The sequence below is a fragment of the Curtobacterium subtropicum genome (genome assembly GCF_030362975.1).
Classification (GTDB): domain Bacteria; phylum Actinomycetota; class Actinomycetes; order Actinomycetales; family Microbacteriaceae; genus Curtobacterium; species Curtobacterium subtropicum.
In genome coordinates, this window is sequence record NZ_JAUCMM010000010.1 from 56,866 (window position 1) to 113,690 (window position 56,825).

Below are 56,825 nucleotides of genomic sequence, written 5' to 3' on the forward strand. Positions count from 1 at the left end.
CACGGATCCGACATCGAACCAGCCGCCGGCGCTGGTTCGACGTCGGGAACGTGGTTCGACGCCGGAGGCCGGGGCCGCGGTAGCGTCGTCGGATGGGGACCCCGCACGCGCTCACCGTCCGACCGGCCGACGTGCAGGACGCCGACGCGATCGCCGCCGTGCACGTGCAGGCGTGGCGCGAGGCGTACGCCCACCTGCTGCCCGCCGACTTCCTCGCCGCGCTCGACGTCGACGCCCGCGCAGCTCGGTGGCGCGGGATCATCGCCGAGCCCGACGTCGACGTGCTCGTCGCCTCGGACGGTGACACGGTGATCGGCTGGGCCTCGGCCGGCCCCGGCCGCGGCGAGCGCCCGCGCGACCGCGAGCTCGAGGGCATCTACGTCCTCGCCGAGCACCATGGATCGGGCGCCGGACAGGCGCTGCTCGACACCGCCGTCGGCTCCGGCCCCGCGTTCCTCTGGGTCGCCGACGGGAACCCCCGGGCCGAGGCGTTCTACCGACGCAACGGCTTCGAGCGCGACGGCACGGTCAAGCACGAAGCGATCGGGCCGTACGGGCTCGACGCGGTCCGGATGGTGCGCTGAGGCACCACCCCCGTGGGGTCAGAGCTTCTCGATCGGCGCGATCTTGATGAGGAGCTTCTTGCGTCCCGCGGCGTCGAACGCGATCTCGGCGATGCGCTTGGCGCCCTGCCCGGTGACCGCGGACACCGTGCCCTCGCCGAAGTCGACGTGCTTGATGCGGTCGCCGGCGACGAGTTCCATGTCGCCGTTGTCGCGGACCTGCCCGGACACCCGGTTCGCCCACTCGGTCTTCGGACGGGTCTTCGCCGCCGCGGCCGCGCGGTCGTAGGAGCCGCCCGAGAACCCACCGCCGCCGCGGTACCCGCCGCCGCCCGAGCCTGCGCCGCCGAAGCCACCGGGGCCGCCGCCGCGACGAGCGTTCAGTGCGCGGGGCTCGGTGCCGCCGCGGCTGTTCGCCATGCCCGGGGACTGCTTCCACTCGATCAGGCCCTCGGGGATCTCCTGCAGGAACCGGGAGGGCATCGCCACGTTGACGTCGCCGAACTGCGCGCGGGTCATCGCCAACGACAGGAAGAGCGACTTCTTCGCGCGCGTGATGCCGACGTAGAAGAGCCGGCGTTCCTCGGCGGGGCCGCCCGGCTCGTTCGCGGACATCCGGTGCGGCAGCAGGTCCTCTTCGACACCGGTGAGGAAGACCGCGTCGTACTCCAGGCCCTTCGCGGTGTGCAGTGTCATGAGCGACACCGTTCCGGACGAGTCGTCGAGCTCGTCGGCCGCCGCGACGAGGGAGACCTCGGTCAGGAAGTCCGACAGGGTCCCCTCTGGGTTGTTCTTCTGGAACTCCCGCGTCACCGCGACGAGCTCGTCGATGTTGTCCGCGCGCGCGGCGTCCTGCGCGTCGGGCGACTTCCGCAGGTTCTCGAGCAGCCCCGAGCCGTCGAGCAGCTGCGTCAGGGTGTCGACGACCGGCTGCGTCGCGGCGCGCGAGGCGACGTCGTCGAGCAGCGCCGCGAACGAGGTGATCGCGTTCCGCACCTTCGGGCCGAAGCCGAGCTCGTCGGCGTGCCGCAGGGCCTCGCGCATCGAGGTCTCGTGCTCGTCGGCGTAGCGCTGCAGCGCCGTCTCCGTGACCGCGCCGATGCCGCGCTTCGGCACGTTCAGGATGCGCCGGAGCGACAGCGGGTCGGCCGGGTTGGCGACGGTGATCAGGTACGCCATCGCGTCCTTGATCTCGGCACGCTCGTAGAACTTCGTGCCGCCGAGCACCCGGTACGGGATCGCCGACCGGATGAAGATCTCCTCGAGTGCACGCGTCTGCGAGTTCGTCCGGTAGAACACCGCCATGTCGCGGTAGGACGTGCCCTCGTCGTGCAGGCGCTGGATCTCGTCGGCGACGAACTGCGCCTCGTCGTGGCCGGTGTACCCGGTGAAGCCGATGATCTTGTCGCCGGCGCCGACGTCGGTGAACAGGTTCTTCGCCTGTCGGTCGAAGTTGTTCGCGATGACGGCGTTGGCGGCGTCGAGGATCGTCTGCGTCGAGCGGTAGTTCTGCTCGAGCAGGATGACCTTCGAGTTCGGGAAGTCCCGCTCGAACTCAACGATGTTCCGGATGTCCGCGCCGCGGAAGGCGTAGATCGACTGGTCGGAGTCGCCGACCACCGTGAGCGACGCCGGGGCGATGGACCCGTCGGCTTCCCGCATCCGGGCGACGTGCTGCCCGGCGTCCTCGAGCTTGTCGACCTGCTCGACGGGCACCGGCCGGGTGAGTTCGCGGATCAGGGCGTACTGCGCGTGGTTGGTGTCCTGGTACTCGTCGACCAGGACGAAGCGGAAGCGCCGCTGGTAGAGCGCGGCGACCTCGGGGAAGGCGCGGAACAGGAAGACCGTCTGGCCGATCAGGTCGTCGAAGTCGAAGGCGTTGGCCCGGCGGAGCTCGTTCGTGTAGCGCCGGAACACCTCGGTGAACATGACCTCCTGCGGGTCGTTCACGTTGATGTTCCGCGCGTAGGTGTCGACGTCCTGCAGCTCGTTCTTGAGCTTCGAGATCTTCGACGACGCGGCGCCGACCGTCAGCCCGAGGGAGTCCGCCTCGAGCTCCTTGATGATCCGCTTGAGGAGCGCCCGCGAGTCCGCCGAGTCGTAGATCGTGAACGACTGCGGGAAACCGAAGCGCTCGGCCTCGCGCCGGAGGATCCGCACGCACGCCGAGTGGAACGTCGAGATCCACATGCCCTCGGCAGCCTGGCCGACGAGGGCCTGCACGCGCTCGCGCATCTCGGCGGCGGCCTTGTTCGTGAAGGTGATCGCGAGGATCTGCGACGGCCAGGCCTCGCGGTTCGCCAGCAGCAGGGCGATGCGTCGGGTGAGCACGCTCGTCTTGCCCGACCCGGCACCGGCCACGATGAGCAGGGACTCGCCGCGGTACTCGACGGCTTCCTTCTGCTGGGGGTTGAGACCCGCGGTGAACGGGTCGTCGTACCCGCCGGCGCGGTTGCCCGTTCCCGGCTCGGGGGACTGGTCGAAGGGGTCGAGCACGATCGTCATGACCGGGTCAGTCTAGGCGCGCCCTCCGACAGGCGCAGCGGCTGTGAGACGTGGGCCGCGGGACACACTCCGATCCACCGGGACCGGGGTCGGGTCGGACGGCGGACATGCTGTCGGACATGAGGACGTGGACCGCGGGTGACGCCGTCGAGCTCGTCGAGCGGAGCTGGGTCTGGATGGCGTTCGTCACGACGCCCGTGACCATCACGCTCGGGATCGGCTGGTCGTTCCTCGCCGACGGGGGCATCGGGAGACCCGAGGGCCTGGCCGCGCTCGCCCTCACCGCCTTCCTCCTCGCCGTCGTCGCGGGGCTCGTGACCGTCGGCGGGGGGATCGTGGCGCTCCCGTGCACGTACGCACTCGGCTGGGCGCTCGCCCGGATCTCCGCCCGACGCGGCGTGCACGTCGTCGCACACGCACTGCTCGCCGGCGGTCTTGCGGCGCTCTGCATCTGGCTGCTCGAGACGTACTGGTCGCACGCCTGGGCGCCCCTCCCGGCCCTCCGCCTGCTGATCGCGGTCTCGGCGGCTGCCGCTGCTGCGATCGCCACGTGGCGGACCGACCGAGGGGACCGCGGCGGTGCAGCGACTCTGCCCCGGTCGCGGGCGGACGAGCGGAGCTGACGGGTCAGGCGGCGCCGCCGCCGACGACGAGTGACCGCGCCCGCACCGCCAGGTCCGGGTGGTCCGCGAAGACCCCGTCGACCCCGGTCCGCAGCACCGAGGTGAACCACCGCTCCCAGTCGCCGTGCGCCGCCACGTCTCCCCCGCGCCGCAGCGGCGCCGGCAGGAACCGGTTCTCCGGACGGAGCGTCCAGGTGTAGACGGCGAGCCCCGCGGCGTGCGCCCGCTCGACGATGACGCTGCGGACCGGCCGCGGGTCGTCGACGGCGACGCCGTCCGCCCCGGCCATCAGGGTCTTCAGGTCGACGCTGATCCCGTGGAACTCCGCGGCGAACCCGGCCAACGCGGCGTCCGTGCGCTCCGACGCCCACGAGGGAGCCGCCGACCCGTGGGCGGCGACCTCGTCCGCGGCGCTGCCACGGGCCTCCTGGAGGTACACGAGCCGACCACCCGTGCCGAGCGAGCCGAGCTGGCGGAGCACCGTCTTCTCGAACGACTCGACCGTCAGCCGGTCGTCACCGCGCCACCCGGCGTCGCCGAGCACGTCGTCGAGCAGCTGCGCCATCGGGAACCCGGCCTGCTCGAAGTGGTGCGCGTGCTTGACCTCGGCGACGAGCCCGACCGGGCGCGGGGCCGCGTCGAGGATGCCGAGCAGGTCCTCGAGCCGGAGCACCCCCTCCTCGCCGTCGTGCGCTGCCGAAGCCGGACGCAGCTGGGGCAGCCGCTCGCGTACCCGGAGCGTGCGGAGTTCGTCCCACGTGAAGTCCTCGGTGAACCAGCCCGTCACGCGCTGCCCGTCGACGGTCTTCGTCGTCCGCAGGTGCGCGAACTCGGGGTGGTCGGCGACGTCGGTCGTGCCGGACACCTCGTTCTCGTGGCGCAGCACGAGCACGCCGTCCTTCGTCGGCACGAGGTCGGGCTCGATGGCGTCGGCACCGAGCTCGACGGCCAGTTCGTAGGCGCTCCGGGAGTGCTCCGGTCGGTGGCCGGAGGCTCCTCGATGGGCGATCACACGGGTCATGCGCCGAACGGTAGCGGCTCTGGCCTGCCGGCGGGTGTCCCGCAGGTGTGCCTGTGGACACATCCGTTCAGCCCGGGGCCCCTGTTCCCAGCCGGCGCACGGAGGGTCGCTCCGTGACCGTCCGACACCTCTCCACCGCCGTCGAAGCCCGCATCGACCGCGCCGCACGCCGACTGCTCGACGCCGGGCACCAGCCCCACCGTCCGGTCCGACTCGCCGTCACCGAGTTCCTGGTGTTCGGCGCGAAGCAGGCGTGGGCGTGCACGTTCGGGGCGCTGCTGCTCGCGACGATGGTCGTGGTGCACGCGACCGTGCCGCTCACCGCCCGCAACGACGTGCTCACGGTGTCCGCCGCGGCGATCCAGGTCGGCATGCTCGTGTTCGGACTCGAGACCGTGCGGGAACTCCGCGTGGTGCTGGTCTTCCACCTGGTCGGCACCGTGATGGAGGTCTTCAAGACCCACGTCGGCTCGTGGCAGTACGGCAGCGACGGCTGGCTCGTGGTCGCCGGCGTCCCGCTGTTCTCGGGGTTCATGTACGGCGCCGTCGGCTCGTACATGGTCCGGGTCGTCCGGCTGTTCGACCTGCACTTCGACCGCTGGCCGCGACAGTGGCTCCTGGTCGTCGTGGCCGCCGGGATCTACGCGAACTTCTTCGGCCACCACTTCGTGTGGGACGCCCGGTACGTGCTGCTCGCACTGGTCGTGGCGCTGTTCGCGCGCACGACGATGCACGTCCGGGTGCACCGCGCGACGGTGCGGATGCCGGTCCTGGTCGCGATGGTCCTGGTCGCGCTGTTCATCTGGGCGGCGGAGGACGTCGCGACCTGGGCCGGAGCCTGGACCTACCCGGACCAGACGGACGGCTGGCGACCGGTGGCTCCGACCAAGGTCGTCGCCTGGCTGCTGCTGATGGTGATCTCGGTCGCGCTGGTCGCATGGCTGTACCCACAGGTCCGGACTGCGTCCGTGGGCTCCGGCCGGGAGGCACGCCCCACCACCGCCCGTCGGCGCTCGTCCGGCGGTCGGCTGGTTCACGACGACCTCGGGGCGCGTACGCAGACCGCCCTCATAGGCTCCTTGGTGTCGGGCCCTGACGGACCCGCTTCCGCTCGCCGCGAATCCTCAGCCTTCCGCGACGAAGCGCCCCTAGGCTGAGAGGACGTAAATCTCCGAGGAAGAGGACACCATGGCCTTCAAGCCCGGTTTCGACCAGTCCCCCGCCTTCAACGACCAGGGCCGCAACGCCTGGGGCGCCGGCGCTGGTCAGCAGCAGGCGGGCTGGGGACGCACCCCGCAGCAGGGGCAGTACCCGCAGCAGGGCGGCATGACGCCCGAGCAGCTGCAGTACATGTACGACCGCCCGACGGCGAGCCCGGTCGACACCGACCGCATGTCGTACGAGGACACCATCGTCAAGACGCTCCTCGCGTTCGGCGTGCTCCTCGTCGGTGCCGTCGCCGGCTGGAACCTGCCGCCGATCGTCTGGATCGTCGGCGCGATCGTCGGCTTCGTGCTGGCGCTCGTCAACACGTTCAAGAAGAAGCCGTCGCCGGGGCTCGTCCTGGCGTACGCGTTCTTCGAGGGCCTGTTCGTCGGTGGTATCTCCGCCGCGTTCAACGCGCAGTCCGACGGCATCGTCGCGCAGGCGGTGTTCGGCACACTCGGCGTCTTCGCCGTGACCCTGCTGCTGTTCTCGTCGGGCAAGGTCCGCGCCACCCCCAAGTTGACGCGGTTCTTCCTCATCGCGATGGTCGGGTACCTGGCCTTCTCGCTGGTCAACCTCGTCCTGATGTTCACGGGCGTGACCTCGGGGGCGCAGGGCCTCCGCAGCGAGCCGAGCTTCCTGTTCGGCATCCCGTGGGGTGTCCTGATCGGCGTCTTCGTGGTCCTCATGGCGGCGTACTCGCTGATCCTCGACTTCGACCAGATCAAGACCGGTGTCCAGCGCGGCGCCCCGCGGATCTACGCGTGGACCGCGGCGTTCGGCCTCATCGTCACCCTGGTGTGGCTGTACATCGAGATCCTGCGCATCCTCGCCCTGCTCGCGAGCAACCGCGAGTAGCACGCACCCGATCGACCGAAGGGCCCCGGCACGCGCCGGGGCCCTTCGTCGTCCCCGGGGCCGGTGCTCGGCGCCCGTCCTCCGGGAGGCCCCACCGTCCGCGGTAGGTCGCCTCGTACCGCGCCGCTCTCGTCGCACGACTTGCCGCTCGACTTCGGTGCCGACGGCATGTCGTGCGACCGGAACGATCGACGGCGGCATGTCGTGCGCCCACCACGACGCCCTGACGCGACGAGGGCGGACGCGACGAGGGCGGACGCGACGAGGGCCCGGCACGCAGCGCGTACCGGGCCCTCGGGCGTCAGGGAGCGACTACTCCCACTCGATCGTCCCCGGCGGCTTGCTCGTGACGTCGAGCACGACGCGGTTCACGTCGGGGACCTCGTTCGTGATGCGGTTCGAGATCTTCGCCAGGATGTCGTACGGCAGGCGCGTCCAGTCGGCCGTCATGGCGTCCTCGGAGGAGACCGGACGGAGCACGATGGGGTGGCCGTAGGTGCGGCCGTCACCCTGGACGCCCACGGAGCGGACGTCGGCGAGCAGGACGACCGGGCACTGCCAGATCTCCTCGTCGAGGCCGGCCGCGGTGAGTTCCTCACGCGCGATCTTGTCCGCCACACGGAGCAGCTCGAGGCGGTCCTTCGTGACCTCGCCGACGATGCGGATGCCGAGGCCCGGGCCGGGGAACGGCTGGCGGCCGACGATGACCTCGGGCAGCCCGAGCTCGCGACCGACGGCACGGACCTCGTCCTTGAACAGGGTGCGCAGCGGCTCGACGAGCTTGAACGTCATGTCCTCGGGCAGACCGCCGACGTTGTGGTGCGACTTGATGTTCGCCGTGCCGGAACCGCCGCCGGACTCGACCACGTCGGGGTAGAGCGTGCCCTGGACGAGGAACTCGACCTGACCGGCGTCGGAGTCCGAACCGGCTGCGTCCGCGCGGGCCTCGAGCACGAGGGCCTCGGCCGCCGCCTCGAACGTGCGGATGAACTCGCGCCCGATGATCTTGCGCTTCTGCTCGGGGTCGCTGACACCGGCGAGGGCGTCGAGGAACTGCTGCTCCGCGTCGACCGTGACCAGGCGGACACCGGTCGAGGCGACGTAGTCCTCCTCCACCTGCTTGCGCTCGTCGGCGCGCAGGAGCCCGTGGTCGACGAAGACGCACGTCAGCTGGTCGCCGACGGCCTTGTGCACCAGGGCAGCGGCCACGGCGGAGTCGACCCCGCCGGAGAGCCCCGCGATGACCCGTGCCGACCCGACCTGCTCCTTGATGCGGGCGACCTGCTCCTCGATGACGTTCGCGGAGTTCCAGTCGCCGGGCAGGCCGGCCGCGCGGTGCAGGAAGTTCTCGAGCACGGCCTGGCCGTACGCGGAGTGCTTCACCTCGGGGTGCCACTGCACGCCGTAGAGCTTGCGCTCGTCGGACGCGAACGCGGCGACCGGGGTCGAGGCGCTCGACGCGAGGACCTCGAAGCCCTCCGGGGCCTTCGCCACCGAGTCGCCGTGCGACATCCAGGTGACCTGGGACGCCGGCTGGTCACCGAGCAGGACGCTGTCCGTGCCCGAGACGGTCACGTCGGTGGCGCCGTACTCGCGGAGGCCGGTGTGCGCGACCTCGCCGCCGAGCGACTTCGCCATGGCCTGGAAGCCGTAGCAGATGCCGAGCACGGGGACACCGAGGTCGAGGATCTCGCCGTCGAGCGACGGGGCGCCGTCCTCGTACACGGACGAGGGGCCTCCGGACAGCACGATCGCTGCCGGGTCCTTCTCGCGGACCTCGTCCGCCGTGATCGAGTGCGGGACGATCTCGCTGTAGACGTTCGCCTCACGCACGCGCCGTGCGATCAGCTGGGCGTACTGGGCGCCGAAGTCGACGACCAGGACGGGGCGCTGTTCGGTCTCGCTCACCGAGCGGCCTCCTTCTCACGCTGCTGGGCAGCGGTCAGCTCGTGGTAGGTGTCCATGGCCTTCTGCTGCATGCGGTGCTCGACCACGAAGGACATGAACGGGATGATGCCGCCGAGGGCGATGAGCAGGAAGCGCGACGGCCTCCAGCGCATGATGCTCCACAGGCGGAAGTCCGTGAACAGGTACAGCACGTAGAGCCAGCCGTGCGCGATGAGGATCGCGATCGACAGGTTGAACGTGCCGGGTGCTTCGCCCGCGGTGCCGTTGGGCACGAAGAACGGGCCGTTGCCGAGCTGCATCTCGAGCTGCAGCGGCGTGTACTTGATGATGACCTCGATCACCAGCGCGAGCAGCAGCACGCCGGTGATGTACGCGGAGACGCGGTACCACTTCACCGCGCCCGGGATCTTCGGGATGTCACGCGTGCGGACGGTCAGGACCATGCAGTCGATCCTACCGTCGCGCCGGAGCGGACTCGGCGGGCTCCCCCGTGCCCGAGGCGACGTCGGTGCCCGAGGCGGCGTCGGTGCCCGAGACGGCGTCGGTGCCCGCGACCGCGGCGGCCTCGCGGGCGTCCTCCTGCTCGCGCTCCCAGGCGTCCTTCACGAACCGGTACCAGAGGAAGACGGCGAACCCGGCGAAGACGACCCACTCGATCGCGTAGAAGAGGTTGAGCCAGTCGAAGCGGACCTCGCGCGTCGGGGCACGGTCGGCGATGGTGCCGAGGTCGGCGGCCTTCGCGGTGGTGCCGTCCGCGACGACGTACCCGATGTACATCCGGTCGTCGAAGGCCCTCCAGGTGTTCACGAACCGGGCCGGCGCCACGGCGGAGTACTCGCCCTTGCTGTAGGCGTCCTGGTCCGGGGACTCCGCCGGGTAGTAGCGGCCCTGCACCGTGAGCTCCTGGCCGTCCGTCAGGCGCTCACCTCCCGCCTCGGCCTGACGCCGCTGGTCCGCCCACCCGATGACGACCGGCAGGCTCGCGCCGGTCTCGGTGTCGACGAGGTGCCCGATCGCCTGGTAGGTACCGCCGCCGGAGCGTCCGGTCAGGATCGTGGTGTCGCCGGCGACGAACGTGCCGGTGACGGTGACGCGCTGCCCCGCGATGTTCTCCGACGCCGCACGTCCGGGCGCGGTGACGTCGTCGAGCGACTTGCGGGTCTCGGTCGTCGCCGGCAGGGGCTTGCCGTTCGCGATGCTCCGCTCGAGCTGCCACTTGCCGAGGCCGGCGAAGACCCCCGCGAGCACGAGCGCCAGCAGGAGCAGTGCGATCCACCTCGGTCGTCGGGCTAAGGCCCACATCTGTATCAGTACTCCGGATCGCGCTGGCGGACCGGGCGCTTCGGGCGCTCGGCAGGGACGTCCACCGGCGACGTCACGGGTTCGCTCGTCGTCGGCTCCGGTGACCCATTCTCGCGCTCTTCCCTGCCCGCAGCCTCCACGAGGGCGAACTCCTCGGCGAACTGCCGGTCACGCTCGGCACGACGGGCGGCTGCCGCGGCGTCCTGGTCGGCCACGGCGGCCTCGGCGGCAGTGTCGATCGCCTCGTCGAGGGCCGGCCCCGCCGGGACCGCGCCGGCCCCGCGCCGACCGAGCCGCGCACGCAGGCGCTGGCGCAGCCGCGCCACCCGGGCCGGACGCACCACGAGGCGGCCGATGCGGTCCGAGTTCACGGCGAGCAGCGGACCGAGGACGGCCATCACGAGGACGTAGAGGCCCGCGAAGGCGGTGATCCGCGCCTCCAGGCCGGCGGCAGCCGACAGCGTCGCGAGGATGAGCGCGAACTCGCCACGGTTCACCAGGATGACCGCGGTGTTGATGCCCTGCTGGACGTCGAAGCCGTTCATCCGGGCGACGATCTGCCCGGCGACGGCGTTCAGCACGACCGTCATGCCGATGGCGCCGAGGACGGGCCAGAGCACCTCGCCGAAGGTCGACAGGTCGAGACCCAGGCCGAAGTTCACGAAGAAGAACGCAGCGAAGACGTCGCGCATCGGCAGGGCGAGCTGCTCGATGCGGTCCCGGTAGCGGGTCGCACCGCAGAGCAGGCCGATCACGAACGCCCCGATGGCGTCGGTCACGCCGAGCAGGTCGCCGATGCCGCCGAACATCACCGCGAGGCCGAAGAACAGCACGGTGAACAGCTCGTCGTCGCGGGTCGCGAAGATCTTCGACACCCACTTGCCGGCGAACCGGGCGAGGGTGAACATCACGACGAGGAACCCGAAGGCGAGGGCGAGCTTGCCGACCACGGCCCACAGGTTCGTGTCGCCGGAGAGCACGACGGAGACGATCGCCAGGTAGATGGCGATGAAGACGTCCTCGATCACGGTGACGCCGAGGATCATCGGGGTCTCGTCGTTGGCGAGGCGCCGCAGCTCGATGAGCAGCTTCGTCACGATCGCGCTCGACGAGGTCGCCGTCATGCCCGCGATGATCAGGGCCTCACGGGTCCCCCAGCCGAGCGAGAACCCGAACGCGAAGCCGATCCCCATGTTGATCGCGACGTAGGTCCCGCCGGAGACCAGGAGCTTCCCGGCGTTGCCGTAGAACTCCTCCTGGTCGAACTCCAACCCGAGGTTGAAGAGCAGCAGGATGAGGCCGAACGTCGCGATCAGCTCGATCGTGTGCGACTCGACGTTCAGACCGATCCACGGGGTGTGCGGGCTCGCGATGAGCCCGACCACCATGTAGATCGGGATGGCGGGCAGGCCGATGGTCTTGCCCAGGCGTCCGAGGACGTAGGCGATGATGAACAGGCCGCCGATGGTCAGCAGCTCACCACCCAGGTGCATCCGCTAGCTCCCGGGCGGCGCCTCGGCGGCCGCGGCCGCGAGCTGACCGCTGCGGTAGAAGGAGAACGCCTTGGCGACCTTCTCTGGTGCGCCGGCGACGACGATGGTGTCACCGGGGAACACGACGAAGTCGGGCGAGGGCGCGGGGTTCGCGCTGTCGCCGCGGACGACCGCGACGACGGTCAGGCCGATGAAGCCCGAGTCGTGCAGGTCACCGAGGGGCTTGCCGGCGATGGCGTCCTCGTAGTCGACGCTGAACCAGTCGATGGACAGGCCGGGGATCTCGTCGAGCTTGTCGAGGCCCTCGGTGATCCGGGTGCCGCCGAGCAGTTCGGCGAGGGTGTGCGCCTCGTCCTCGCTCAGACGGAGCGAGACCTTCTCGGACTTGTCCGCGCCGTCGGAGACGTCGGCGAACGAGATGAGGTCGGAGTGCCCCGATCGGTGCGTGATGACACCGCACTTGCCACCGTCGTCGGTGTAGAAGCTGTGCAGCACGCCGACTCCGGGGAGTTTGACGCGATGGACGTCGACCATGATGGCTCCCTTGGTGAGTACCCCGATGATAACCACCGGGTCGCTCCGGCCATTCCGCACGCTACGGTCGTGGCATGGGGAACACACGCGGGGCCGTCCGCATCGTCGTCGCCGTCGTCGGGGTGGTGGTCGTCGCGGCGTACGCGGCACTGCTGGCCGTCAACGCGCTCGTGCTCGATCCGCTCGCGGCGGTGCCCGGGGCGACCCTGCCCGAGATCCACGCCCGCGTCGGGGCTGCCGGGTTCTCCGTCGCCGGTGACGTCCGGGGCGTCGTGGTCGTCGCGTCGATCGGGGTGGTCCTGGCCCTCGCCGCGTCGGTCGTCGGGCTCGCGGCACGGCTGCCCGCGACGGTGGTCGCGGTCATGCACCTCGGCGTCCTCGCGGCGGGCGCGCTCGCGACATTCCAGTCGGGGTTCTGGCTCGGCATGGACGTCGCCGACACGTTCGGCACGAGCGGCGGCGCGCACACGATCTGGGCAGGCGTGCTGTACCTGACGAGCCTCGCCGCGTTCGTCGCGATCCCGGTCGTCCTGTTCCTCACCGCTGTCCGCACCCGCAACACGCAACGTCGGCGACGGCTCGCAGCGGTGTAGCGCTGCGAGGAACCGCCGACGTTGTGTTCCGCGGGAGGGACGGACGGGAGGCACGGGGCGGGCCGCCACGCGCCTCCCGTCCGTCGCCTACCGCGGTTCGCTCGTCTTCTCGCCCTCGACCTGCTCGTCGGTCGCCTTCGCGCCCTCGGCGCCGCTCGAGCGGCCACCGCCGACGACGACGTCGTCCTCGTCGAAGCCGAACGCGATGTCCGGCGCCTCGAGCCGCACCCGGTCGGCCGACTCGTCGTCGGGCTGCAGCTGCGACTCGCGCTCGGCGGCGACGCGCTTCAGGTAGTTCGACACCTCGTGCTCGGTCGTCTCCTGGTCCCACCCGAGGACACCCGCCATGAGCTTGGCGGCGACCGGGGCCGCCTCTTCTCCGCGGTCCCACGCCTCGATCGAGATCCGGGTGCGACGGGCGAGGACGTCCTCCAGGTGCAGGGCCCCCTCGTGCGAGGCGGCGTACACGACCTCGGCGCCGATGTAGTCGTCCGCCTGCGGCAGCGGCTCGGCGAGCGACGGGTCCTGCTCCACGAGCTGCAGCACCTCGGTCGCCTGCGTGCCGTACCGGTTCAGCAGGTGCTCGATCCGGACCTTGTGCACGCCGAACTGCCTCGCGGTCCGTCCGCGACGGTTCCACGCGGCCGGGTAGCCCTCGGCGCCGACCAGCGGGATGTCCTCGGTCGTCGACTCCGGGATCTTCCCGTCCATGGCGGCCACCGCCTCGTCGATGGCGTCCTTGCCCATCACGCGGTAGGTCGTCCACTTGCCACCCGCGACGACCACCAGGCCCGGGGCGGTGTGCGCGACGACGTGCTCGCGGCTGAGCTGCGACGTCTGGTCCGACTCCCCCGCGAGCAGCGGTCGGAGGCCGGCGTAGACGCCCTCGACGTCCTCGCGGGTGAGCGGCACCGCGAGCACCTTGTTCACGTGCTCGAGGATGTAGTCGATGTCCGCCGCCGTCGCCGCCGGGTGCGCCTTGTCGAGGTTCCAGTCGGTGTCCGTCGTGCCGACGAGCCAGTGCCGGCCCCACGGGATCACGAAGAGGACGCTCTTCTCGGTGCGGAGGATCATGCCGGTGTTCGACTGGAAGCGGTCGCGCGGGATGACCAGGTGGACGCCCTTCGACGCCCGCACCTTGAACTGCCCGCGGGTGCCGACCATCGCCTGGGTGTCGTCCGTCCAGACGCCCGTCGCGTTCACGACCTGCTTCGCCCGGATGTCGAACTTCTCGCCGGTCTGGATGTCGTGTGCGTGCGCCCCGACGACACGCTCCCCGACCTTGATGAAGCCCTCGATGCGGACCCGGCTCGCGGCGTGGGCGCCGTACGACGCGGCGGTGCGCACGAGCGACGCGACGTAGCGGGCGTCGTCGACCTGGGCGTCGTAGTAGGTCATGCCGCCGACGAAGGCGTCCTTCTTCAGGCCCGGCATGTTCTTCAGCACCTGCTTGCGGCTGAGGTGCCGGTGGTGCGGGACGCCGGGCGGACGGCCGCCCGACCAGCTGAAGACGTCGTACATCGCCATGCCGATGCCGATGTAGAAGCGCTCCCACACGCGGTGGTTGAGCGGGTAGAGGAAGCGCACGGGCTTCACCAGGTGCGGGGCGATGCGCTGCAGCAGCAGGCCGCGTTCGATGAGCGCCTCGCGGACGAGCGCGAAGTTCAGCTGCTCGAGGTAGCGGATGCCACCGTGCACGAGCTTCGAGGAGCGGCTCGACGTGCCCGAACCCCAGTCACGGGCCTCGACGATGCCGACGCTCAGGCCGCGGGTGACCGCGTCGAGCGCACTGCCGCCGCCGACGATGCCGCCGCCGACGACCAGGACGTCGAGCTCCTTCGTCTTCAGCGCTTCGATCGCCGCGGCACGCTCGTCCGGTCCGAGCTTCGTGGACGGGTCAAAGCCGACGCCCGTGGACGTCGCTCCCGGAGCGCCGTTGACGGTGCTCTCGGCACCTGCGGTCGTCGCGTCCGTGCTGGTCTGCGTGGTGCTGCTGGCTGGCTTGGCCATCGTCGCCTCCGTGCGGGTTGCGCGCACGGAGCCGGCCTCCGCGCACGGGAGCGCCGAGGCGTCACCCGCGCGGGAGCACGGGTGCCACCGTCACTGCTGGTGGTACGGCGCCACGACCACTTCTACTCGCTGGAACTCCTTGACGTCGGAGTATCCGGTGGTGGCCATCGAGCGACGCAGTGCGCCGACCAGGTTCGCGCGGCCGTCCCACGACGGGGTCGGGCCGTTCAGCACGTTCTCGAGCGGAGCGATCTGGCCGACCTCGACCCGGCGACCGCGGGGCAGCTCGGAGTGGTGCGCCTCGGCACCCCAGTGGAAGCCGCCGCCGGGGGCCTCGGTCGCGCGGGCCAGCGCCGTGCCGAGCATGACCGCGTCGGCACCGACGGCGATCGCCTTGACGACGTCACCGGCGGTGTCGAGCCCGCCGTCCGCGATGACGTGCACGTAGCGGCCGCCGGACTCGTCCATGTAGTCGCGACGGGCACCGGCGACGTCGGCGACCGCCGTGGCCATCGGCGCGTGGATGCCCAGCGCGGCGCGGGTCGTCGAGGCAGCGCCACCGCCGAAGCCGACGAGCACGCCGGCTGCTCCGGTGCGCATGAGGTGCAGCGCCGAGGTGTACGTCGAGGCGCCGCCCACGATGACCGGCACGTCGAGCTCGTAGATGAACTTCTTGAGGTTGAGCGGCTCCTGGTTCTGGGAGACGTGCTCCGCCGAGACCGTCGTACCGCGGATGACGAACAGGTCGACACCGGCGTCGACGACCGTCTGCGAGAACTCCTGCGTGCGCTGCGGGCTGAGCGACCCGGCGACCGGGACCCCGGCGGCGCGGATCTCGGCCAGGCGTGCGGTGATCAGCTCGGCCTTGACCGGCTCGGAGTAGATCTCCTGCATGCGCTTCGTGACGTTGCCGTCGGTGAGGGTCTTGATCTCGTCGTAGTACGGGGTCGGGTCCTCGTACCGGGTCCACAGGCCCTCGAGGTCGAGCACGCCGAGGATCCCGAGCTTGCCCATCTGGATGACCGTCGCCGGCGAGGACACCGAGTCCATCGGCGCCGAGAGGATCGGCGACGCGAACGTGAACGCGTCGATCGACCACTGCACGCTCACGTCGTGCGGGTCACGGGTGCGCCGCGAGGGGACCACCGCGATGTCGTCGAACGCGTAGGCCCGACGGCCGCGCTTGCCTGCACCGATCTCGACTTCAGTCACCGGGCAAGCCTAGCGGGCGGGGTCCGGGAGTGGGACGGGTGGACGGTGCAGCGGGACCCGTCGGACGGGGGCGTCGTGACCGCGATCGTCGCTGCCGCGGGCGTCACCGCCGGGATCGTCGCCGGGTCGTCACCGGGATGTCCACCGGGGTCGTCACCGCCGGGACCTCGTCACCGCCGGGGTCGTGCCCGTCGCTTCCGGAGCGCCCGCAGGACGAGCCCGAGCAGGAGCGCCAGCACGATCAGCACCACGAGGAGCGCGGCCGCGACCTTCACCAGCAGGGCGGCACCGACGAAGAGCACCGCGAATACGACCCAGACGAGGGCGTCGAGCACGAGGGGACCGGGGGTGCGCACGTGCGTCACGCTAGCCGACGGAGGGGAGCCGGTGGCGTGCCGACGGGCGCGGCGGGGCGGGGGTGGGTCGTGCCTCCAGACCGGCCGCGGGTGGGGGCGCGGCGGACGCGGGACGCCGGTGTCGACGCGAGACGCCGCCGACGACGCGGGACGCACCCGGATCCCGCGGCGTCCCGGCGCGACCGCGGCGTCCCGCTGACACGCCGGCGTCCCGGCGCGACGCCCGACCCGCGGCCTGGAGACCACCCGACGACCCGCAGACCGCCCGGGCATGAGGACGGGGCCGCGCGGCGCATCAGCAGCCTGCGCGGCCCCGTCGGGGTGCGGGTACCACCCCCACAGCAGTACCCGCGGGTCGACCCCGCTCAGCGAGCGGAGTCGACGTCCTTGGCGAGCGTCCCCAGGTAGAGCTCGATGACCTTCGGGTCGTCGGCGAGCTCGCGCCCGGTGCCCGAGTACGCGTTCCTCCCCTGGTCGAGCACGTACCCACGATCGCAGATCTGCAGACAGCGTCGCGCGTTCTGCTCGACCATGATGATCGACACCCCGGCCTTGTTGATCCGGCGTGTGCGGATGAAGGTCTCGTCCTGACGCACCGGCGACAGGCCCGCCGAGGGCTCGTCGAGCAGCAGCACCTTCGGGTCCATCATCAGCGCGCGGGCCATCGCGACCGACTGCCGCTCACCACCGGACAGGGAGCCCGCCCGCTGGGTGCGCCGCTGGCCGAGGACCGGGAACAGGTCGTAGATGACCTCGAGCCGCTCGGCGAACTTCTTCGGGCGCAGGTACAGGCCCATCTGCAGGTTCTCCTCGATCGAGAGCGAGGGGAACACGTTGTTCGTCTGCGGCACGAAGCCGACGCCGGCCTGCACGAGCTTGTTCGCCTTGAGGTTGGTGATGTCCTCGCCCTGCAGGGACACCGAGCCCTCGCGGATCGAGACGAGGCCGAACAGCGCCTTGAGGAGCGTCGACTTGCCGGCGCCGTTCGGGCCGATGATGCCGATGAGCTCGCCCGGGTAGCAGTCGAGGTCGCAGCCGTTGAGGATGTTGACGCCGGGCAGGTACCCCGCGACGAGGTTCTTCGCGGTGAGGACGGGTTCGCCACGGTCGATCGTCGCGGTCGCGCCCGTCGGGCTGGTCGCGCCGGTCGCGCCGGTCGCCGGACTGGAGGCGCGGCTCGCGTCCGCTGCGTTCGGTGCGTCGGTCATCGGGTCGCCTCCTGCTCGTCCTGCTTGCGGTGGTCGTCCGCCCTGGGGTGGTCGTCCGCCGCTTCTTCTTCCGCCACCTCTTCGGCCAGCTCCTCGTAGGTCTCCTCGGTGAGGAGCGAGTCGTCGCCCAGGTCGGTGTCGTGGTGCGCACCGAGGTACGCGTCGATGACGGCGCGGTCGTCCATCACCGTGTCCGCCGGCCCCTCGGCGACGACCTTGCCCTCGGCCATCACGACGACCCAGTCCGAGATGTGCCGGACCATGTGCATGTCGTGCTCGACGAAGAGCACGGTCATGCCGTCGTCGCGCAGGGACTGGATGTGCCCGAGCAGCGACTGGGTGAGCGCGGGGTTCACGCCGGCCATCGGCTCGTCGAGCATGATCATCGTCGGGTCGGACATGAGCGCGCGGGCCATCTCGAGCAGCTTGCGCTGACCGCCGGAGAGCGAGCCCGCGTAGTCGTCCTTCTTCTCGAGGAGCTTGAAGCGCGCGAGCAGGTCCTCGGCCTTCGCGGTGATCTCGCGCTCGCGCTTCCGCCAGAGTGCCGGGACCAGGCCGACGAAGAAGTTCTCGCCCGGCTGGTCGCGGGCGCCGAGCAGCATGTTCTGCATCACGGTGAGGCGGCTCAGCGCCTTCGTGAGCTGGAAGGTGCGCACCATGCCCTTGTTCGCGATGTGCGTCGCGCTCGTCTTCTGCAGCGTGTCGCCGTTGAAGCGGGTCGTCGCACCGGGGCTCGGCTTGTCGAACCCGGTGAGCAGGTTGAAGAACGTCGTCTTGCCGGCGCCGTTCGGCCCGATGAGTGCGGTGATGGTCCCGCGCTGCACCTCGAGGTGGTCGACGTCGACCGCCGTCATGCCGCCGAAGTGCCGGGTGACGCCGTCGACGGTCAGGATCGGGTCGGACTTCGTGTGGGTGTAGGTCTCAGACACTGAACGACAGCTCCTTCTTGTTGCCCAGGAGTCCCTGTGGCCGGAACACGATGAGGAGCATGAGCGCGACGCCGACGAGCACGTAGGAGAACTGCTCCGCCTGCTGCGCGTTCATGATCGAGTCGGGGATGAAGTCCCCGGCCAGGGTGCGGACGAAGAGCCGCACGACGAAGAACAGGATCGCCCCGAGCACCGGGCCGAAGACGGTCGCGGCGCCACCGAGGATGAGCGCGGTCCAGATGAAGAACGTCATCGAACGGCCCATCGCGTCGGGCTGCACGGAGCTCGGCAGCACGTAGATCACCCCGGCGAGCGCCCCGAGGGCACCACCGAAGACGAGCGCCTGCATCTTGTACGAGTAGACGTTCTTGCCGAGGGAGCGGACGGCGTCCTCGTCCTCGCGGATCGCCTTCACGACGCGGCCCCACGGGCTGCGCATGAGCAGGAAGAGCACGAGGGTGAAGAGCGCCACGAGGCCCCACGCGGCGATGCGGATCCACCAGCCGTTGACCCCGTTGTTCGAGTACGTGAACCACAGGATGCTCGTGGTGCCGTCGGGCAGCGGGCTCAGCGCGTTGAACGGGTCGCGGTAGGCCGAGCCGGCGATGCCGTTCGAACCGCCGGTGGTGTTCGTCAGCAGGCTGGAGCGTCCGACCATGCGGATGATCTCGGCACCGGAGATCGTCACGATCGCCAGGTAGTCCCCGCGCAACCGCAGGGTCGGGATGCCGAGGATGACCGCGAAGACGATGGCCACCGCCAGCGCGACGAGCACCGCCATCACGAAGGGCAGGCCGTTCGTGATCGAGATCGCGAAGCCGTAGGCGCCGAGCAGGAGGAACGCCGCCTGGCCCATGTTGATCAGGCCGGTCAGACCGAAGTGCACGTTGAGGCCGATCGCGGCCAGGGCGAACGCCGCCGTGGTGGGGGCGAGCGCCTCCTGCGTCAGCGAGGACAGCAGGTTCAGGATGTAGTCCATGTCGGTGCTCCCTTAGCCGATGCGCTCGGCGCGACCGAAGATGCCCTGCGGCCGGAACAGCAGGATGAGGATGAGGATCACGAGGGCCGTGGCGTACTTGAAGTCGCCCGGCAGCACGAGGTTCGTGAGCTCGACGACGATGCCGATGATCATCGAGCCGACGAGGGCGCCGTACGCGGTGCCGAGACCGCCGAGCGTGACGGACGCGAACATGAGCAGCAGCAGCTGGAGGCCGGTCTGCCAGTTCACGCCGTTCAGCACGAGGCCGAGCATCACGCCGGACAGGCCCGCGAGACCGGCTGCGAGCGTCCACACGAAGCGGATCACCCGGTCGACGTCGATGCCGGACGCCGCGGCGAGCGCCGGGTTGTCCGACACCGCGCGGGTGGCCCGGCCGAAGCGGGTCTTGGCGAGGAACAGGCCGGTGCCGACGAGGACGACGAGTGCGATGCCCATGGCGACGTAGGACTGCACGGTCAGCGTCAGGCCGGCGAAGGTCACCGTCTCGGGGTTGCCCTGCTGGATGCGGACGGTCGAGGCGCCGAAGAAGTACTGGAAGGCGTACTGCGCGGCGATGGAGAGACCGATGGTCACGATCATCAGCTGCGTCAGGCTGATCCGGCGGCGTCGCAACGGTCGCCAGATCGCCGCGTCCTGCAGGTACCCGGTCGCGGCGCAGAGCAGCGTCACGACGATGCCGGTGATCCAGATGTTCCACCCGAGCTGGTTCGCGAAGACGTAGGCGAGGAGGCCGCCGAGGGTCACCTGCTCACCGTGCGAGAAGCTCGACAGGCCGGTGGTGCCGTAGATGAGCGAGAGGCCGACCGAGGCCAGGGCAATGAGGAGCCCGAGCCGGATGCCCGAGGCGAGCTGCTGCCAGGCACGTGCGGCACTGACGCTGCTCGTGTCGTCGCTGGTGGTCGCGCCCTGCTGGTCGGACAGCTGGAAGATCTGTCCGACGTTGGCGTTGAGCGTGGCGTTCACCTTGCGGTCCGCATCGGCGGCGTCGGTCAGGTACTGCCCCTTCGGCAGCGAGTCCTGGTCGACGCTCACGGTGTACTGCCCCGCGGTCGTGACCGTGACGGACCAGCGCCCGGCGTCGTCGGTCGTCGCGGTCTGGGCGAACCCGCCCGGTCCGGCGACGTCGACGTCGACCCCGCTCGCCGGCTTCCGCTCGGAGTCGAGGATGGTGCCCCGGATGCAGCCGTTCGTCGGGCTGACGGCACAGGGGCCCTCGGCCGTGGACGCGCTGCCGGTGCTCGGGCTGCTGCTGGCGGAGGGACTGCTCGTCGCCGCGTCGGCCGCGGGCGACACTGCCCAGTCGACCGCGAAGGTGGCGAGGAAGGCGAGGAAGAGTACTGCGGCGAGGACCAGGCGCTTGCGGCGGTCTGGTGCCCCACGGCGGAGCCGGCGCATGAGCGCTGACCCCGGCGGAGTGATGGAACCCACGGATGAGCCTCTCGTTCGGATAGTCGAGGACCATAGGGATTTTTTGTGTCCCCCGTGTTTCCAGCACGTCTCCTGCACAAATCGTGCTGCTTTCGTGACCGACACCCCCTCGATCCGCATGGATCCGCCCGTCCGGCCGGTACAGGATTCTCAGGAAGCGGCTGCGGCGTCGCGCACAGCTGCCCCTCAGGTCCGTTCGTCGGGGGACGCCGGAATGCTCCGCGTGTCGCGCGCGTTACCATGGCCCATCGGGAACCCGACGACGCGCCCCGGTGCCACCACTTCACCTCGCCCACGAAGGGGACCCATGGACCAGCCGGATCCGTTCGGATTCATCGGACTCACGTACGACGACGTCATGCTCCTGCCCGGGCACACCGACGTCATCCCGAGCGAGGCGTCCACGACGTCCCGGCTCACCAAGCGCATCGACGTGCACGTCCCGCTGCTGTCGGCGGCGATGGACACCGTGACCGAGGCCCGCATGGCGATCGCCATGGCTCGTCAGGGCGGCATCGGCATCCTGCACCGCAACATGTCGATCGAGGACCAGGCCGCGTACGTCGACAAGGTCAAGCGGTCCGAGTCGGGCATGATCACGAACCCGGTGACGACGAGCCCGGAGGCCACCGTGGCCGAGGTCGACGCCGTCTGCGGGCAGTTCCGCGTCTCCGGCCTGCCGGTCGTCGAGGCGGACGGCACGCTCGTCGGCATCATCACGAACCGCGACATGCGCTTCGTCGCCCCGTTCGAGATGGGCACGACGCTCGTCCGCGACGTCATGACGAAGGCGCCGCTCATCACCGCGGCCGAGGGCATCGACCCCGAGGACGCCGTCGCGATCTTCGCGCAGCACAAGATCGAGAAGCTCCCGCTGGTCGACGCGGACGGCAAGCTCCGCGGGCTCATCACCGTCAAGGACTTCGACAAGAGCGAGAAGTACCCGGACGCCACGAAGGACGCCGAGGGCCGCCTGCGCGTCGGTGCTGCGATCGGCTTCTTCGGCGACGCCTGGCAGCGCGCCGAGGCCCTGCGCGACGCAGGCGTGGACGTCCTGGTCGTCGACACCGCGAACGGCGAGAGCGAGGGCGTGCTCGACATGGTCCGTCGTCTGAAGGCCGACCCGTCCTTCGCCGGCATCGACGTCATCGGCGGGAACGTCGCGACCCGCCAGGGCGCGCAGGCGCTCATCGACGCGGGCGTGGACGCGGTCAAGGTCGGCGTCGGCCCTGGTTCGATCTGCACCACCCGCGTGGTCGCCGGCGTCGGCGTCCCGCAGGTCACCGCCGTGTACGAGGCGTCGCTCGCCGCGCGGGAGGCCGGCGTGCCGGTCATCGCCGACGGCGGGCTGCAGTACTCGGGCGACATCGCGAAGGCCCTGGTCGCCGGTGCCGACACCGTCATGCTCGGCTCGCTCCTCGCGGGCACCGACGAGAGCCCGGGCGAGCTCGTCTTCGTCGGCGGGAAGCAGTACAAGGCGTACCGCGGGATGGGCTCCCTCGGCGCGCTGCAGACCCGCGGCGAGAAGACCTCGTACTCGAAGGACCGCTACTTCCAGGCGGACGTCCCCTCGGACGAGAAGCTCATCCCCGAGGGCATCGAGGGCCAGGTGCCGTACCGCGGCTCGGTCGCGAACGCCGTCTACCAGCTCGTCGGCGGTCTGCGGCAGTCGATGTTCTACGTCGGTGGGCGCACGGTGCCGGAGCTCAAGGCCCGCGGCAAGTTCGTCCGCATCACCGCAGCCGGGCTCAAGGAGTCGCACCCGCACGACATCAAGATGGTCGTCGAGGCCCCGAACTACCGCGGCTGACCCCGCCTCGTTCCCGCTCCCGCGAGACGCCCCCGTCGCATCGAGACGCCGCCGGATTCGGCGGCGTCTCGATGCGACGGGGGCGTTTCCCGTTGACGGGGGCGTCTCACGTGCCCCTCCACAGCTGATGCCGGCCGGGAGGCGCTCCACAGCTCAGGCGATCGTCTCCCGTCCACGCCGTGGTCGCGCGAGACTGCCGCGCATGTCAGTCACGCCGACTCCCGTCCTCGCCGCTCGTCCGGCGGACCTCCGCGACCCGGTCCGCCTGTTCCACGGGGTCGGGGTCGAACGCGAGGCGTGGGACGCGCTCGATGAACCCGGGCGCCGACGGCTCGTGGTGCGCGCCCGCCTCGCGGCCCTGCACCGTCCGGCGGTCGTCTCGCACCGGTTCGCCGGGGCGCTGTGGGGACTCCCCGAGCTCGGGCGCTGGGATCGGCGCCTGCACGTGACCGAGCACGCCGGTGTGCCGGACGACCCCTCGGCCGACGTGCGTCTTCAGCAGGACGAGTTCGTCACCGGTGCCGGACGCTTCCGGGTCGACTTCTGGTGGCCGTCCGCGGGCATCATCGGGGAGTTCGACGGCCGGGTGAAGTACGACCACCCTTCGACACTCTGGTCCGAGAAACGTCGCGAGGACGCACTGCGACGGCTGCCCGAGGTCAGGGGGTTCGCACGGTGGGGCATACGCGAAGCGCTCGACCCGGGGCTCCTGGCTCCCGTGCTGCTCGCGGCGGGCCTCCCGCTCGGACGAGGCTGGGCCGGGTGAGCACGATGACCGGGTGCTCTGCCCATCGGGCCATCCAGACGCCGGTGTCTCGAGGGGAGCGCTCATCGAGGCGCCGGCGTCTGGGGCAAGCGCTGCTCATCGAGGCGCCGGCGTCTGCCCGATGCACCGCCGAACCGCCGAGACGCCGCTGGATCCGCGGGCGTCTCGACACAGTGCGAGCGTCTCGACCCGACGCCGGCGTTCTGCTGGACGGACGGGGGCGCCCGCCGCGGATTACGCGCTGCGCCAGTCGTCGGACGTGATGTGGCTGCCGCCGTGCGGGCCCATCTGCAGCATGCCGCCGTCGACGGGCAGGGACGCCCCGGTGATGTACGACGATGCCGGCGACGCCAGGAAGGCCACCGCAGCGGCGATCTCCCACGCGTTGCCCGGCCGTCCGAGCGGGACCCCGGGTCGGGAGATCGAGTGCGGGTCCTCGTCCTCGGCGCCCGTCATCCGGGTCGCGATCTCACCCGGCGCGACCGCGTTCGCGGTGATGCCGTGCTCTGCGAGCTCGATCGCGATGGTCTTGAGGAGCCCGCCGAGCCCGTGCTTCGCAGCGTCGTACGCGCTCGACCCGTACCGGGGCTGGTGCTCGTGCACGCTCGTGATGCCGATGATCCGCCCACCGGTTCCCTGGCGCACCATGTGTCGGGCAGCTGCCTGCAGGGTGACGAACGCCCCGTCGAGGTCCGTCGCCACCGTGTGCCGCCACTGCTCGAGCGTGATCTCGAGGAACGGGGCGCTGTCGCCCGTCCCGGCATCGGCCACGATGACGTCGACGCCGCCGAGCTGTGCCACGAGCCGGTCGATCACGGCGCCCGCCCGGTCGAGCTGCGTCACGTCGATCTGCTCGACGAAGGCCTGCCGACCGGCCTGCCGGACCTCGGCGGCCGTCTCCTCGGCGCGCTCCGGCTCGGACAGGTACGTGATCCCGACGTCCATGCCGGCGGCGGCGAGCGCCACCGCGGTGGCCTTCCCGATGCCGGACTCGGCGCCGGTGACGATCGCGCGGGTGGGACGGAAGGTGGTCGTGGAAGCAGCGTCGCTCATGGGCCGGACCGTACGCGCGAGTGCCGCAGCGGCTGCCCGGAACCGCGCCTCTTGTACAGCGCACCGTCCGGACGGACTCCTCATCAGGGGTTCCGGTGCGCCTCCTCAGTTTCGTCACGGGTGTGTAACGAAACGTCCAGGTGTCGATCTCGGACACACACGCGAAACACTTCGGCCCTAGTTTTCTCGGCAACCCACGCGGAGGAGACCGCGCTCGACCCGATGCGGTTGGGCCTCCGCGCAGAGAAAGGGCTCCACGGATGACCAGAACCACCCGTGCCACGACGGCACTGGCAGTGGCGGGAGCGGCAGCGCTCCTCCTCGCCGCGTGTTCCACCAGCGGTAGCGCCGAATCCACCTCGTCCGCCTCCGCCGGCGGTGCGAAGAAGGACCCGGCGGCGAGCTGCAAGGCCCCCGACACCCCGGGTACCGACGCGCTGAAGATCGGCACGATCCTCCCGCTGACGGGCACTCTGTCGTACCTCAACCCGCCCGCCGAGGCCGGCGTCGGCCTCGCGGTCGAGGACATCAACTCGGCCGGTGGCGTGCTCGACAAGGACGTCAGCATCGACCCCGCGACCGACTCGGGTGACAGCAACGACATGACCGTGTCGAGCTCGGCCGCGACGAAGCTCGTCAACGCCAAGGTGCCGGTCGTGATCGGTGCGGAGTCGTCCAGCGTCACGCTGAACGTCATCGACCAGCTGACGAGCAACTGCATCGTGCAGATCTCGCCGGCGAACACCGCGACCGACCTGTCCGGGTACTCGTCGCACTACTTCCGGACCGCGCCGCCGGACTCGGTGCAGGGTTCGGCGCTCGGCCAGCTCATCACCGGTGACGGCAACGCCAAGGTCGCGTTCCTGGTCTTCAACGACACCTACGGCACGGGTCTCCGCGACACCGTGCAGAAGGCGGTCGAGGACTCGGGGGGACAGGTCGTCTACGGCGGCAAGGGCAAGGGTCAGGAGTTCCCGCCCGGCCAGACGACGTTCTCGTCCGAGGTCACCGCTGCGCTCGCCGCGAAGCCGGACGCCATCGTGGTGCTCGCCTTCGACGAGACGAAGTCGATCATCCCGGAGCTCAAGTCGCAGAACGCCGACATGTCGAAGATCTACATGTCCGACGGCAACACGGCGGACTACTCGAAGGACTTCGACCCGGGCACCCTCGAGGGCGCGCAGGGCACGATCCCGGGCGCCAGCCCGAAGGACGAGCTGAAGCAGCGGCTGTCGGACTTCTACCAGAAGACCGCGGGCAAGGGGCTCACCGACTACTCGTACGCCGCTGAGTCGTACGACGCCACCACCCTGGCCGCACTGGCCGCGGTGAAGGGCAAGGGCACCGACTCGGGCACCATCCAGGCCAACATGGCTGCGGTGTCCGGCGCCGACGGCGGCACCAAGTGCGAGACGTTCGCGGCGTGCAAGGACCTGCTCGACAAGGGTGAGTCCATCCAGTACACCGGCCCGTCCGGCATCGGTCCGTTCGACAGCAAGAACGACCCGTCGAGCGCCTACATCGGCATCTACAAGTTCGACGGCGACAACAAGCCCGTGTACCAGAGCGCCATCCAGGGCTCGGTCTCGAAGTAACACCACACGGCCGTCTGGGCCCGAGTCTCGTCTCCACGGAGGCACGACTCGGGCCCAGCGTCATGTCTCGGGGCCGAGAGCGCGAGGAGTGTCGCCTCGCGCGAGACTCGGGGCGCGCGAGCCCGGCACGAGCGGCGGCCGGACGGGAGGCCCGGCTCCCCTCCCTCAGGCCGGCTCGGCCGCCGCGGGTGCGAGCGTCCGCCGCCGCGCGGCTCGGGCCGCGACGAAACTGTCGACCGTCAGGACCACGAGCGCTGCCCAGACGATCCCGAAGCCGATCCACCGCGCGGGCGGCATCGCCTCGTGCTGCACGACCACCCCGACCAGCAGCTGCATCACCGGCGCCAGGTACTGCGTGAGTCCGAGCGTCGACAGCGACACCCGCCGTGCCGACGACGCGAAGAGCAGCAGCGGCACCGCGGTCGCCGGCCCGGTGAGCACGGTGACGAGGGCGTGCGGCCACCCCTCGCTCGTGAACGTGACCCCGCCACCGAGACCCGTGACCCCGAGCACGACGAGCGCCCCGACCGCGATCGGCAGCAGCCACACGGTCTCGATCGTCAGCCCGCTGAGCGCGTCGACGGTGCCGCCGACCCGCTTCTTCACCAGGCCGTAGAGGCCGAACGAGAACGCCAGTGCGAGCGAGATCCACGGCACCTGTCCGTAGCCGACCGCGATGACGACGACGGCGACGACGCTGATGCCGACGGCGACCCACTGCGCTGCACGGAGGCGCTCGCGGAGCACGACGACGCCGAGTGCGATCGTCACGAGCGGGTTGATGAAGTAGCCGAGCGCGGCCTCGACGGTGTGGCCCGTCGTCGTCGCGGCGACGTACACGGTCCAGTTCACCAGGATGAGGACGGCCGCGAGCCCCATCACGAGCATCACCCGACGCTGGGCGAGCAGGGAGCGGGTACGGAGCCACGACCGGGTGACGGTGATCGCCACGGCGCAGAAGACCAGGCCGAAGACGATCCGCCAGGCGACGATCTCGAACGCGCCGGCGGGGGCCATCGCGGCGAAGAGCAGGGGCATGAGCCCCCACAGGCCGTACGCGACGATCGCCTGCACGACACCGACGGAGGCCTCGCTGCGTGCCGGACGGGCCGCTGTCGGTTCACTCACGGAACCATCCTAGGAAGGGGCGCAGACGCTGCGGGCGAGCGGTGCGCCTCCAGGCCGACCGACCGGCCGACCGACCCACCGACGCACGAACGCCCCGCCGGCTGCGAGCCGGACGGGGCGTTCGTGACGAGAGCTGCTGGTCTCAGTGCTCGATGACCGCGAGGACGTCGCGCGCCGAGAGGACGAGCAGGTCCTCACCGGAGTACTTGACCTCGGTGCCGCCGTACTTCGAGTAGATGACCTTGTCGCCGACGGCGACGTCGAGCGGCACGCGGTTGCCGTTGTCGTCGATGCGACCCGGGCCCACGGCGACGACCTCGCCCTCCTGGGGCTTCTCCTTCGCGGTGTCCGGGATGACGAGACCGGAAGCGGTGGTCTGCTCCGCCTCGACCTGGCGGATGACGATGCGATCCTCGAGCGGCTTGATGGTGACGGCCACGGTGACCTCTTCTTTCTCGGTACTGACTCGGTACAGATGGGAACCGGTTGGCACTACGCACAGGAGAGTGCCAACCACAACTCTAGGGACAGTCTGGCACTCGGTCAATCCGAGTGCCAGCACGTGTCGGGCTCCCCGGCGACCTGGGAGGATCGTCGGGTGGAAACCGCCGACCTCGCCCAGCTGTTGACCCCCGAGGGGATGGCCCTGCTCGACCGTACCCCCGGCGTCTCGGACGGCGGCGAGATCGTCCGGGTGGTCTCCCGGCTGCGGGGCGAGGGGCACGATCCGGGCCTCGTCGCCGCGGTGCTCACCCAGGCGAAGCTGCGGCAGAAGGCCCGTGCGAAGTTCGGGGACTTCGCCGCGCGGATGCTCTTCACCGGAGCCGGTCTCGAGCAGGCCACCCGGCTGCAGGTGGCCGCGCAGCACGCCGGTCGGTTCGCCGCGGCGGGCCTCGCCCGGGTCGCCGACCTCGGCTGCGGCATCGGCGGCGACGCGATGGCGATGGCGGCGCTCGACCTCGACGTCACCGCGGTCGACCGGGACGAGGTGACGGCTGCGGTCGCGACGCACAACCTCGCGCTGTGGCCGAACGCGCGGGTCGAGCTCGGCGACGCGACCGCGTTCGACCTGTCGCGCGTCGACGGTGTGTGGATGGACCCCGCGCGACGGACCGCCGGGCACGCGAACACGACGCGTCTGGCCGACCCCGACGACTGGTCGCCGTCGCTCGACACCGTGTTCGCTGCGGCGACGACGACCCCGACGGGTGTCAAGCTCGGGCCCGGGATCGACCGCGACCTGATCCCGGACACCCTCGAGGCGCAGTGGGTCTCCGTCGACCGCGAGGTCGTCGAGCTCGTCCTCTGGTCCGGGCCGCTCGCGCGCGCGGGTGTCCGGCGGGCGGCGACGGTCATCGGTGCGCACGGCATCGCCGAGCTCACCGGAGCGGCCGACGCCGAGGACGTCGAGGTCGGCCCCGTCGGCGCCTACCTGTACGAGCCCGACGGCGCGGTCATCCGCGCCCGGCTCATCGGGGACCTGGCCCGCTCGGTCGACGGACGCATGCTGTCCGAGGGCATCGCGTACGTCACCTCGGACCGCGCCGTCTCGACGCCGTTCGCGCAGGGGTTCCGCGTGCTCGACACGATGCCGCTCGACGTGAAGCAGCTCGCCGCGCGTCTGGCGGCGGAGGACGTCGGCACGGTCGAGATCAAGAAGCGCGGCGTCGACGTGGACCCGGCGCAGTTCCGGAAGCGGTTGCGACTGCGGGGGCGGCGCTCGGTGACACTCGTGCTCACCCGCCTGGAGGGACGACACACCGCGCTCCTGTGCGAGCGGCTCACCGACGCGGTCGGCTAGGCCGCGGGGCGGCGCGCGCGGCGGGTTCCGAGCGGGCGTTCCGCGGGCGCTCCGTGCGGTCGTTCCGCGGGCGTCATCCCGGTCCCTTCCGCCGAAGCGACAGGGCCCCGCCGAACGCCGGCGGGGCCCTGTCGCTCTCGTGGAGCTGTCGGCCGCAGTGGGCCGGTCGCGATCGGCGCGGTCCGGGTCAGCGGATGAAGGCGCCCGAGTCGTAGTCGTACGGGTCGGAGTACCCGCCACCGGAGTTGGCGATCAGCGCGATGAACAGGATCGCGAACAGGACGTAGAGCCCGGTGAGCACCCAGCCGCCGATGATGCCGGCGAGGGCGAGGCCCCGACCGCCCTCTCCGGTCTGCTTGATCTTGCCGAGGGCGATGTGGCCCATGATCGCGCCGGCCGGGCTCGTCAGGATGACGACGGGCCAGATGATGATGCCGGCGAACGCGAACACGATCGACAGGATCGCCAGGGTGTTCGTCTTCGGGCGCTGGGCGTACGGCTGGTACCCGGCGGTGGCGTACGGCGACGCGTACGGGTTGTTCCCCTGCTGCGGCGCGTACGGGTTGTGCTGGGGACCCGAGGCGGCGTACGGGTTCGCCGGCTGCGACTGCTGCTGTGCGTACGGGTTGCCCGGCTGCTGCTGCGCGTACGGGTTGCCCGGCTGCGACTGCTGCTGTGCGTACGGGTTGCCCGGCTGCTGCTGCGCGTACGGGTTGCCCGGCTGCGGCTGCTGCGCGGAGGGGTTGTGCTGCTGCGGCTGCTGGCCGTACGGGTTGCCCGGCTGCTGCTGCGCGTACGGGTTCGCGGACTGCTGTCCCTGGCCGTACGGGGCGTCCTGCGACGGCTGCGCGTACGGGTTCCCGTTCGTCGACTGCGCGGACGGCGAGCCCTGCTGGCCGTCCGGCTGCGACGTGCCCGGCTGCTGCGTGCCCGACTGCTGGCCGTCCGGCTGCCCGTCGTGCTGGGGCCGACCGTCGTCGCCCCCGCTCGACTCGCCCGGCTTCGGCCACTGGTTCTGATCGGACACCGTCCACCCCTCCCGGCACCCGGTCGGTCGGTGCCTGCTGAGCATCCTCCCACACGGGCCGCGAGGGGGTTCAGGCACCGAGTGCGCCGTCCCGCTGCACACCTCGCGCCGGGCCGCACGCCCGAGACCGGGACGCCTCGGTCAGACCTGGACGGTCGTCACCGGCAGCGTGGAGTCCGCCGCGATGCCGAGGTCGCTCGGCGCGTGCCCCTCGGCCACCAGGCGCGCCCCGACCGCCGCGATCATGGCGCCGTTGTCGGTGCACAGGTCGAACGGCGGGATCCGCAGCGCCACCCCGGCTCCGGCGCAGCGTTCCTCGGCGACGGCACGCAGCCGGGCGTTCGCCACGACCCCGCCCCCGAGCAGCAGCCGGTCGACACCGGTGTCCCGGCACGCGGCGAGCGCCTTCGTGAGGAGCACGTCGACGACGGCCTCGCGGAACGAGGCCGCGACGTCGGCGACCGGGACCTCCCGACCCTCGTCGCGGCACTTCTCGACCCACCGTGCAACCGCGGTCTTCAGCCCGGAGAACGAGAAGTCGTACCGGTGCTGCGCCATGTCCTTCGGCAGCGTCAGGCCCCGCGGGAACCGGATCGCCGTGGGGTCGCCCTCGGCCGCCGCCCGGTCGATCTGCGGACCGCCCGGGTACGGCAGGCCGAGCAGCCGTGCGACCTTGTCGAAGGCCTCGCCCGCGGCGTCGTCGATCGTCTCGCCGAGCAGTTCGACATCGCCGACCAGGTCCCGCACGAGCAGCAGCGACGTGTGCCCACCGGAGACGAGCAGCGCCACGGTCGGCAGCTCGATCGCGCTGCCGTCGGCGCGCAGGACGTCGGCACCGACGTGCCCGACCAGGTGGTTCACGCCGTACAGGGGCTTGCCGGTGGCGACGGCGAGTGCCTTGGCTGCGCCGACGCCGACCATCAGGGCGCCCGCGAGACCGGGGCCCGCGGTGACCGCGACGGCGTCGAGCTCGTCGAGGGTGACGCCGGCACGGTCGAGCGCCTCGTGCAGGGTCGGGGTCATCGCCTCGAGGTGTGCGCGTGCGGCGACCTCGGGCACGACCCCGCCGTAGCGGGCGTGCTCGTCCATGCTCGACGCGATGACGTTCGCCAGCAGCGTGGTGCCGCGGACGATGCCCACTCCGGTCTCGTCGCAGCTCGTCTCGATGCCGAGCACCAGGGGTTCAGTCACGCTCACCGAGGGTCTCCTGTCCGATCGGCCCGATGCCGGAGGACGCACCGGGCGCGACCGGGAGCTCCGCCCGCATCACCCACGCGTCGACACCGTCGGGCTGGTAGTAGCGGGGGCGGACGGCGATCCGCTCGAACCCGGCCGACGTGTACATCGCCTGCGCCACGGGGTTGTCCGCACGCACCTCGAGGAACACCTCGTGCACGCCGCGCCGTCCGGCCTCGTCGAGGAGCTCGGTGAAGAGCACCTTCCCGACACCCCTGCCCCGCTGCTCCGCTGCCACCGCGATCGTCTGCACGTCGGCGACGGGGTTGCCCGCGAGCGACGAGAGCCCGGCGTACCCGACGACCGTCGGCGCACCGCCCTCCGTCGTCTCCACGACGACGTAGTACCCGTGCGGCGACCACAGCTCCCCCGCCATCTGCGACGAGGACCACGCGTCGGTCGGGAAGGACGCGTGCTCGAGGAACATGACGTCGTCGAGGTCCTGCGGCACCGCGCGGCGCAGCCGCAGCCCAGCGGGCAGTCCGCTCACCGGACGACCCGCTTCGGGGCGCCCGGCACGGTGACGTCGGGATCGCGCAGGTAGAGGGGGGTGTCGTCGGCGAAGGGTGCACCGGAGGCGAGCCGGTCCGCGGCGAGTGCCCCGAGCCTCCCGGCCGGGACGGTCGCGACGGTCGCGCGGGTCCAGTCGACGGCGTCCGGCCGGGAGGCACGGATCGCCTCGTCCAGGTCGGCCGGCCTCGCGAGTCCCGGACCCGCGACGCGGGTGCCGGTCTCGTCGTACGCGCTCCAGTAGACCTCACGGCGGCGCGCGTCCGTCAGGACGACGAACGGTCCGTCCTGCGCCTGGTCGGCCGCGATCGCGTCGTGGCTGACGAGCGGCAGGAACGGGACGTCGCGAGCGGCCGCGAAGGTGCGGGCGGCGGCGATGCCGACGCGCAGACCGGTGAACGGACCGGGCCCCATGCCGGCCACGACACCGGTGACGGCGGCGCCGGTGGTGCCGGCCTCGGCGAGGACGTCGGCCATGAACGGCCCGATCACCTCGGCGTGGCGGCGGGAGTCGTCGGTGCTGCGCTCGGCGACGGCTCGACCGGTGACCGGGTCGACGACGGCGACGGAGGTACCGGCGGACGTGTCGATGGCGAGGAGCACCCGTCCATCGTAGGCGCGAACAGCCCGACGGACGACGGCGTAGTGTCCGGTGATGTTCCACGGCACGAAGGAGGTCACGCTTGCCCTGGACACCCCGGACACCGGCGCACCGCGACCCCGAGCAGTGGCGTCGCCGCGGACCGCTGCCGCCTACGGAACTCGACGCGCTCGTGCACGCTCGGCTCGGCTGGCTGGCCGTCGAGGACCCGGCCTACGCCGACTTCTTCATCGACCCGACGGCGGCGCTGCCGGGCGAGTGACCGGACCCGGTCAGAGGGAGACGTCTGCCCAGCGGTCGCCGGTGGCCGTCACGACGACCCGTCGGGGCTCGTCCGGCACGTCGTCCGGGTCGAGGCCATCAGTCGACGCGTCCGCCCCGGTCGCACGGACGATCTCGACGTCGAGCACGGCGTCCGAGATGCCGTCGACGAACCCACGGCCCCACTCGACGACCACGATCGCGGCGTCCCAGTCGAGGTCGAGGTCGTCGAGCTCGACCGGGTCGCTCAGGCGGTAGGCGTCGACGTGCACCAGGTCCGGCCCCACCGAGGTGGGGTGGGTCCGGGCGAGCACGAAGGTCGGGCTCGAGACCTGTCCGCGTGCGCCGAGCGCCGCGCCGAGGCCGCGGGTGAGCGTCGTCTTGCCGGCACCGAGCGGGCCGGTCAGCACGACGAGATCCCCCGCGCGCAGGACCGCGGCCAGCCGAGCGCCGAGCGCACCCATCTCCTCGGTCGTCGACACCGTGGTGTCGAGCAGCACCCGGGCATCGGTCACGGCTGCTCCCGCAGGTAGTCGCCGACGCGGCCCTCGACCTGGTGCCCGACGACCTCGCGCGGGACACGGGCACCGATGCGGCACGTCACCTCTTCGCCGATCGTGCCGAGCGCCTCGCCCCACTCGAGCACGGTCATCTCGCCGTGCTCCCCCGTACCGAACAGCACGACCTGGTCGCCGACCCGCACCTCGTCGTCGCCGACGTCGACCAGGAACTGGTCCATCGCGACACGTCCGGCGATCGGGTACCGCTTGCCGCCGATGGTGACCTCGACGCGCCCCTGCGCGCGTCGCGGGACCCCGTCCGCGTAGCCGACGGGCACGAGGGCGAGGGTGGTCTCCGACGCGGTGCGGTACGTGTAGTCGTAGGAGACGCCCGTGCCGACCGGTACCCGCTTCGTCTTCGCGACCGAGGCGGTGAGCGTCATCACCGGCTCGAGGCCGAGGTCGGCGGCGGAGACCCCCTCGGCTCCGGGGATGCCGAGCAGGTTCGCCCCCATCCGCACCATGTCCTTGCGGAACTCCTTGCGCTCCAGGCCCGCGAGCGACGCTGCGACGTGCTCCATCGGCAGGTCGAGCCCGAGGTCCTCCGCGGTCTCCACGGCACGGTCGAACGCCGCGACCGCGGCGCTGTCGTCCTCGTCCGACGACTCCGCCAGGTGTGTGTACGCGGCGACGACCTCGATCCGGCCGGCCCGTTGGGCGTCGGCGGCGAGCGACACCAGCTCGGGCCAGGCGTCCGGCGTCGCGCCGTCGCGGTGCAGACCCGAGTCCACACCGAGGTGCACGCGTGCCGGACGTTGGTCGACGGCGTCGACGACCCGCTGCAGCTCGGCGGCGTTCGAGACACCGAGGTCGATCGCGGAGTCGATCGCGTCGCGGAAGTCGAGCGCGGGGTCGTGCTGCCAGGTGAACAGGTGGACGTCCTCGCCGACGCCGATCGCGCGGAGCCGCAGCGCCGCGGGGACGGTCAGGACGCCGATCCAGCGCACCCCGGCGTCGACGGCGGCGAGCGCGATCGGCTCGAGGCCGTGCCCGTAGGCGTCGGCCTTCATGATCGCCATGACCTCGACGGGCTGCATCCACCCGCGGACGAGGTCGAGGTTCGACCGGTAGGCGTCGAGGTCGATCCGGGCCCGGCGCAGCGGCGCGTTCACGTCGTCCTCCGTTCCACGCTGCGGCCGACCCTGGCGACCACCTCGTAGTTGATGGTGTCGACGGCTGCCGCCCAGTCCTCGACCGCGGGGTCGCCGTCCGCCGGGTCGCCCCAGAGCACGACCTCGTCACCGACCCGGACGTCGGCGTCACCGATGTCGATGTGCATGGCGTTCATGGCGACGCGGCCGACCACGGGGAACGTCCGGTCGCCGATCCGCACCGACACCCGGTTGCCCAGGTCGCGGTCGAAGCCGTCGGCGTACCCGAGCCCGATCACCGCGAGCCGGGTGTCGGTCGCGGCACGCCAGGTGTAGCCGTAGCTGACGCCCTCGCCCGCGGCCACCGGGACGGTCCGGAGCACCGCGGCGGTCACGCGCATCGCCGGGCGGAGTCCGAGATCGGCCGAGGTGCGGTCCGCGAACGGGCTGAGGCCGTAGAGCGCGAGTCCGACCCGCGCGGCGTCGTGCCGGGTCTCCGGGACGGCGATGCTGCCGGCGCTGGCGGCGAGGTGCACCACGTCGGGCACGATCCCGTTCGCGGCGAGCCCGTCGAGTGCTCGCTGGAGGGCGGCGTCCTGGTCGAGGTCGTCGGCGAGGGATGCGTTCGACAGGTGCGACATCAGCCCCTCGACCCGGGTGCGACCACCGGAGCGCGCGATCCGTCCGGCGGTGGCGAAGAGCTCGGCCCACTCGGACTCGACGGCACCGTTCCGGCTCAGCCCGGTGTCGACGCAGACGTGCACGGCGGGGACCTCGGAGTCGGCAGCGGCGGCGAGCTGCGAGACGCTCGACACCGCCGGTGTCACGTCGTACTGCGCGGCCCGGCGGAAGTCCTCGTCCGGGGCGTGCAGCCACGCCAGGATCCGGACGCCCTCGTCGATGCCGGCACGGCGGAGGGCGATGCCCTCGTCGACGTCGGCGACCCCGAGCCACTCGGCACCGGCGTCCACGAACGCCCGGGCGGCGTCGACGGCCCCGTGGCCGTACGCGTTCGCCTTCACGACCGCGATCACGCCGGCCGGCGCCACCCGCTCGGACACCGTGGCGTAGTTCGCGATGAGGGCCTCGCGGTCGACCGTGATCCCCGTGAACGCGCTCATGCGTCCCCTCCTTCGATGACGACGAACGCCGTCGCGATCCCGCCGTCGTGCGACAACGACAGGTGGACGTTCGTCACACCACGGTCGGACGCCACACGACGGGCTCCCTCGTGCAGGGTGAGCGACGGGTTCCGCTGGTCGTCCGCGACGACCTCGAGCTCCTGCCAGCTCAGCCCGGCACTCGAGCCGAACGCCTTGATGAGTGCTTCCTTCGCCGCGAAGCGGGCCGCGAGCGACGACACCGGTCGGGGCTCACCGTCGCGCAGCTGCTCGGCCGGGGTGAAGAGTCGCGTCCGGAGCGCCGGGGTGCGCTCGAGCACACCCCGGAACCGCTCCGTGTCGACGACGTCGACCCCGATGCCGATGATCACGACGCTGGTCTACTCGACGGTGACCGACTTCGCCAGGTTGCGCGGCTGGTCGACGTCGAGGCCCTTGGCCGCGGCGAGCTCCATGCCGAACATGTGCAGCGGCGCGACGGCCAGCAGCGGCTCGAACAGCGGCGTCGCGAGCGGGATGCGCAGGACCTCGTCCGCGAAGGGCAGCACCGCGGCGTCGCCCTCCTCCGCGATGGCGATCACCCGGGCACCGCGGGCGCGGATCTCCTGGATGTTCGAGACGACCTTCGGGTGCAGCGAGCGCGGGTCGCGCGGCGACGGCACGATGACGAACACGATCTGGCCCGGCTCGATCAGGGCGATCGGGCCGTGCTTGAGCTCGCCGGCGGCGAAGCCCTCGGCGTGGATGTAGGCGAGCTCCTTGAGCTTGAGCGCACCCTCGAGCGCGATCGGGTACCCCACGTGGCGGCCGAGGAACAGCACGCTCCGGGTGTCCGCCATCCACTTCGCGAGCTCTGCGACCCCGGAGGCGTCGTCGATCGTCTGCTGCAGCTTCGGGGCCAGGCCCTCGAGCTCGGCGACCTGCTCCGCGATCTGCTCGGCGGTCAGCGAGCCCTTGAGCGTCGCCAGGTGCAGCCCGAGCAGGTACAGCGCGACGCCCTGCGCGATGAACGCCTTGGTCGACGCGACCGCGACCTCGGGCCCGGCGTGCGTGTAGATCACCGCGTCGGACTCGCGCGGGATCGTGGCGCCCTGGGTGTTGCAGATGGAGAGCACCTGGGCGCCCTGCTCGCGGGCGTACTTGACCGCCATCAGCGTGTCCATGGTCTCGCCGGACTGGCTGATCGACACCACGAGCGTGCGGCTGTCGAGCACCGGGTCCCGGTAGCGGAACTCGTGCGCGAGCTCGACCTCGACGGGGACGCGGGCCCACTGCTCGATGGCGTACTTGCCGAGGATCCCGGCGTACGCGGCGGTGCCGCAGGCGATGACGATGACACGGTCGACCTGCTGCAGGCGCTCGGCGATCGGGTCGAGGTCGGTCAGCGTCACGGCGCCGTCGTGCACGCGACCGAGGATCGTCTTCGCGACGGCCTCGGGCTCCTCGCTGATCTCCTTGGCCATGAAGGAGCTCCAGCCGCCCTTGTCCGCGGCCGAGGCGTCCCAGCTGACCTCGAACTCCTCCGGGGACGCCGGGGAGCCGTCGAAGTGCACGACCTCGACGCCGTCGGGACGGATCGTGGCGATCTCGTCCTGGCCGATCGCCAGGGCGCGCTGCGTGTACGCGACGAAGGCCGCGACGTCGGAGCCCATGAAGTTCTCGCCCTCGCCCAGGCCGACGACCAGCGGCGAGTTCCGACGCGCACCGACGACGACGCCGGGCTGGTCGGCGTGCACGACGAGGAGCGTGAACGCGCCCTCGAGCCGCTGCACGACCTGCTGCATCGCGGCGGTCAGGTCGCCGGTCTCACGGAACGCCCGACCGACCAGGTGCGCGGCGACCTCGGAGTCGGTCTCGCTGGCGAACACGACGCCCTCGGCGAGGAGCTCCTGCTTCAGCTCGGAGAAGTTCTCGATGATGCCGTTGTGGATGAGCGCGAGCTTCCCGCCGTCCGCCAGGTGCGGGTGGGCGTTGCCGTCGGTCGGGCCGCCGTGGGTCGCCCAGCGGGTGTGCCCGATACCGGTGGCACCGTCCTCGATCGGGTGCGACTCGAGCTCCTCGACCAGTGCCTGCAGCTTGCCGGCCTTCTTCGCCGAGACGAGGTCACCCGGCCGGTCGACGACCGCGATGCCCGCCGAGTCGTAGCCGCGGTACTCGAGACGACGGAGCCCACCGAGGAGGACCTCCTGGCTGCTCCTGCTGCCGACGTATCCCACGATTCCACACATGGGCTCGATCCTACGGTCTGGCTGACCGCCCACCCTGCGAAGCACCGGCGGCGAGGATAACGTTCTGGTCATGGGACGCTTCGACGACATCGAGATCACCACGTTGCACGGGGAGCACACCACCTTCGGGCAGTTCTCCGACCGGGCCGTCCTCGTCGTGAACGTCGCGTCGCGCTGCGGGCTCGCACCCCAGTACGAGCAGCTCGAGGCCCTGCAGGAGACCTACGCCGAGCGCGGCTTCACGGTCCTCGGCTTCCCGAGCAACCAGTTCCTGCAGGAGCTCGGCTCCTCCGAGGCGATCGAGGAGTACTGCTCCACGACGTGGGGCGTCACGTTCCCGATGTCCGAGAAGGTGAAGGTGAACGGCAAGGGCGCCCACCCGCTGTACCAGGCGCTCAAGGAGACGCCGGACGCGTCCGGCAAGGCCGGCCGGGTCAGCTGGAACTTCGAGAAGTTCCTCGTCGCCCCCGACGGCACCGTCACCCGCTTCCGTCCGACCACGAAGCCGGACGCCCCCGAGGTCGTCGCCGCCATCGAGGCGGCGCTCCCCGCCTGACGGCGGCCCACCCGACCGTCGGTCCACCCGGCCGGCGGCCGCGTCGCGCGGACAGGCACCGGGCCCCGGACGGGAGGCGCGGTGCACGTGCGCCGGTCCGCCCGCGTCCGCCGCGCCTCCCGTCTGTACGCTCGTCCCCATGCCGATCACGGAAGCCACCGTCGCGCACCCGACCCCGTTCGTGGAGATCCCGCGCGCCGAGTGGTCCCAGCTCGCGCCGAAGGAGCACCTGTCGCTGACCGAGACCGAGATCGTGCAGCTGCGCGGGCTGGGCGACCGGCTCGACATGCAGGAGGTGCAGGAGGTCTACCTGCCGCTGTCCCGCCTGCTGACGCTGTACGCGGCCGGCGCCAGGAACCTGCACGCGGAGACGAGTCGGTTCCTCGGCGAGCGGGCCGGACGGACGCCCTTCGTGATCGGCGTCGCCGGGTCGGTGGCGGTCGGCAAGTCGACCGTCGCGCGGCTGCTGCGGGAGCTCACGAAGCGGTGGCCGGACACCCCGCGGGTGGAGCTCGTGACGACCGACGGCTTCCTGTACCCGAACGCCGAGCTGGAGCGCCGCGGGATCATGGACCGCAAGGGCTTCCCGGAGTCGTACGACCGGCGCGCGCTGCTGCGGTTCGTCAGCCAGGTGAAGAGCGGGGCGGCCGAGGTGCGTGCGCCCTTCTACTCGCACCTCGTGTACGACATCGTGCCCGACGCCGAGATCGTCGTGCGGCAGCCGGACGTCCTCATCGTCGAGGGCCTCAACGTGCTCGCGCCGCCGGTGCACGGGCGGCTGGCGCTGTCGGACCTGTTCGACTTCACGATCTACGTCGACGCAAAGACGAAGGACATCGAGTCCTGGTACGTCGACCGCTTCCTGGCGCTCCAGGAGGAGGCGTTCTCGAGCCCGGACTCGTTCTTCCACCGGTTCGCGTCGCTGTCCCGCGAGGACGCGGTGCGGACGGCGACCGACGTCTGGCGCGCGATCAACGAACCGAACCTGCTCGAGAACGTGCTGCCGACACGCTCCCGGGCGACGCTCGTGCTCAAGAAGGGCGCGAACCACAAGGTCAACTCGGTGCTGCTCCGCAAGATCTGACGCGGGGACGGCCGAGCGAGGCCAGCGGAACCAGGTTCCGGACTCAGCACCGCGGAAGAGCACGGTGTCGTGTCCGGAACCAGGTTCCTGATCGGGGTGGGGCGCCCTACGCGGCCTCGTCGATCGCCAGCCGGTCGCGCACGACGTCGGCGAGCTCCTCGGCGACGCGCTGGGCGTCCTCCTGCGAGGCCGCCTCGACCATCACGCGGACGACCGGCTCGGTGCCCGACGGGCGCAGGAGCACGCGGCCGGAGTCGCCGAGGGCCTCGGTGGCCGCGGCGATCGCATCCTGCACACCCTGGTCGTCCAGACCGTGCCGGTCGACACCGCGCACGTTCAGGAGCACCTGCGGGAAGACCGTCATGCACGACGCGAGCTCCTGCAGGCTCTTGCCGGTGCGTGCCATCTCGGCGACCAGGTGCAGCCCGGTCAGGACACCGTCACCCGTCGTCGCGAACTCGTTGAAGATGACGTGGCCGGACTGCTCACCGCCGAGGGAGAAGCCTCCCTCGACCATCTTCTCGAGCACGTAGCGGTCGCCCACGGCGGTCTGCACGACCTCGATCCCCGCGTCCGCCATCGCGCGCGTGAGCCCGAGGTTCGACATCACGGTGGCGACGAGCGTGTCCGAGGCGAGACGCCCGCGCTCCTTGAGCGACAGCGCGAGGATCGCCATGATCTGGTCGCCGTCGATCGCGTTGCCGGCGGCGTCCACCGCGAGGCACCGGTCGGCGTCACCGTCGTGCGCGATGCCCACGTCGGCGCCGTGCTCGAGGACGGCTCGCGCGAGGTTGTCGATGTGCGTGGACCCGACACCGTCGTTGATGTTCATGCCGTCCGGGTCGGCACCGATCAGCGTGACCCGGGCACCGGCGTTGACGAACACCTCGGGCGAGACGCCCGCGGCGGCACCGTTCGCGCAGTCGAGCACGACGTGGATCCCGTCGAGCCGGTGCGGCAGCGTGCCGAGCAGGTGCACGACGTAGCGGTCCTCGGCGTCGGCGAACCGGGTGATCCGACCGACCTCGGCGCCGGTCGGCGTCGGCGCGGACTGGTCGTGCATGGCCGCTTCGATGCGGTCCTCGACCTCGTCCGGGAGCTTGCGGCCGCCCGTGGCGAAGAACTTGATCCCGTTGTCGGGCGCCGGGTTGTGCGACGCGGAGATCATCACGCCGAAGTCGGCGTCGATGTCCGCGACGAGGAACGCCGCAGCGGGGGTGGGGATGACCCCGGCGTCGAGCACGTCGACGCCGGCGGAGGCGAGACCGGCCGCGACGGCGGCACCCAGGAACTCGCCGGAGACGCGCGGGTCGCGCGCCAGGACCGCGCGGGGGCGCGGTCGACCGGACGCCCGGCGGGCGTCCGCATGGTGTCCGTGCGTGAGCACGGCCGCGCTGGCCTGGGCGAGACCCAGTGCCAGCGCGGCCGTCAGCTCGCCGTTGGCGAGTCCACGAACACCGTCGGTACCGAACAGACGCGGCATGGCGATCGGGTTCGTCGAGCGACTAGCGCTTCGAGAACTGCGACGCCTTGCGGGCCTTCTTGAGACCGGCCTTCTTGCGCTCGATGACGCGGGCGTCACGGGTGAGGAAGCCGGCCTTCTTCAGGGTGGCGCGGTTGTTCTCGCGGTCGATCTCGTTCAGCGCACGCGCGATCGCGAGGCGGAGCGCACCGGCCTGGCCCGAGGGGCCACCACCGGTGATGCGGGCGACGACGTCGTAGGCGCCGAGGAGCTCGAGCACCTTGAACGGGTCGTTGATCAGCTGCTGGTGCAGCTTGTTCGGGAAGTAGTCCTCGAGCGTGCGGCCGTTGACCGTGAACGAGCCGCCACCGGGGACGAGGCGCACGCGGGCGATGGCCTCCTTGCGGCGCCCGACGGCACCGCCCGAGACATTGAGGATCTGGCGGGGAGCGGTCTCCGAGGACGCCGGGGCGCTCTCGGTGGTGAAGCTCTCCGGGGTCTGGTCGAGGGAGTCAGCGATCTGAGCCATGAGTGTTATCAGTCCTTGAAGTCGTCGTGGCCGTCGTTACTGCGCGACCTGGTCGAAGGTGTACGCCTTGGGCTGCTGCGCGGCGTGCGGGTGCTCCGAGCCGGCGTAGACCTTCAGCTTCTTGAGCTGCTCACGGCCGAGGGTGTTCTTCGGCAGCATGCCGCGGATCGCCTTCTCGACGGCGCGGGTCGGGTGCTTCTCGAGCATCTCCGGGTAGGAGGTCGCCGTGAGGCCGCCCGGGTAGCCCGAGTGACGGTAGTAGACCTTCTTGGCGAGCTTGGAGCCGGTGAGGGCGACCTTGTCCGCGTTGATGATGATGACGTGGTCACCCATGTCCATGTGCTGGGCGAAGGTGGCCTTGTGCTTGCCGCGCAGGAGCGCCGCAGCGTGCGTGGCGAGACGGCCGAGGACGACGTCGGTCGCGTCGATGACGATCCAGTCGTGCTGGACGTCTGCCGGCTTCGGGGAGAACGTACGAGTCACAGGTGTGCTGCTTTCGTGTCGAGGTGAGGAGTCCGTGAATCCCGCTCCGGTGGGTGTTCCGCGGGCGATGCTCGTGGAACTGCCCGGTGGAGGGCTCATCTGACTGTCCGGCGCACGGGGCGCGCAGACCAAGGTGAGAGCCTACCCGACGCGGCTCGCGTTGTCGAACGCCCGTCGGGATCGACGACCCGCGGAACGCGACATCGCACCCGTCGATCGACGGGTGCGATGTCGCTGATCCGGTGGCGGCTCGAGGGTCAGTCCGTGCGTGCCGCCCGCCGGCGTCGTGCCACGACCAGGCCGGTACCGGCCGCGAGCAGGAGCAGCGCGGCGACGAGACCGCCGGTCAGCTCGGCGCCCGTGAACGCGAGCCGGCCGTCACGGCCCGGCGCTGCGACCGGCGTGGCGCCCGGTGCGGTCGGGGTCGGATCAGCACCGGCACCGGGCGCGGTGCCGGTGCCGGGCGCCGGGGTCTGACCGTCGCCCGGCGTCGGGGTCTCGGCGGCGGCGGTGGTGTCGAAGCCGACCAGGATCGGGTCGTGGTCGCTGGCGCGGTACACGTCGTCGCGGTACAGGTCCGTGACGTTGTAGTCGTAGCGGCTGTACTCCAGGCCCACCGACTCGGTCGAGTTGATGTTCCAGATGTCCACACCGGTCACCGTCTCCAGGGCGGCCGGGGACGCCAGCACGTGGTCGAGCGAACCGCTCAGGCCGCTGAAGACGTACGAGTACTCGGACGAGTCCTCCGCCGGACCGAGGTCGGTGTAGCCCGCGTCGCGCAGGACGACCATCGGGTCCTCCTCGCTGTACGCGTTGAAGTCGCCGAGCATGAACACCTTGTCCGTGCCGTACTTCTGCTGCGCGGCGGTCGAGAACGTGGCGAGCGCCGTCGCCTGACGCACACGGTCGGCGTTCGAGGCGCCCTGGCCGTCGCCCTGGTCGGCGTTCTCGCCCGAGCCGGAGCCCTTCGACTTGAAGTGGTTCGCGATGACGAGGAAGTCGTCCTCCGCGCTCCCACCGACCGGGCGGAAGGCGTCGGCGACGGGCTGACGGGCGTTCACGAAGGCCGGGTCGTCGAGGATGGTCGACTCGCCGACCGGCGCGACGCGGCCCTTCTTGTAGATGAGCGCGAGGCGGATGACGTCCTCGGTCGCGGGCAGCACCGCCGGGGACGGCACGTAGGCCCAGGTGTCCTGACCGGCAGCGGCGTTCAGCGCGGCGACGAGGGTGCCGACGGCCGCGTCGCGGTCCTTCCCGAAGCGCGCCGAGTTCTCGATCTCCTCGAGCGAGACGACGTCGGCACCGAGGGCGTTGATCGCCTTCACGATCTTCACCTGCTGGCGGGCGAGGTCGTCGGCGTTCGCGGCACCGCGGGCGTCGCAGCCGCCGCGGACGGTCACGGGATCGCCGTCGCGGTCGGTGTAGTACGTGCAGCCGGCGAGCTGGTCGCCCGTGGTCGGGAAGTAGTTGAGCACGTTGAAGCCGGCGAGCTTGAGGTCGCCGCCGACCTCCTCGGGCGCCGCGGTGCGGACGTCCGAGAAGGACGCGGGCAGGTCGGCAGCCGGGGTCGCACCCGTGATCGGCGCGGTCGGCTGGAACTTCCAGGCGGCGTTGCGGTAGTCGAGGACGACCGGCTCCGTGAAGGTCGCGGCGGCGCCGACCGTGACCGGGCCCTGGGTGAGCCAGGACACCGGGATCGACTGGTTCGCGGCGCTGAGGAAGTTCGTGCTGGCGCCGTCGTCGAGCACGACCTTGCGCGCGGCGTTGTCGGCGGCGACCGCGGCGGCCTCGGGGCTGCCCGGGCGGGCGACCTCGGTCGGCTGGATCAGGCGCCCCGACCCGGCGGCCAGGGTGATCTCGCCGTACTGGTTCGTCGTGTAGTTGTCGGCGACCGTGTAGTCGCCCTGCGGTGCGATGAGCATGCTCTCGAGCGACTCGCGCTCGGCGTCGGTGCGCGGCAGGGTCAGCGTGGCGGGGACCGGCTGCACGACGCCCGCTGCAGGGAGCCGCTCGACGTCGGCGGTCGAGGCCACCTCGAGCTCGGTGAGGCCGTTGAACTCGGACACCGTCCCCGTGAGCCGCACGGCATCGCCGATCGCGACGCTGCCCGCGGTCGCGGCGGAGTACACGAACACCGCGTCCGAGGAGGTGTGGGTGGCGAGGTCGACCGCGCCGCCGGTGCCGGCGGTCTGGACCGTGTAGCCGTTCAGGCCGCCGGTGGCGTAGACCGCGGTGACGACACCCTCTGTGACGACGCGCTTCCCGACGTACGGCGACGCCGTGCCGGTGCCCTGCAGCTGCGCGATCGTGACCGTCTCGGCGGGACCCGTCGGCGTGCCCGGGTCGGTCGGCTCGGGGTCGGTCGGGGTGCCGCTCCCGGTGTCGCCCGCGGCGTTCGTCGGCGTCAGGGTCGTGGTCACCGAGAAGTCGGCACCGTTGACGTCGGTGTCCGTCGTCCCGGTCCGGGTCAGGCCGTTCGGCTCGCTGTTCCCGCCGGTCACCGTGCGGACGGCGCCCTCGTACGTGTTCGACCCGCCGTAGCCGAGCAGGTCGACGACGCCGGGCGTCCCGGTCGCGACCGGACCCGCCGGGAGCGCCAGCGGCCCGGTGCCGTCCGAGAGCGCGAGGGTCCCGGTGGTGCCGGACGGGTTGAGGGAGGCGGTGTCGTCGGCGGTCGGCAGGGCGGCGCCGACGGCGTTCGCGCCGCCGTTGCCCGCCATGGACACGAGGAAGGTGCCGTTCGCGGGCACCGTGCCGTCGAGGGCGCTCACCGAGAAGTTCCCGGTGCTGCCGGCGGCGCGGTACTGGAGCGACCAGCCGGTGAGCGACACCGGCGTCGCGGTCGGGTTCGCGATCTCGACGAACTTCTCCTTGTAGAAGGCGTTCGCGCTGCCGCCCTTCAGGTAGGCCTCGGAGATGACGAGGCCGGTACCCGCGGGGTTCGCGACGGCGGTGGTGACGGAGACGAGGGGGGCGGCGACGAGCGTCGCTGCCACCGTGGCGCACAGCACGGTGCGCCGCAGGAGGTTGGGCATGCTGACCTTCGGCAGGAGGAGGGGGACCTCGTCACGCTAGCCACCTGCGGGGTCGCACAGGTTTCCGGCAGGTGAACGATGCGGTCCACCCCCGTCCGGGGTGCGGGCCGGGCACGTCGACACGCAGCCGCCGGGGCCCCGGCGGGGTCAGCCGGCGACCGGTACCCACCCGCTGCCGACGCGGTGCACGGCCGGTCCGTGCCCCGGCAGCACGATCTCGGGGATCGGCAGTGCCCGCGCGGACTCGAGGGCCGTCGCCTGGTCGGCGGTGAAGAACGGCGTGATCATCCTCGGGCGCGGCTGCCACGACCCGGGCAGGGTGTCGTGGTGCGAGACCACCGCGTCGCCGGTGACGATGGCGTTCGCAGCCGGCAGCAGGTACGCGGTCGAGCCGGCTGTGTGCCCGACGGCGGGGAACGGTGTCATCGCACGCCCCGCGAAGTCCTGCGCGGTGAAGGCCCGGGCACCGGGGACGGTCACCGGACGCAGGGCGTCGGAGCCGATGGCGCGCGCCAGCCATCGCAGGGTCCGGGGCGCGGCGAGCCGGCCGCCGATCTCTGCCGGCCGGACCTGCTGCCGCTGGGGACCGCGGACGTTGTCGAGCTCGTCGGCGTGCGCGAGGACCTGCACGTGCGGGTACCGCTCGAGGATCCCCGGGATGCCGCCGACGTGGTCGACGTGCCCGTGCGTGACGTAGATGCGCCGCAGGTCGCCGAGGTCGTGGCCGGCCCAGCGCACGGTGTCCAGGACGAGGTCGCTGTCCGCCGGGTAGCCGGCGTCGACCAGCGCGACACCGTCCTCCTCGGCGAGCACCACCCAGTTCGACACCGGCCCCTCGACGAACACGACCCCGGGTGCGACGGAGACGACGGACCGGGGCCTGCGGGAGCTCATCCCCCGACGGTACCGGCGTCCGGCTCGTCGTCCGTCCGGCGCGCACGGGTCTGCGCGGCCCGGGCCGCCAGCTCGTCGTCCCCCGGGTACCCGACCTCGGTGAGGGTCAGTCCGACCGCGGGTGCGACCTTGAACGCGCTCGTGCGCTGCTGCGCGACCCGCAGCTCCTCGAGGCGGTCCGGGCCGAAGCGGCCCTCGCCGACGGCGATGGTCGCCCCGACCATCGCCCGCACCATCGAGTGGCAGAACGCGTCGGCCTGGAGGCGCGCCACCAGCACGCCGTCCGGCTCACGGTCCCAGCGGAACTCCTGCAGCGTCCGGATCGTGGTCGCGCCCTCGCGCGGCTTGCAGAACGTCGCGAAGTCGTGCAGCCCGAGCAGCGTCAGCGCACCGCGCTCCATCGCCGCCGGGTCCAGACGCGACGGGTGCCAGAGCGTGTGCCCCCGCCGACGGGGGTCCCGCGGGGCGTCGGCGTCCGCCACCCGGTACTCGTAGCGCCGCCAGAGCGGGGAGAACCGGGCGTCGAACCCGTCCGGCGCGACCGACGCCCGCGTCACGACGACGTCCCCTGTCGCCCCAGCGAGCCCGTTGACCCGCTTGACGAGTCCGTCGAGCGAGGTCCGCGGGGGCCCGTCCGGCGACGACCGCCGCGGCCGCGTGAGTGCGCCCCACTGCTCGGGCGTGAGGTCGAGGTGGGCGACCTGCCCGGTGGCGTGCACCCCGGCGTCGGTCCGCCCGGCGACCGTGAGCAGCGGCGGCTCGCCCCAGCGGGTGAACACCGTCGCGAGCGCCGACTCGAGCGCACCCTGCACGGTCCGCAACCCGGGCTGCCGGGCCCAGCCGGAGAACGCCGCGCCGTCGTACGCGATGTCCAGCCGCAGCCGCACCCCGTCCGTGCCCGCAGCACCCGATCCGTCCGTCGCGTCCGTCCCGTCCACGGGAGCGAGCGTACCGGGGCCGGGTCCAGCCTCCCGGCCGACCCCGCGCCCCGACCGGCGCCGACCGCCGGTGTCAGCGCGTGTCAGTGCCGCGTCAGTGGCGCGTGAGCGCCCGGCGGCACCATCGACACCGACATCGACGAAAGGACCTCCCGATGACCACCACACCCCTCGCGGTCGAGGCCACCGGCCTCGTGAAGACCTTCGGGTCGAACCGCGCCGTGGACGGCGTCGACCTCCGGGTCGAGGCCGGGACCGTCTACGGCGTGCTCGGCCCGAACGGTGCCGGCAAGACGACCACCATCTCGATGCTCGCGACCCTGCTCGTGCCGGACGGCGGCGAAGCCCGCGTCTTCGGGCACGACGTCCGCCGGGAGCCGCAGACCGTCCGGTCCCTGATCGGGGTGACCGGGCAGTACGCGAGCGTCGACGAGACGCTCAGCGCCACCGAGAACCTCGTCATCTTCGCGCGGCTGCTCGGGCTGTCCCGCGGCGACGCGAAGCGCAAGGCACGCGAGCTGCTCGAGCGCTTCGGGCTGACCGAGGCCGCGTCCCGCCCGCTCAAGGCGTTCTCCGGCGGCATGCGGCGCCGCCTCGACCTGGCGGCGAGCCTCATCGCGCAGCCGCCGCTGATCTTCCTCGACGAGCCCACCACCGGGCTCGACCCGCGCACCCGTGCGCAGATGTGGGACACGATCCGCGAGCTCGTCGCGACCGGGTCGACCGTCCTGCTCACGACGCAGTACCTCGACGAGGCCGACCAGCTCGCCGACCGCATCGCGGTCATCGACCACGGCCGCGTGGTCGCCGAGGGCACCGCCGACGACCTGAAGTCCTCGGTGGGGACCGCCTCGCTGCAGCTCCGCCTGGCGGACCCGGAGCCGGGCGCGCTCGCGACCGCGGCCGGACTCGTCGAGCGGGTGCTCGGCACCCCGCCGGTCGTCAGCCCGGAGGGCGCGCGGCTCACCGCTCCGATGACCGCCCCGGACCGCGTCACCGACCTGCTCGTCTCGTTCCGCGACGCGGGGGTCTCCCTCGCCGAGATGAGCGTGCAGAAGCCGACCCTCGACGAGGTCTTCCTCACCATCACCGGTGCGCCGGCCGACGCCGACACCGCCACGACCGACCGCGCGCTCGAAGGGAGCCTCGCATGACCGCCACCACCCTCACCCCGACCACCACGCCGTCGTCGGCACCGCGCGTCACCCCGCGACCCGGGGTCGGCGGCACCGGTCTCGCGGCCACGGTCCGCCAGTCGTTCACGATGGCGTACCGCGGGCTGGTCAAGATCCGGCGGACGCCCGAGCAGCTGTTCGACGTCACGCTCATGCCGATCGTCTTCACCGTGATGTTCACGTACATCTTCGGCGGCGCGATCTCCGGCGACGTCGGCAGCTACCTGCCCGTCATCATCCCCGGCATCCTCGTCCAGACGGCGATCACCTCGTCGGTCGTCACGGGCGTCCAGCTCCGCGAGGACATGGACAAGGGCGTGTTCGACCGCTTCCGGTCGCTCCCCATCGCCCGCATCGCCCCGCTCGCTGGAGCCCTGCTCGCCGACACCGTCCGCTACGCGATCGCGACGACGATCACCTTCGTGGTCGGCATCGTCATGGGGCTGCGTCCCGCCGGTGGCCTCGGTGCCGTGCTGCTCGCGGCGCTGCTCGTCATCGTGGTGGCGTGGGCGATCAGCTGGGTCTTCGCGTACTTCGGTGTCATCGCCCGCACCGCCTCGAGCGTCTCCGGCATCGCCAACCTGGTGCTGTTCCCGCTGACCTTCCTGTCGAACGCGTTCGTGCCGACGGACACGCTGCCGAGCTGGCTGCGCTGGTTCACCGAGGTCAACCCGGTCTCGCACCTCATCACGGCGGTGCGCGACCTGGTGAACCACGGGACGGTCGGCGGCGACCTCTGGCTCAGCCTGCTCGGTGCCGCGGTCGTGGTGGCGGTCTTCGCGCCGCTGACCGTCCGTGCCTACATGCGGAAGGCCTGACGGCCCGCGGGCCCGGCCGGCGCCTCCGCCCCGGGGCGGGACTCGGCCGCGCCCGCGGTGCGCGAGCCCGGCCGAGGTCCCCGTGCCCGGCTCAGGCGGGCAGGCGCGCGTCCTCGAGCACGGCCCGTACCCAGGAGACGGCCGCGGTCCGGTCCCTGCCGGCCGCGGCCGTCTCGGCGTCGGCGAGCGCCTGCTCCCCCACGACCTCGGCGAGCAGCGGTCGGAGCCGGTCGTGGGAGAGGACCGCGAAGTCCTGCCGAGACCCGACCAGGGTGAGCGTGCCCCAGCACGCGGCCGCCGCGTCCGGACGTCCGGTGCGGGCGTAGGCGATGGCGAGTCCGGCGAGCGCCGTGCCGATGACCGGTACGTCCCGGCGGACCTGCCGCAGGCGCAGCTGCACGAGCGTGCCGACCCGCACCCGACGTGCGACCGCCAGTTCCGCCGCGGGCAGCGACGCGTGCGTCGACTCCGCCCCGACCGCGGCGGCCGGCAGGCTCGTGCTCGCGTCCTCGACCCGACGCACCGCCGCCTCGTCCACCGCCGCGATCCGTGCGGCCCCCGCCATGAGCGCCCAGTGCGCCGCGGCACCGCGCCCCGGCTGCACGACGTCCCAGGCCTCGGTGTACCCGGCCGCCGCGGCTTCGAGGTCGCCCTCCCAGCGCGCGCACTCGGCGCTGATGGCGACCGCCAGGACCGCGATGAGCCCGCGGTCGTCGAAGCCCCCGCGTCCGCCCGCCGGCCGGTGGCGCAGGTCCGCGGCGATCGACCGGGCACGCTCGACATCGCCGGTCGCCGCGGAGGCCAGGCCCACCGTCCAGCCGATCTCGTACAGGTCGTCGTCGGCGCCGAAGCGCTCCAGGTGCTCGCGCGCGGTGACCGCCTCGGCGAGGGCCTCGCGGTACCGCCCCGACTGCGCGAGCAGCTGGGTGAGCGTGACCGCGACGGTACCGGTGGTCCACGCTTCGCCCGTCGCCTCCGCCAGCGCCTTCGCCCGGCGCGCGTACCGCAGGGCCGCGACGGGCTCGCCGGCGTTCTCGGCCAGCGGCGCGCTCATCATCGTGCCGAGGCAGGCCACGGCGGGCTCCGGGTCCTCGCGGAGGCGCGCGAGCTCGGCGAAGCCCTGCTCGGGTCGCGCGACCGAGAGCAGGAGCGACGCGAGCGCGTCGACGACCGGGTCACCGGCACGGCCGGACGCGTGCAGGGTGCGCAGGCCCGTGATCGCCCGCGCCGTCGTGCGCAGGTCCGAGAACGCCGACGTGGCGCCGGCCATCACGAGCCCGACGACCGCGGCGGTCCGGTCCTGCGGCTGCGGCGGGCACGACCGGAGCGCGGTGACCACGTCGGGTGCCGTCGCGACCACCTCGCGGTGCAGCCCGCGCAGCGTCCAGTACCCACCGAGCGCGGCGAAGACGTGCGTGACCGTCGGGACGTCGTCGGCACGGAGCGCCCAGCGGAGCAGGGTGACGAGGGTGTCGGCCTCGCGCCGGACCTCCGTGAAGGCGACGAGCTGCGCCGGCCCCCGCAGCGCGAACAGGTTGCGCGCCGCCGACAGCTCCCGACCCCACGCGGTCATCGCGGTGCGGACGGCCTCGGTGGTGCCCCGCTCGGCCAGCCGTGCGGCACCGAACTCGCGCACGGTCTCGAGCAGCCGGTACCGGACCGGCTCGCCCTCGGCCTCGACGAGCTGCACGAGCGACTGCTCGACGAGCTCCGCCAGGTCGTCGAGCGCGTCCCACCGCCGTCCGGGCTCCGCGACCGACTCGACGGCGTCGACCGCGACCCCGTCCGGGAACAGCGCCAACCGGGTCAGCAGGTCCTGGGCACCCTCGTCGAGGAGCCGCCAGCTCCACTCGATCACCGCGAGCAGCGTCCGGTGCCGTTCCGGTGCGCTGCGGTCGCCGCCGCGCAGCAGGGCGAAGCGGTCGTCCAGGCGTCGTTCGACCTCGTCGACGGCCATCCCGCGGATGCGGGCGGCGGCCAGCTCGATGGCGAGCGGCGACCCGTCGAGCCGGGTGCAGATCCGGCGGACGGCGTCGACCGGCAGCACGGCACCGGGTCGGGCGGCTCGGGCGCGCTCGGTGAACAGGCGGACCGCGGCCCCGTCGGCCTCGACCGGCAGCGGACCGAGGGGCGCGACGACCTCGCCCGCGATCGCGAGGGGCGCCCGGGAGGTCGTGAGCACCCGGAGTCCGGGCACGGCGGCGAGCAGGTCGGCCGTGCAGCGGGCCACGGCCTGGAGCAGGTGCTCGCAGTTGTCGAGCACGAGCACGGTCGGACCGTCGTCGAGGGTGCGGACCACCCGGGCCCACAGGTCGGTGACGACCGCGTCCTGGAGCATGCGGGCCGTCCGGACCTCGGCGATCCCGAGCAGCGCGCCGAGGGCCGGGAGCAGGTCCTCGCCGTCGCCGATCGGTGCGAGCTCGCAGACGACGACACCCGTGGTCGGCGGCAGCTGGGCGGCGACGGCCTGCGCGAGCCGGGTCTTGCCGAGCCCGCCCGTACCGAGCACGGTGACCAGGCGGTGCTCGTCGAGCAGCGCGGCGACGTGGGCGACGTCGTCCCCACGGCCGACGAGCTCGTTCGGCGCGGCCCGGAGACCGGTGCGCCGGACGGGGTGGTCCTCCACGGCCGCCGACCGTCGGAGGAGTTCCGCGTTCAGCCGGACGAGCTCCGCGGACGGGTCGGCCCCGAGGCCGTCCGCCAGGCGTTCCCGGTGCGCCGCGAACACCGCGAGTGCCTCGGCCGTCCGCCCGCCCGCATCGAGGGCGCGCATCGCACCGGCGGCGGCGGTGTCGTCGAACGGTGCGGCCTCGACCTCGGCGAGCCAGGTGGCAGCGGCGGCCGCCGGGTCCCCGTCCGCGAGCTGCAGGGTCGCCAGCCGCCGACGCAGGGCGTGCTCGGCCGCCGCGGCACGGTCCGACAGAGCGGTGCCGAGGTCGCCGTCGACGTCGCCGCCCGGCGTCCCCCGCCACCGGTCGAGCGCGGCGCGGACCGCCTCGGCGTCGACGTCGGTCTCGTGCACGGTCTGCTCGACAGCCACCAGGTCGATGCCGGCCGGATCGCCGCCGAGGGCGTACCCGGTGCTGGTCGACACGACGAGCCCGTCCGCCGTCGTCCGGCGCAGTCGGGACACCAGGGTCTGCAGGGCCGCGCGTGCACCCCTCGGCCGGTCCTCGCCCCAGAGCTCGTCGATCAGCGTGTCCGCGCCCAGCGTGTGCCCGTGCGCGAGCACCAGTGCCGTCAGGAACGACCGGGCCAGGGCCCCGGGGACCGCCAGCGGGGCACCGTCCGGCCCCGCGACCGTCACCGGTCCGAGGACGGCGACACGGGACGCGACGGGCACCCTCGGATCCTACTGACGGCCGGCGCCGGACCGCGACGGCGGTGCGGTCCGCGGCATCACCCGCGTCGGCCGGACGGACCGGTCTCCGTGTCCACGTCGGCGGTCGCCCGCTTCTCGGACTCGAGCACACCGCGCAGCGCCACGATCGCACTCGAGGTCACCGTCACCTGCGACGGGTCGGCGTCGCTGGCGTCGAGCGCCCGCTCGAGGTCGGCGATCGCCTCGTCCGCCCCGTCCTCGGCGCAGTCACCGCGGACCACGCAGGCGACCCGACGGAGCGCGGCGGCGAACGGCTCGGCGAACGCCGGGTCCGGGCGGCCGAGGTTCTCCGCCACCGGTCCGGAGCGTGCGACGAGCTCCGTGAGGTCGGTCGTGTACCAGGCGACGCGCTCGAGCGCCCGGAAGCGCGCGCCGTCCGTCTGCAGCCGTGCCCGCGACCCGCGGAGCACACTGCGCGGGTTCATCCGCCGGGCCTCCTGCGCCGTCGAGACACGGTCCCGCACGTCGGCGATCGCCTTGTCCAGCCGCTCCTGCTGGCGGTCCCAGGCCCCGGTGTCCGGCTCACCGTCGACGAGCACGTCCGCCAGGTCTTCCAGCTGCTGGGCGAGCACGCCGTTCACCTGGTCGATGCGTCGCTCCGCGTCCCAGAAGTGCAGCGGCGGGACGACGGCGAAGTTCACCGCGAGCCCGATCGCGATCCCGATGCCCATCTGCACGACGTAGGCGAACGAGTAGCCCTCCGCGTTGCCGCCACCGACGAGCAGCACGAAGAGCGCCGCCATCGGCACCCACGAGTAGCCCTCGCCGAGGATCCGGAACCCGGACACGAGCACCCCGAGCCCCACCACGAGCGCGACGGCGATGACGCCGGGATCACCCACGAGCATCGTGAAGCCGGCGATCAGGATCCCGAGCGTGATGCCGACGAGCGTCTGGACGCCGGCGCGGATCCCCGCGAAGACCGTTGTGCGCATCGCGACGATCGCCCCGAGGGGCGCGTAGTACGGGTAGTCCGCGGCGACACCCGGAGCATACTTCGCCAACGTCCATGCGATCACGGCGGCCAGCGCCGCCTTGCCGGCGAGCAACAGTCGCGGCTGGGTCCCGGAGTCGCGACTCCACCGCCACAGACGGCGCCCGGCACCGGTGATCCGCTCTGCTCTCGCCATGTCGCGATCACCGTACGGCGGTGACGCTGGGAGGGGACGCGGGTTCGTGTCGGACGGGAGGCCCGTGGCGGCGCCGCCCCGCGCCTCCCGTCCGACGACGAAGGACACCGCGGGGACGACGGAACCCCCGCGACGAGCGTCGCGGGGGTTCCGTGTGGTGGTGCTGGGCCTACTTGGCGTCGTCCGACTTGGCCTCGGCGTCCGCCTCGACCTCGGCGGCAGCCGGGGTCTCGGTCTCGGCCTCGACCGGAGCGGACTCCTCGGTCGTCTCCGTGGACTCGACCGGGGTCTCCTCGGCGTTGGTCTCCTCGGCCGGGGTCTCCTCGGCCGGAGCGGCAGCGGCCGGGGCCGCGGAGCGCTTCACCGGGGCCGGCGTGCTGGACACCGGCTCGAGGACGAGCTCGATCGAGGCGAGCGGCGCGTTGTCACCCTTGCGGAAGCCGAGCTTCGTGATGCGGGTGTAGCCGCCCTGACGGTCCTCGACCTGCGGGGCGATCTCCGTGAACAGCGTGTGCACGACGGACTTGTCACGCAGCTGCGCGATGACCCGACGACGAGCGTGCAGGTCGCCACGCTTCGCGAACGTGATGAGACGCTCGGCGACGGGACGGAGGCGCTTGGCCTTCGTCTCGGTGGTCGTGATGCGACCGTGCGTGAAGAGGGCGTTGGCGAGGTTGCTCAGGAGCAGGCGCTCGTGGGCGGGGCCGCCACCGAGGCGGGGGCCCTTGGTGGGCTTCGGCATGTCAGTTCTCCAGTGGTGATGGTGGTGCGCACCGACTCATCGGCGCGCGTGCGCGTCAGCGCGAGGTCAGTTGTTGGACTCGTCCTCGTCGTACCCGCTGTAGAAGTGGGCGCCGTCGAATCCGGGGACGGTGTCCTTGAGGGACAGGCCGAGCTCGGTGAGCTTGTCCTTGACCTCGTCCACCGACTTCTGACCGAAGTTGCGGATGTTCATGAGCTGCGTCTCCGAGAGGGCGACGAGCTCGGACACCGTGTTGATGCCCTCCCGCTTGAGGCAGTTGTAGCTGCGGACCGACAGGTCCAGGTCCTCGATCGGGGTCTGCAGCTCGTTCGAGAGCACCGCGTCGACCGGCGCGGGGCCGATCTCGATGCCCTCGGCCGCCGTGTTCAGCTCGCGGGCGAGACCGAACAGCTCGACCAGCGTGCGACCGGCAGACGCGATGGCGTCGCGCGGCGAGATCGCCGGCTTCGACTCGACGTCCACGACCAGGCGGTCGAAGTCCGTGCGCTCACCGGCACGCGTCGCCTCGACGCGGTAGGTGACCTTGAGGACCGGCGAGTAGATCGAGTCGATCGGGATCTGACCGGCCTCGCTGAACTCCGAACGGTTCTGCGTCGCCGAGACGTAGCCACGGCCACGCTCGATCGTCAGCTCGAGCTCGAAGCGCGCGGTGTCGTTCAGGGTCGCGATGACGAGGTCCGGGTTGTGGATCTCGACACCGGCCGGGGCGGAGATGTCCGCCGCGGTGACCTGGCCGGCACCCTGCTTGCGCAGGTACGCGGTGATCGGCTCGTCGTGCTCGCTGGACACGACGAGGCTCTTGATGTTGAGGATGATCTCGGTGACGTCTTCCTTGACACCGGGGACGGTGCTGAACTCGTGGAGGACGCCGTCGATGCGGATGCTGGTGACAGCCGCACCGGGGATCGAGGAGAGGAGCGTGCGGCGCAGCGAGTTGCCGAGGGTGTAACCGAAGCCCGGCTCGAGCGGCTCGATGACGAAGCGCGAGCGGTACTCGGAGATCGACTCCTCGGTCAGGGTGGGGCGCTGTGCAATGAGCACTGTGGGATTCCTTTCGGCGGAGTGTCCGCTATATGACACTCGGCGGTACGACGGGGCCGACCGGGCCCCGACGGGTCTGTTGAGTTGTGATCACGCGCACCGAGGGGCCGGGAGGGCCCGACGTGCGCGATCGAACGACCAGGAATGGCCGGCCCCGCTCGCCCCGGTCAGGGGACGAGCGGGGAACGGCCGGTTGCTCCTCGCGTCAGACGCGGCGACGCTTCGGCGGGCGGCAGCCGTTGTGCGCCTGCGGGGTGACGTCGTTGATCGAACCGACCTCGAGGCCGGCGGCCTGGAGCGAGCGGATCGCGGTCTCGCGGCCCGAGCCCGGACCCTTGACGAAGACGTCGACCTTCTTGACGCCGTGCTCCTGCGCCTGACGCGCAGCGGACTCGGCGGCGAGCTGCGCCGCGAACGGCGTCGACTTGCGCGAACCCTTGAAGCCCACGGCACCCGAGGACGCCCAGCTGAGGACGGCACCCGACGGGTCGGTGATGCTGACGATGGTGTTGTTGAACGTGCTCTTGATGTGGGCCTGGCCCACGGCGACGTTCTTCTTCTCCTTGCGACGCGGCTTGCGCGCGGCAGTCTTGGGGGTAGCCATGATGATCTCCTATCGGGCCTTCTTCTTGCCTGCCACGGTGCGCTTCGGTCCCTTGCGGGTACGCGCGTTGGTCTTGGTGCGCTGACCACGCACCGGGAGACCACGACGGTGGCGGAGACCCTCGTAGCTACCGATCTCGACCTTGCGGCGGATGTCGGCGGCGACCTCGCGGCGGAGGTCACCCTCCACCTTGAAGTTGCCCTCGATGAAGTCACGGAGGGCGACGAGCTGGTCGTCGGTCAGGTCCTTGACGCGGATGTCACCGGAGATACCGGTCTCGGCGAGTGCCTGGACCGCGCGGGTACGGCCGACGCCGTAGATGTACGTGAGTGCGATCTCCACGCGCTTCTCGCGCGGGATGTCGACGCCTGCTAGACGTGCCATGTGCTGGCTGCTCCTGTTTTCGGTGGAGGTGTGGCGCAGTACCGGTGCCCGGGCCTCCGCCCCGAGGTGTCCCCCCGCCGGCGACCGAGGTCGGGGCGGGGTTCTGGTACTGCGTGTTCAGTGTTGAGTTGTGGGTCCTGCTGGGAGCTCAGCCCTGGCGCTGCTTGTGGCGCGGGTTGCTCTTGCAGATCACCATGACGCGGCCCTTGCGGCGGATGACACGGCAGTGCTCGCAGATGGGCTTGACGCTGGGGTTGACCTTCATGATTGCTTCCTGTTGCTCGCTGGCTTCGTGCCCGACGGGTTCGCCGAGCCGTTCCTTTCCAGCTCGCGGATCACTTGTAGCGGTAGACGATCCGGCCGCGGGTCAGGTCGTACGGGCTCAGCTCCACGATCACGCGGTCCTCGGGGAGGATGCGGATGTAGTGCTGGCGCATCTTCCCGGAGATGTGCGCGAGGACCTTGTGTCCGTTGGTCAGCTCAACGCGGAACATCGCGTTGGGCAGAGCTTCGAGCACCGAGCCCTCGATCTCGATGACGCCGTCTTTCTTGGCCATAGCCTCACTGTCGCTTGGTTGGATTACCGGTGTGATCCCCGAGCCGGTCTGCGGGTCGGGCGCCACGCCGAAGGGCATGACACACCAAAGATCAATCGTATGGGATCAGGCGCAGATTGCCAAGTGCTGGCCGGTCCCGCCCCGGCGGAGGTCCCTCCGTCTGGGGCTGTCGGGGACCCGGCTGAACGGTCCAGAGTGGATCCTCGGTCGCTTCCCGGCTGCGCACCGGGCCCACCGCCGTAGCCTGGCGGTCGCTGACCGCCCGGTAGCTGCGCCGGAGAACCGATCGGAGACCACGTGCCTGATGCACCCCGCCGCCCCCTCGCCCGCCACGGCCGGCTGCCGCGCCGTCGCGGATGGGGGACGCTCCTGGGGTTCGTCGCCGCCGCGGTCGCCGTCGTCCTGGTGAGCGGGACCAGCGTCGCCGCCATCGCCGGCGCGCAGCTCGCCAGC

55 protein-coding genes (1 of these 55 running past the window's edge) are annotated in these 56,825 nt (G+C 71.7%); 15 read left to right on the forward strand and 40 right to left on the reverse strand.

Features of this window, described 5'->3' with window-relative positions; all coding sequences use genetic code 11:
• Positions 1–92 precede the first annotated feature (92 nt).
• Entirely contained in the window at positions 93–584 is a 492-nt protein-coding gene (locus tag QUG98_RS13360) for a GNAT family N-acetyltransferase (RefSeq protein ID WP_289471037.1), read from the forward strand.
• An 18-nt stretch (positions 585–602) separates the two neighbouring features.
• On the opposite strand, the gene QUG98_RS13365 is transcribed toward QUG98_RS13360, so the two are convergent.
• A complete protein-coding gene (locus QUG98_RS13365; protein ID WP_289471039.1) occupies positions 603–3,068 on the reverse strand; it encodes an ATP-dependent helicase in 2,466 nt (821 codons plus the stop codon).
• Positions 3,069–3,187: 119 nt separating this feature from the next.
• On the opposite strand from QUG98_RS13365, the gene QUG98_RS13370 reads away from it, so the two are divergent.
• Positions 3,188–3,691, forward strand: coding sequence for a hypothetical protein (locus QUG98_RS13370; RefSeq protein WP_289471041.1), 504 nt, complete (start codon positions 3,188–3,190; stop codon positions 3,689–3,691).
• 4 nt (positions 3,692–3,695) lie between these two features.
• Here the strand turns inward: QUG98_RS13370 and QUG98_RS13375 are convergent, their stop codons facing one another.
• Entirely contained in the window at positions 3,696–4,712 is a 1,017-nt protein-coding gene (locus QUG98_RS13375) for a glycerophosphodiester phosphodiesterase family protein (protein WP_289471043.1), read from the reverse strand.
• A 113-nt stretch (positions 4,713–4,825) separates the two neighbouring features.
• On the opposite strand from QUG98_RS13375, the gene QUG98_RS13380 reads away from it, so the two are divergent.
• Positions 4,826–5,869 (forward strand): DUF817 domain-containing protein, encoded by a 1,044-nt coding sequence (locus QUG98_RS13380; RefSeq protein WP_289471044.1) that lies wholly within the window; start codon positions 4,826–4,828, stop codon positions 5,867–5,869.
• Positions 5,870–5,900: 31 nt separating this feature from the next.
• Positions 5,901–6,776 carry a Bax inhibitor-1/YccA family protein gene (locus QUG98_RS13385; RefSeq protein ID WP_289471045.1) on the forward strand — a complete coding sequence of 292 codons (876 nt, stop codon included), beginning with the start codon at positions 5,901–5,903 and terminating at the stop codon, positions 6,774–6,776.
• A gap of 312 nt (positions 6,777–7,088) precedes the next feature.
• Here QUG98_RS13385 and guaA read toward each other — a convergent pair whose 3' ends face one another.
• Genes guaA through QUG98_RS13410 form a run of 5 tightly spaced genes read right to left on the reverse strand, consistent with a single transcriptional unit; the run spans position 7,089 to position 12,013 of the window.
• The gene (gene guaA, locus QUG98_RS13390; RefSeq protein ID WP_289471046.1) at positions 7,089–8,684 is read right to left on the reverse strand and encodes a glutamine-hydrolyzing GMP synthase; all 1,596 of its coding nucleotides are present in this window, start codon (positions 8,682–8,684) and stop codon (positions 7,089–7,091) included.
• Positions 8,681–9,127, reverse strand: a complete 447-nt coding sequence (locus QUG98_RS13395; protein WP_289471048.1) for a DUF3817 domain-containing protein — start codon at positions 9,125–9,127, stop codon at positions 8,681–8,683. Before QUG98_RS13395 ends, guaA begins: the two co-directional genes overlap by 4 nt.
• Positions 9,128–9,137: 10 nt before the next feature.
• Entirely contained in the window at positions 9,138–9,986 is an 849-nt protein-coding gene (locus QUG98_RS13400) for an SURF1 family cytochrome oxidase biogenesis protein (RefSeq protein ID WP_289471049.1), read from the reverse strand.
• A 5-nt stretch (positions 9,987–9,991) separates the two neighbouring features.
• Positions 9,992–11,479 carry a cation:proton antiporter gene (locus QUG98_RS13405; protein WP_289471050.1) on the reverse strand — a complete coding sequence of 496 codons (1,488 nt, stop codon included), beginning with the start codon at positions 11,477–11,479 and terminating at the stop codon, positions 9,992–9,994.
• A 3-nt stretch (positions 11,480–11,482) separates the two neighbouring features.
• A complete protein-coding gene (locus tag QUG98_RS13410; RefSeq protein ID WP_058728934.1) occupies positions 11,483–12,013 on the reverse strand; it encodes a cation:proton antiporter regulatory subunit in 531 nt (176 codons plus the stop codon).
• A gap of 74 nt (positions 12,014–12,087) precedes the next feature.
• Here QUG98_RS13410 and QUG98_RS13415 point away from each other — a divergent pair, with 74 nt between their 5' ends.
• Positions 12,088–12,606, forward strand: coding sequence for a hypothetical protein (locus QUG98_RS13415; RefSeq protein WP_289471052.1), 519 nt, complete (start codon positions 12,088–12,090; stop codon positions 12,604–12,606).
• A gap of 87 nt (positions 12,607–12,693) precedes the next feature.
• Here the strand turns inward: QUG98_RS13415 and QUG98_RS13420 are convergent, their stop codons facing one another.
• The 7 genes from QUG98_RS13420 to QUG98_RS13450 all read right to left on the reverse strand — a co-directional run bounded on the left by QUG98_RS13420 (position 12,694) and on the right by QUG98_RS13450 (position 20,749).
• Positions 12,694–14,616 (reverse strand): glycerol-3-phosphate dehydrogenase/oxidase, encoded by a 1,923-nt coding sequence (locus tag QUG98_RS13420; RefSeq protein ID WP_289471054.1) that lies wholly within the window; start codon positions 14,614–14,616, stop codon positions 12,694–12,696.
• A gap of 90 nt (positions 14,617–14,706) precedes the next feature.
• Positions 14,707–15,828, reverse strand: coding sequence for a GuaB3 family IMP dehydrogenase-related protein (locus QUG98_RS13425; protein WP_289471055.1), 1,122 nt, complete (start codon positions 15,826–15,828; stop codon positions 14,707–14,709).
• A 170-nt stretch (positions 15,829–15,998) separates the two neighbouring features.
• The gene (locus QUG98_RS13430; RefSeq protein WP_224441865.1) at positions 15,999–16,184 is read right to left on the reverse strand and encodes a hypothetical protein; all 186 of its coding nucleotides are present in this window, start codon (positions 16,182–16,184) and stop codon (positions 15,999–16,001) included.
• A 365-nt stretch (positions 16,185–16,549) separates the two neighbouring features.
• The gene (locus tag QUG98_RS13435; RefSeq protein ID WP_289471057.1) at positions 16,550–17,392 is read right to left on the reverse strand and encodes an ABC transporter ATP-binding protein; all 843 of its coding nucleotides are present in this window, start codon (positions 17,390–17,392) and stop codon (positions 16,550–16,552) included.
• Positions 17,389–18,321, reverse strand: a complete 933-nt coding sequence (locus tag QUG98_RS13440; protein WP_289471059.1) for an ABC transporter ATP-binding protein — start codon at positions 18,319–18,321, stop codon at positions 17,389–17,391. Before QUG98_RS13440 ends, QUG98_RS13435 begins: the two co-directional genes overlap by 4 nt.
• Positions 18,314–19,300, reverse strand: coding sequence for a branched-chain amino acid ABC transporter permease (locus QUG98_RS13445; protein WP_137768382.1), 987 nt, complete (start codon positions 19,298–19,300; stop codon positions 18,314–18,316). Before QUG98_RS13445 ends, QUG98_RS13440 begins: the two co-directional genes overlap by 8 nt.
• Positions 19,301–19,312: 12 nt before the next feature.
• Positions 19,313–20,749 (reverse strand): branched-chain amino acid ABC transporter permease, encoded by a 1,437-nt coding sequence (locus tag QUG98_RS13450; RefSeq protein WP_289471063.1) that lies wholly within the window; start codon positions 20,747–20,749, stop codon positions 19,313–19,315.
• A 307-nt stretch (positions 20,750–21,056) separates the two neighbouring features.
• On the opposite strand from QUG98_RS13450, the gene guaB reads away from it, so the two are divergent.
• Positions 21,057–22,559, forward strand: a complete 1,503-nt coding sequence (guaB, locus tag QUG98_RS13455; protein ID WP_289471064.1) for an IMP dehydrogenase — start codon at positions 21,057–21,059, stop codon at positions 22,557–22,559.
• 202 nt (positions 22,560–22,761) lie between these two features.
• Positions 22,762–23,325 (forward strand): hypothetical protein, encoded by a 564-nt coding sequence (locus tag QUG98_RS13460; RefSeq protein ID WP_289471066.1) that lies wholly within the window; start codon positions 22,762–22,764, stop codon positions 23,323–23,325.
• Between the two features lie 234 nt (positions 23,326–23,559).
• Here the strand turns inward: QUG98_RS13460 and QUG98_RS13465 are convergent, their stop codons facing one another.
• Entirely contained in the window at positions 23,560–24,378 is an 819-nt protein-coding gene (locus QUG98_RS13465) for an SDR family oxidoreductase (RefSeq protein ID WP_289471068.1), read from the reverse strand.
• A 260-nt stretch (positions 24,379–24,638) separates the two neighbouring features.
• Here QUG98_RS13465 and QUG98_RS13470 point away from each other — a divergent pair, with 260 nt between their 5' ends.
• Positions 24,639–25,973, forward strand: a complete 1,335-nt coding sequence (locus tag QUG98_RS13470; RefSeq protein ID WP_289471069.1) for an ABC transporter substrate-binding protein — start codon at positions 24,639–24,641, stop codon at positions 25,971–25,973.
• A gap of 165 nt (positions 25,974–26,138) precedes the next feature.
• Here the strand turns inward: QUG98_RS13470 and rarD are convergent, their stop codons facing one another.
• Together rarD and groES are read right to left on the reverse strand one after the other, a co-directional pair.
• Complete coding sequence (gene rarD / locus QUG98_RS13475) at positions 26,139–27,101, reverse strand: EamA family transporter RarD (protein ID WP_289471070.1); 963 nt, start codon at positions 27,099–27,101, stop codon at positions 26,139–26,141.
• Between the two features lie 142 nt (positions 27,102–27,243).
• Positions 27,244–27,540: a co-chaperone GroES gene (gene groES / locus QUG98_RS13480; RefSeq protein ID WP_056121496.1), complete on the reverse strand. Its 297-nt coding sequence runs from the start codon at positions 27,538–27,540 to the stop codon at positions 27,244–27,246.
• A gap of 159 nt (positions 27,541–27,699) precedes the next feature.
• On the opposite strand from groES, the gene QUG98_RS13485 reads away from it, so the two are divergent.
• The gene (locus QUG98_RS13485) at positions 27,700–28,902 is read left to right on the forward strand and encodes a class I SAM-dependent methyltransferase (protein WP_289471072.1); all 1,203 of its coding nucleotides are present in this window, start codon (positions 27,700–27,702) and stop codon (positions 28,900–28,902) included.
• Between the two features lie 187 nt (positions 28,903–29,089).
• Here the strand turns inward: QUG98_RS13485 and QUG98_RS13490 are convergent, their stop codons facing one another.
• The 4 genes from QUG98_RS13490 to tsaB form a co-directional block, all read right to left on the reverse strand.
• Positions 29,090–29,929, reverse strand: coding sequence for a DUF4190 domain-containing protein (locus QUG98_RS13490; RefSeq protein WP_289471073.1), 840 nt, complete (start codon positions 29,927–29,929; stop codon positions 29,090–29,092).
• A gap of 141 nt (positions 29,930–30,070) precedes the next feature.
• The gene (tsaD, locus tag QUG98_RS13495; RefSeq protein ID WP_289471074.1) at positions 30,071–31,126 is read right to left on the reverse strand and encodes a tRNA (adenosine(37)-N6)-threonylcarbamoyltransferase complex transferase subunit TsaD; all 1,056 of its coding nucleotides are present in this window, start codon (positions 31,124–31,126) and stop codon (positions 30,071–30,073) included.
• On the reverse strand, positions 31,113–31,655 hold the full coding sequence (gene rimI / locus QUG98_RS13500; RefSeq protein ID WP_289471076.1) for a ribosomal protein S18-alanine N-acetyltransferase: 543 nt from the start codon (positions 31,653–31,655) through the stop codon (positions 31,113–31,115). Before rimI ends, tsaD begins: the two co-directional genes overlap by 14 nt.
• Positions 31,652–32,278, reverse strand: a complete 627-nt coding sequence (gene tsaB, locus QUG98_RS13505; RefSeq protein WP_289471078.1) for a tRNA (adenosine(37)-N6)-threonylcarbamoyltransferase complex dimerization subunit type 1 TsaB — start codon at positions 32,276–32,278, stop codon at positions 31,652–31,654. The genes rimI and tsaB overlap by 4 nt, the downstream gene beginning before the upstream one ends.
• An 80-nt stretch (positions 32,279–32,358) precedes the next feature.
• Between tsaB and QUG98_RS13510 the strand changes: the two genes are divergently transcribed.
• Positions 32,359–32,538, forward strand: a complete 180-nt coding sequence (locus QUG98_RS13510) for a hypothetical protein (RefSeq protein WP_289471080.1) — start codon at positions 32,359–32,361, stop codon at positions 32,536–32,538.
• 10 nt (positions 32,539–32,548) lie between these two features.
• On the opposite strand, the gene tsaE is transcribed toward QUG98_RS13510, so the two are convergent.
• From tsaE to glmS, 5 genes are read right to left on the reverse strand one after another with little or no spacing between them, the layout of a single operon-like run.
• Positions 32,549–33,052, reverse strand: a complete 504-nt coding sequence (gene tsaE / locus QUG98_RS13515) for a tRNA (adenosine(37)-N6)-threonylcarbamoyltransferase complex ATPase subunit type 1 TsaE (protein WP_289471082.1) — start codon at positions 33,050–33,052, stop codon at positions 32,549–32,551.
• Positions 33,049–34,209 carry an alanine racemase gene (gene alr, locus QUG98_RS13520; protein WP_289471084.1) on the reverse strand — a complete coding sequence of 387 codons (1,161 nt, stop codon included), beginning with the start codon at positions 34,207–34,209 and terminating at the stop codon, positions 33,049–33,051. The genes tsaE and alr (QUG98_RS13520) overlap by 4 nt, the downstream gene beginning before the upstream one ends.
• Entirely contained in the window at positions 34,206–35,309 is a 1,104-nt protein-coding gene (alr, locus tag QUG98_RS13525; RefSeq protein ID WP_289471086.1) for an alanine racemase, read from the reverse strand. Before alr (QUG98_RS13525) ends, alr (QUG98_RS13520) begins: the two co-directional genes overlap by 4 nt.
• Entirely contained in the window at positions 35,306–35,680 is a 375-nt protein-coding gene (locus QUG98_RS13530; RefSeq protein ID WP_058749468.1) for a holo-ACP synthase, read from the reverse strand. The genes alr (QUG98_RS13525) and QUG98_RS13530 overlap by 4 nt, the downstream gene beginning before the upstream one ends.
• Positions 35,681–35,689: 9 nt before the next feature.
• Complete coding sequence (gene glmS, locus QUG98_RS13535; protein WP_289471088.1) at positions 35,690–37,537, reverse strand: glutamine--fructose-6-phosphate transaminase (isomerizing); 1,848 nt, start codon at positions 37,535–37,537, stop codon at positions 35,690–35,692.
• Between the two features lie 70 nt (positions 37,538–37,607).
• On the opposite strand from glmS, the gene QUG98_RS13540 reads away from it, so the two are divergent.
• The gene (locus tag QUG98_RS13540) at positions 37,608–38,093 is read left to right on the forward strand and encodes a glutathione peroxidase (protein WP_289471090.1); all 486 of its coding nucleotides are present in this window, start codon (positions 37,608–37,610) and stop codon (positions 38,091–38,093) included.
• Positions 38,094–38,232: 139 nt separating this feature from the next.
• A complete protein-coding gene (gene coaA / locus QUG98_RS13545; RefSeq protein ID WP_289471092.1) occupies positions 38,233–39,177 on the forward strand; it encodes a type I pantothenate kinase in 945 nt (314 codons plus the stop codon).
• A gap of 106 nt (positions 39,178–39,283) precedes the next feature.
• Here the strand turns inward: coaA and glmM are convergent, their stop codons facing one another.
• The 6 genes from glmM to truA all read right to left on the reverse strand — a co-directional run bounded on the left by glmM (position 39,284) and on the right by truA (position 46,518).
• Positions 39,284–40,660 carry a phosphoglucosamine mutase gene (glmM, locus tag QUG98_RS13550; RefSeq protein WP_289471093.1) on the reverse strand — a complete coding sequence of 459 codons (1,377 nt, stop codon included), beginning with the start codon at positions 40,658–40,660 and terminating at the stop codon, positions 39,284–39,286.
• Between the two features lie 22 nt (positions 40,661–40,682).
• Entirely contained in the window at positions 40,683–41,168 is a 486-nt protein-coding gene (gene rpsI, locus QUG98_RS13555) for a 30S ribosomal protein S9 (RefSeq protein WP_289471094.1), read from the reverse strand.
• Between the two features lie 36 nt (positions 41,169–41,204).
• Positions 41,205–41,651: a 50S ribosomal protein L13 gene (rplM, locus tag QUG98_RS13560; RefSeq protein ID WP_289471095.1), complete on the reverse strand. Its 447-nt coding sequence runs from the start codon at positions 41,649–41,651 to the stop codon at positions 41,205–41,207.
• 257 nt (positions 41,652–41,908) lie between these two features.
• A complete protein-coding gene (locus tag QUG98_RS13565) occupies positions 41,909–44,686 on the reverse strand; it encodes an ExeM/NucH family extracellular endonuclease (RefSeq protein ID WP_289471096.1) in 2,778 nt (925 codons plus the stop codon).
• A 147-nt stretch (positions 44,687–44,833) separates the two neighbouring features.
• A complete protein-coding gene (locus QUG98_RS13570) occupies positions 44,834–45,580 on the reverse strand; it encodes an MBL fold metallo-hydrolase (protein ID WP_289471099.1) in 747 nt (248 codons plus the stop codon).
• On the reverse strand, positions 45,577–46,518 hold the full coding sequence (gene truA, locus QUG98_RS13575) for a tRNA pseudouridine(38-40) synthase TruA (protein WP_289471100.1): 942 nt from the start codon (positions 46,516–46,518) through the stop codon (positions 45,577–45,579). Before truA ends, QUG98_RS13570 begins: the two co-directional genes overlap by 4 nt.
• A 155-nt stretch (positions 46,519–46,673) precedes the next feature.
• Here truA and QUG98_RS13580 point away from each other — a divergent pair, with 155 nt between their 5' ends.
• The gene (locus QUG98_RS13580; protein ID WP_289471102.1) at positions 46,674–47,672 is read left to right on the forward strand and encodes an ATP-binding cassette domain-containing protein; all 999 of its coding nucleotides are present in this window, start codon (positions 46,674–46,676) and stop codon (positions 47,670–47,672) included.
• Positions 47,669–48,511: an ABC transporter permease gene (locus QUG98_RS13585; RefSeq protein ID WP_289471104.1), complete on the forward strand. Its 843-nt coding sequence runs from the start codon at positions 47,669–47,671 to the stop codon at positions 48,509–48,511. Before QUG98_RS13580 ends, QUG98_RS13585 begins: the two co-directional genes overlap by 4 nt.
• Positions 48,512–48,602: 91 nt before the next feature.
• Here QUG98_RS13585 and QUG98_RS13590 read toward each other — a convergent pair whose 3' ends face one another.
• The 8 genes from QUG98_RS13590 to infA all read right to left on the reverse strand — a co-directional run bounded on the left by QUG98_RS13590 (position 48,603) and on the right by infA (position 56,372).
• Positions 48,603–51,854: an AfsR/SARP family transcriptional regulator gene (locus QUG98_RS13590; RefSeq protein WP_289471106.1), complete on the reverse strand. Its 3,252-nt coding sequence runs from the start codon at positions 51,852–51,854 to the stop codon at positions 48,603–48,605.
• A gap of 56 nt (positions 51,855–51,910) precedes the next feature.
• A complete protein-coding gene (locus QUG98_RS13595) occupies positions 51,911–53,023 on the reverse strand; it encodes an FUSC family protein (RefSeq protein WP_289471107.1) in 1,113 nt (370 codons plus the stop codon).
• A 169-nt stretch (positions 53,024–53,192) separates the two neighbouring features.
• Positions 53,193–53,765, reverse strand: a complete 573-nt coding sequence (gene rplQ, locus QUG98_RS13600; protein WP_289471108.1) for a 50S ribosomal protein L17 — start codon at positions 53,763–53,765, stop codon at positions 53,193–53,195.
• A 66-nt stretch (positions 53,766–53,831) separates the two neighbouring features.
• Entirely contained in the window at positions 53,832–54,827 is a 996-nt protein-coding gene (locus QUG98_RS13605; protein WP_058728275.1) for a DNA-directed RNA polymerase subunit alpha, read from the reverse strand.
• A 205-nt stretch (positions 54,828–55,032) separates the two neighbouring features.
• Positions 55,033–55,431: a 30S ribosomal protein S11 gene (gene rpsK / locus QUG98_RS13610; protein ID WP_017885507.1), complete on the reverse strand. Its 399-nt coding sequence runs from the start codon at positions 55,429–55,431 to the stop codon at positions 55,033–55,035.
• Between the two features lie 9 nt (positions 55,432–55,440).
• Positions 55,441–55,815 carry a 30S ribosomal protein S13 gene (gene rpsM, locus QUG98_RS13615; protein ID WP_058728274.1) on the reverse strand — a complete coding sequence of 125 codons (375 nt, stop codon included), beginning with the start codon at positions 55,813–55,815 and terminating at the stop codon, positions 55,441–55,443.
• Positions 55,816–55,963: 148 nt separating this feature from the next.
• On the reverse strand, positions 55,964–56,080 hold the full coding sequence (gene rpmJ / locus QUG98_RS13620; protein WP_022903266.1) for a 50S ribosomal protein L36: 117 nt from the start codon (positions 56,078–56,080) through the stop codon (positions 55,964–55,966).
• A 70-nt stretch (positions 56,081–56,150) separates the two neighbouring features.
• Positions 56,151–56,372, reverse strand: coding sequence for a translation initiation factor IF-1 (gene infA, locus QUG98_RS13625; protein ID WP_017885509.1), 222 nt, complete (start codon positions 56,370–56,372; stop codon positions 56,151–56,153).
• Positions 56,373–56,669: 297 nt separating this feature from the next.
• Between infA and QUG98_RS13630 the strand changes: the two genes are divergently transcribed.
• Positions 56,670–56,825, forward strand: partial view of an LCP family protein gene (locus QUG98_RS13630; RefSeq protein WP_289471109.1) — the 5' end (the start) only. It continues 1,122 nt past the right edge of the window; only the first 156 of its 1,278 coding nucleotides appear in the window; it begins with the start codon at positions 56,670–56,672; its stop codon lies beyond the right edge, outside the window.

Coding starts and splice junctions, on each gene's coding strand:
- glmM (WP_289471093.1), bottom strand. CDS start 40,660: ATGCCGCGTCTGTTCGGTACCGACGGTGTTCGTGGACTCGCCAACGGC.
- QUG98_RS13415 (WP_289471052.1), top strand. CDS start 12,088: ATGGGGAACACACGCGGGGCCGTCCGCATCGTCGTCGCCGTCGTCGGG.
- QUG98_RS13565 (WP_289471096.1), bottom strand. CDS start 44,686: ATGCCCAACCTCCTGCGGCGCACCGTGCTGTGCGCCACGGTGGCAGCG.
- QUG98_RS13420 (WP_289471054.1), bottom strand. CDS start 14,616: ATGGCCAAGCCAGCCAGCAGCACCACGCAGACCAGCACGGACGCGACG.
- QUG98_RS13580 (WP_289471102.1), top strand. CDS start 46,674: ATGACCACCACACCCCTCGCGGTCGAGGCCACCGGCCTCGTGAAGACC.
- QUG98_RS13540 (WP_289471090.1), top strand. CDS start 37,608: ATGGGACGCTTCGACGACATCGAGATCACCACGTTGCACGGGGAGCAC.
- QUG98_RS13435 (WP_289471057.1), bottom strand. CDS start 17,392: ATGACCGACGCACCGAACGCAGCGGACGCGAGCCGCGCCTCCAGTCCG.
- QUG98_RS13365 (WP_289471039.1), bottom strand. CDS start 3,068: ATGACGATCGTGCTCGACCCCTTCGACCAGTCCCCCGAGCCGGGAACG.
- QUG98_RS13465 (WP_289471068.1), bottom strand. CDS start 24,378: ATGAGCGACGCTGCTTCCACGACCACCTTCCGTCCCACCCGCGCGATC.
- infA (WP_017885509.1), bottom strand. CDS start 56,372: ATGGCCAAGAAAGACGGCGTCATCGAGATCGAGGGCTCGGTGCTCGAA.
- rpsM (WP_058728274.1), bottom strand. CDS start 55,815: ATGGCACGTCTAGCAGGCGTCGACATCCCGCGCGAGAAGCGCGTGGAG.
- QUG98_RS13445 (WP_137768382.1), bottom strand. CDS start 19,300: ATGGACTACATCCTGAACCTGCTGTCCTCGCTGACGCAGGAGGCGCTC.
- QUG98_RS13385 (WP_289471045.1), top strand. CDS start 5,901: ATGGCCTTCAAGCCCGGTTTCGACCAGTCCCCCGCCTTCAACGACCAG.
- guaB (WP_289471064.1), top strand. CDS start 21,057: ATGGACCAGCCGGATCCGTTCGGATTCATCGGACTCACGTACGACGAC.
- QUG98_RS13470 (WP_289471069.1), top strand. CDS start 24,639: ATGACCAGAACCACCCGTGCCACGACGGCACTGGCAGTGGCGGGAGCG.
- rpsK (WP_017885507.1), bottom strand. CDS start 55,431: ATGGCTACCCCCAAGACTGCCGCGCGCAAGCCGCGTCGCAAGGAGAAG.
- QUG98_RS13405 (WP_289471050.1), bottom strand. CDS start 11,479: ATGCACCTGGGTGGTGAGCTGCTGACCATCGGCGGCCTGTTCATCATC.
- QUG98_RS13410 (WP_058728934.1), bottom strand. CDS start 12,013: ATGGTCGACGTCCATCGCGTCAAACTCCCCGGAGTCGGCGTGCTGCAC.
- QUG98_RS13570 (WP_289471099.1), bottom strand. CDS start 45,580: ATGAGCTCCCGCAGGCCCCGGTCCGTCGTCTCCGTCGCACCCGGGGTC.
- QUG98_RS13395 (WP_289471048.1), bottom strand. CDS start 9,127: ATGGTCCTGACCGTCCGCACGCGTGACATCCCGAAGATCCCGGGCGCG.
- coaA (WP_289471092.1), top strand. CDS start 38,233: ATGCCGATCACGGAAGCCACCGTCGCGCACCCGACCCCGTTCGTGGAG.
- QUG98_RS13400 (WP_289471049.1), bottom strand. CDS start 9,986: ATGTGGGCCTTAGCCCGACGACCGAGGTGGATCGCACTGCTCCTGCTG.
- QUG98_RS13585 (WP_289471104.1), top strand. CDS start 47,669: ATGACCGCCACCACCCTCACCCCGACCACCACGCCGTCGTCGGCACCG.
- QUG98_RS13375 (WP_289471043.1), bottom strand. CDS start 4,712: ATGACCCGTGTGATCGCCCATCGAGGAGCCTCCGGCCACCGACCGGAG.
- rpmJ (WP_022903266.1), bottom strand. CDS start 56,080: ATGAAGGTCAACCCCAGCGTCAAGCCCATCTGCGAGCACTGCCGTGTC.
- glmS (WP_289471088.1), bottom strand. CDS start 37,537: ATGTGTGGAATCGTGGGATACGTCGGCAGCAGGAGCAGCCAGGAGGTC.
- alr (WP_289471086.1), bottom strand. CDS start 35,309: ATGAGCGCGTTCACGGGGATCACGGTCGACCGCGAGGCCCTCATCGCG.
- QUG98_RS13595 (WP_289471107.1), bottom strand. CDS start 53,023: ATGGCGAGAGCAGAGCGGATCACCGGTGCCGGGCGCCGTCTGTGGCGG.
- QUG98_RS13370 (WP_289471041.1), top strand. CDS start 3,188: ATGAGGACGTGGACCGCGGGTGACGCCGTCGAGCTCGTCGAGCGGAGC.
- rpsI (WP_289471094.1), bottom strand. CDS start 41,168: ATGGCTCAGATCGCTGACTCCCTCGACCAGACCCCGGAGAGCTTCACC.
- rplQ (WP_289471108.1), bottom strand. CDS start 53,765: ATGCCGAAGCCCACCAAGGGCCCCCGCCTCGGTGGCGGCCCCGCCCAC.
- QUG98_RS13360 (WP_289471037.1), top strand. CDS start 93: ATGGGGACCCCGCACGCGCTCACCGTCCGACCGGCCGACGTGCAGGAC.
- QUG98_RS13460 (WP_289471066.1), top strand. CDS start 22,762: ATGTCAGTCACGCCGACTCCCGTCCTCGCCGCTCGTCCGGCGGACCTC.